At 57.2% G+C, this 56953-nt stretch carries 53 protein-coding genes, 2 tRNA genes and 4 other RNA genes (1 of these 59 running past the window's edge); 31 read left to right on the forward strand and 28 right to left on the reverse strand.

The annotated features are described in order from the left end of the window. On the forward strand, nucleotides 1-712 hold the 3' portion of the coding sequence (locus J0F90_RS13505; RefSeq protein ID WP_033640121.1) for a substrate-binding domain-containing protein. 296 nt of this gene lie to the left of the window's left edge; 712 of the gene's 1008 nt are visible here — the last part of the coding sequence; its start codon lies beyond the left edge, outside the window; the stop codon is at nucleotides 710-712. A gap of 141 nt (nucleotides 713-853) precedes the next feature. Here the strand turns inward: J0F90_RS13505 and J0F90_RS13510 are convergent, their stop codons facing one another. Continuing rightward, nucleotides 854-1417 carry a TetR/AcrR family transcriptional regulator gene (locus J0F90_RS13510; protein ID WP_016927499.1) on the reverse strand — a complete coding sequence of 188 codons (564 nt, stop codon included), beginning with the start codon at nucleotides 1415-1417 and terminating at the stop codon, nucleotides 854-856. 127 nt (nucleotides 1418-1544) lie between these two features. Here J0F90_RS13510 and smfY point away from each other — a divergent pair, with 127 nt between their 5' ends. Further along, nucleotides 1545-3017, forward strand: coding sequence for a multidrug efflux MFS transporter SmfY (smfY, locus tag J0F90_RS13515; RefSeq protein WP_033640120.1), 1473 nt, complete (start codon nucleotides 1545-1547; stop codon nucleotides 3015-3017). A gap of 200 nt (nucleotides 3018-3217) precedes the next feature. Next, nucleotides 3218-3709, forward strand: a complete 492-nt coding sequence (locus J0F90_RS13520) for a Dps family protein (RefSeq protein ID WP_004932132.1) — start codon at nucleotides 3218-3220, stop codon at nucleotides 3707-3709. A gap of 45 nt (nucleotides 3710-3754) precedes the next feature. Here the strand turns inward: J0F90_RS13520 and J0F90_RS13525 are convergent, their stop codons facing one another. Next, nucleotides 3755-3931: a YciY family protein gene (locus tag J0F90_RS13525; RefSeq protein WP_025159792.1), complete on the reverse strand. Its 177-nt coding sequence runs from the start codon at nucleotides 3929-3931 to the stop codon at nucleotides 3755-3757. 242 nt (nucleotides 3932-4173) lie between these two features. Here J0F90_RS13525 and cls point away from each other — a divergent pair, with 242 nt between their 5' ends. Next, entirely contained in the window at nucleotides 4174-5634 is a 1461-nt protein-coding gene (cls, locus tag J0F90_RS13530; protein WP_004932137.1) for a cardiolipin synthase, read from the forward strand. 56 nt (nucleotides 5635-5690) lie between these two features. Next, nucleotides 5691-6014, forward strand: coding sequence for an HI1450 family dsDNA-mimic protein (locus J0F90_RS13535; RefSeq protein ID WP_004932139.1), 324 nt, complete (start codon nucleotides 5691-5693; stop codon nucleotides 6012-6014). Nucleotides 6015-6087: 73 nt separating this feature from the next. On the opposite strand, the gene oppF is transcribed toward J0F90_RS13535, so the two are convergent. The 7 genes from oppF to J0F90_RS13570 all read right to left on the reverse strand — a co-directional run bounded on the left by oppF (nucleotide 6088) and on the right by J0F90_RS13570 (nucleotide 14804). Beyond that, complete coding sequence (gene oppF / locus J0F90_RS13540; RefSeq protein WP_004932143.1) at nucleotides 6088-7089, reverse strand: murein tripeptide/oligopeptide ABC transporter ATP binding protein OppF; 1002 nt, start codon at nucleotides 7087-7089, stop codon at nucleotides 6088-6090. Further along, nucleotides 7086-8102 (reverse strand): ABC transporter ATP-binding protein, encoded by a 1017-nt coding sequence (gene oppD, locus J0F90_RS13545; protein WP_016927496.1) that lies wholly within the window; start codon nucleotides 8100-8102, stop codon nucleotides 7086-7088. The genes oppF and oppD overlap by 4 nt, the downstream gene beginning before the upstream one ends. An 11-nt stretch (nucleotides 8103-8113) precedes the next feature. Further along, on the reverse strand, nucleotides 8114-9022 hold the full coding sequence (gene oppC, locus J0F90_RS13550) for an oligopeptide ABC transporter permease OppC (protein WP_004932149.1): 909 nt from the start codon (nucleotides 9020-9022) through the stop codon (nucleotides 8114-8116). Nucleotides 9023-9036: 14 nt separating this feature from the next. Continuing rightward, nucleotides 9037-9957 (reverse strand): oligopeptide ABC transporter permease OppB, encoded by a 921-nt coding sequence (oppB, locus tag J0F90_RS13555; RefSeq protein ID WP_004932150.1) that lies wholly within the window; start codon nucleotides 9955-9957, stop codon nucleotides 9037-9039. A gap of 83 nt (nucleotides 9958-10040) precedes the next feature. Then, complete coding sequence (gene oppA / locus J0F90_RS13560; protein ID WP_016927494.1) at nucleotides 10041-11678, reverse strand: oligopeptide ABC transporter substrate-binding protein OppA; 1638 nt, start codon at nucleotides 11676-11678, stop codon at nucleotides 10041-10043. Between the two features lie 147 nt (nucleotides 11679-11825). Continuing rightward, nucleotides 11826-13463, reverse strand: a complete 1638-nt coding sequence (locus J0F90_RS13565; protein ID WP_033640118.1) for an ABC transporter substrate-binding protein — start codon at nucleotides 13461-13463, stop codon at nucleotides 11826-11828. 696 nt (nucleotides 13464-14159) lie between these two features. Next, nucleotides 14160-14804, reverse strand: coding sequence for a YchE family NAAT transporter (locus J0F90_RS13570; protein WP_015378089.1), 645 nt, complete (start codon nucleotides 14802-14804; stop codon nucleotides 14160-14162). A gap of 531 nt (nucleotides 14805-15335) precedes the next feature. Between J0F90_RS13570 and adhE the strand changes: the two genes are divergently transcribed. Continuing rightward, on the forward strand, nucleotides 15336-18008 hold the full coding sequence (gene adhE, locus J0F90_RS13575; protein WP_016927492.1) for a bifunctional acetaldehyde-CoA/alcohol dehydrogenase: 2673 nt from the start codon (nucleotides 15336-15338) through the stop codon (nucleotides 18006-18008). A 119-nt stretch (nucleotides 18009-18127) separates the two neighbouring features. Here the strand turns inward: adhE and J0F90_RS13580 are convergent, their stop codons facing one another. Further along, nucleotides 18128-18712 carry a thymidine kinase gene (locus J0F90_RS13580; RefSeq protein WP_015378091.1) on the reverse strand — a complete coding sequence of 195 codons (585 nt, stop codon included), beginning with the start codon at nucleotides 18710-18712 and terminating at the stop codon, nucleotides 18128-18130. Nucleotides 18713-19411: 699 nt separating this feature from the next. On the opposite strand from J0F90_RS13580, the gene hns reads away from it, so the two are divergent. Continuing rightward, nucleotides 19412-19819, forward strand: coding sequence for a histone-like nucleoid-structuring protein H-NS (hns, locus tag J0F90_RS13585; protein WP_004932170.1), 408 nt, complete (start codon nucleotides 19412-19414; stop codon nucleotides 19817-19819). Between the two features lie 187 nt (nucleotides 19820-20006). Here the strand turns inward: hns and J0F90_RS13590 are convergent, their stop codons facing one another. The 5 genes from J0F90_RS13590 to rssA form a co-directional block, all read right to left on the reverse strand. After that, nucleotides 20007-21017 carry an NAD-dependent epimerase gene (locus J0F90_RS13590; protein ID WP_033640117.1) on the reverse strand — a complete coding sequence of 337 codons (1011 nt, stop codon included), beginning with the start codon at nucleotides 21015-21017 and terminating at the stop codon, nucleotides 20007-20009. A gap of 9 nt (nucleotides 21018-21026) precedes the next feature. Continuing rightward, entirely contained in the window at nucleotides 21027-22370 is a 1344-nt protein-coding gene (locus tag J0F90_RS13595; RefSeq protein WP_028127468.1) for a UDP-glucose dehydrogenase family protein, read from the reverse strand. A gap of 40 nt (nucleotides 22371-22410) precedes the next feature. Continuing rightward, a complete protein-coding gene (galU, locus tag J0F90_RS13600; RefSeq protein WP_015378094.1) occupies nucleotides 22411-23328 on the reverse strand; it encodes a UTP--glucose-1-phosphate uridylyltransferase GalU in 918 nt (305 codons plus the stop codon). A 213-nt stretch (nucleotides 23329-23541) separates the two neighbouring features. Further along, nucleotides 23542-24555, reverse strand: coding sequence for a two-component system response regulator RssB (gene rssB, locus J0F90_RS13605; protein ID WP_004932178.1), 1014 nt, complete (start codon nucleotides 24553-24555; stop codon nucleotides 23542-23544). 103 nt (nucleotides 24556-24658) lie between these two features. Next, on the reverse strand, nucleotides 24659-25561 hold the full coding sequence (gene rssA, locus J0F90_RS13610; RefSeq protein ID WP_016927487.1) for a patatin-like phospholipase RssA: 903 nt from the start codon (nucleotides 25559-25561) through the stop codon (nucleotides 24659-24661). 118 nt (nucleotides 25562-25679) lie between these two features. Here rssA and J0F90_RS13615 point away from each other — a divergent pair, with 118 nt between their 5' ends. The 11 genes from J0F90_RS13615 (at nucleotide 25680) to J0F90_RS13665 (ending at nucleotide 30266) form a co-directional block, all read left to right on the forward strand. Beyond that, complete coding sequence (locus tag J0F90_RS13615; protein ID WP_016927486.1) at nucleotides 25680-26144, forward strand: YchJ family protein; 465 nt, start codon at nucleotides 25680-25682, stop codon at nucleotides 26142-26144. A 68-nt stretch (nucleotides 26145-26212) separates the two neighbouring features. After that, on the forward strand, nucleotides 26213-27061 hold the full coding sequence (gene purU, locus J0F90_RS13620) for a formyltetrahydrofolate deformylase (protein WP_016927485.1): 849 nt from the start codon (nucleotides 26213-26215) through the stop codon (nucleotides 27059-27061). Nucleotides 27062-27236: 175 nt separating this feature from the next. Further along, nucleotides 27237-27321: transfer RNA gene (locus J0F90_RS13625), tRNA-Tyr, on the forward strand. Between the two features lie 29 nt (nucleotides 27322-27350). Continuing rightward, a non-coding RNA gene (locus J0F90_RS13630) (RtT sRNA) lies at nucleotides 27351-27438 on the forward strand. A gap of 96 nt (nucleotides 27439-27534) precedes the next feature. Continuing rightward, nucleotides 27535-27619, forward strand: a tRNA-Tyr gene (locus J0F90_RS13635). Nucleotides 27620-27667: 48 nt separating this feature from the next. After that, nucleotides 27668-27795: non-coding RNA, RtT sRNA (locus J0F90_RS13640), on the forward strand. A 48-nt stretch (nucleotides 27796-27843) separates the two neighbouring features. After that, a non-coding RNA gene (locus tag J0F90_RS13645) (RtT sRNA) lies at nucleotides 27844-27971 on the forward strand. Between the two features lie 48 nt (nucleotides 27972-28019). Further along, nucleotides 28020-28147, forward strand: a non-coding RNA gene (locus J0F90_RS13650) — RtT sRNA. A 192-nt stretch (nucleotides 28148-28339) separates the two neighbouring features. Then, nucleotides 28340-28912: an LOG family protein gene (locus J0F90_RS13655; RefSeq protein ID WP_004932190.1), complete on the forward strand. Its 573-nt coding sequence runs from the start codon at nucleotides 28340-28342 to the stop codon at nucleotides 28910-28912. Between the two features lie 101 nt (nucleotides 28913-29013). Further along, entirely contained in the window at nucleotides 29014-29820 is an 807-nt protein-coding gene (gene xthA, locus J0F90_RS13660; protein ID WP_004932192.1) for an exodeoxyribonuclease III, read from the forward strand. A 44-nt stretch (nucleotides 29821-29864) separates the two neighbouring features. Beyond that, nucleotides 29865-30266: a pyrimidine (deoxy)nucleoside triphosphate diphosphatase gene (locus tag J0F90_RS13665; RefSeq protein WP_033640116.1), complete on the forward strand. Its 402-nt coding sequence runs from the start codon at nucleotides 29865-29867 to the stop codon at nucleotides 30264-30266. 21 nt (nucleotides 30267-30287) lie between these two features. Here the strand turns inward: J0F90_RS13665 and J0F90_RS13670 are convergent, their stop codons facing one another. From J0F90_RS13670 to J0F90_RS13690, 5 genes are all read right to left on the reverse strand, one after another. Continuing rightward, nucleotides 30288-30584 (reverse strand): YnjH family protein, encoded by a 297-nt coding sequence (locus J0F90_RS13670; protein ID WP_033640115.1) that lies wholly within the window; start codon nucleotides 30582-30584, stop codon nucleotides 30288-30290. Then, nucleotides 30581-32506, reverse strand: a complete 1926-nt coding sequence (locus tag J0F90_RS13675; protein WP_016927481.1) for a DNA topoisomerase III — start codon at nucleotides 32504-32506, stop codon at nucleotides 30581-30583. Before J0F90_RS13675 ends, J0F90_RS13670 begins: the two co-directional genes overlap by 4 nt. After that, complete coding sequence (gene mnmH / locus J0F90_RS13680; protein WP_033641401.1) at nucleotides 32506-33615, reverse strand: tRNA 2-selenouridine(34) synthase MnmH; 1110 nt, start codon at nucleotides 33613-33615, stop codon at nucleotides 32506-32508. The genes J0F90_RS13675 and mnmH overlap by 1 nt, the downstream gene beginning before the upstream one ends. Before the next feature lie 8 nt (nucleotides 33616-33623). Beyond that, the gene (selD, locus tag J0F90_RS13685; protein ID WP_016927479.1) at nucleotides 33624-34667 is read right to left on the reverse strand and encodes a selenide, water dikinase SelD; all 1044 of its coding nucleotides are present in this window, start codon (nucleotides 34665-34667) and stop codon (nucleotides 33624-33626) included. A gap of 157 nt (nucleotides 34668-34824) precedes the next feature. Continuing rightward, nucleotides 34825-35376 (reverse strand): NAD(P)H nitroreductase, encoded by a 552-nt coding sequence (locus J0F90_RS13690; RefSeq protein ID WP_004932204.1) that lies wholly within the window; start codon nucleotides 35374-35376, stop codon nucleotides 34825-34827. Nucleotides 35377-35536: 160 nt separating this feature from the next. Between J0F90_RS13690 and sppA the strand changes: the two genes are divergently transcribed. The 4 genes from sppA (at nucleotide 35537) to chiD (ending at nucleotide 40668) form a co-directional block, all read left to right on the forward strand. Next, a complete protein-coding gene (gene sppA, locus J0F90_RS13695; protein ID WP_033640114.1) occupies nucleotides 35537-37393 on the forward strand; it encodes a signal peptide peptidase SppA in 1857 nt (618 codons plus the stop codon). Between the two features lie 93 nt (nucleotides 37394-37486). Further along, nucleotides 37487-38503 carry an asparaginase gene (gene ansA, locus J0F90_RS13700; protein ID WP_016927477.1) on the forward strand — a complete coding sequence of 339 codons (1017 nt, stop codon included), beginning with the start codon at nucleotides 37487-37489 and terminating at the stop codon, nucleotides 38501-38503. A gap of 22 nt (nucleotides 38504-38525) precedes the next feature. Continuing rightward, on the forward strand, nucleotides 38526-39158 hold the full coding sequence (pncA, locus tag J0F90_RS13705) for a bifunctional nicotinamidase/pyrazinamidase (protein ID WP_033640113.1): 633 nt from the start codon (nucleotides 38526-38528) through the stop codon (nucleotides 39156-39158). Between the two features lie 232 nt (nucleotides 39159-39390). Further along, nucleotides 39391-40668, forward strand: a complete 1278-nt coding sequence (chiD, locus tag J0F90_RS13710) for a chitinase ChiD (protein ID WP_033640112.1) — start codon at nucleotides 39391-39393, stop codon at nucleotides 40666-40668. A gap of 45 nt (nucleotides 40669-40713) precedes the next feature. Here the strand turns inward: chiD and J0F90_RS13715 are convergent, their stop codons facing one another. Next, the gene (locus tag J0F90_RS13715) at nucleotides 40714-40986 is read right to left on the reverse strand and encodes a YeaC family protein (RefSeq protein WP_004932218.1); all 273 of its coding nucleotides are present in this window, start codon (nucleotides 40984-40986) and stop codon (nucleotides 40714-40716) included. 63 nt (nucleotides 40987-41049) lie between these two features. Beyond that, a complete protein-coding gene (gene msrB / locus J0F90_RS13720; RefSeq protein WP_004932219.1) occupies nucleotides 41050-41463 on the reverse strand; it encodes a peptide-methionine (R)-S-oxide reductase MsrB in 414 nt (137 codons plus the stop codon). A 348-nt stretch (nucleotides 41464-41811) separates the two neighbouring features. Here msrB and gapA point away from each other — a divergent pair, with 348 nt between their 5' ends. Continuing rightward, nucleotides 41812-42807 carry a glyceraldehyde-3-phosphate dehydrogenase gene (gene gapA, locus J0F90_RS13725; protein ID WP_016927474.1) on the forward strand — a complete coding sequence of 332 codons (996 nt, stop codon included), beginning with the start codon at nucleotides 41812-41814 and terminating at the stop codon, nucleotides 42805-42807. 206 nt (nucleotides 42808-43013) lie between these two features. After that, a complete protein-coding gene (locus J0F90_RS13730; protein WP_016927473.1) occupies nucleotides 43014-43889 on the forward strand; it encodes a D-hexose-6-phosphate mutarotase in 876 nt (291 codons plus the stop codon). A gap of 94 nt (nucleotides 43890-43983) precedes the next feature. Here the strand turns inward: J0F90_RS13730 and J0F90_RS13735 are convergent, their stop codons facing one another. Together J0F90_RS13735 and J0F90_RS13740 are read right to left on the reverse strand one after the other, a co-directional pair. Next, entirely contained in the window at nucleotides 43984-44748 is a 765-nt protein-coding gene (locus tag J0F90_RS13735; RefSeq protein ID WP_015378103.1) for a MipA/OmpV family protein, read from the reverse strand. 108 nt (nucleotides 44749-44856) lie between these two features. Then, nucleotides 44857-45132: a hypothetical protein gene (locus J0F90_RS13740; protein ID WP_153297016.1), complete on the reverse strand. Its 276-nt coding sequence runs from the start codon at nucleotides 45130-45132 to the stop codon at nucleotides 44857-44859. Nucleotides 45133-45174: 42 nt separating this feature from the next. Between J0F90_RS13740 and yeaG the strand changes: the two genes are divergently transcribed. The 3 genes from yeaG to J0F90_RS13755 all read left to right on the forward strand — a co-directional run bounded on the left by yeaG (nucleotide 45175) and on the right by J0F90_RS13755 (nucleotide 49078). After that, complete coding sequence (yeaG, locus tag J0F90_RS13745; RefSeq protein ID WP_016927472.1) at nucleotides 45175-47109, forward strand: protein kinase YeaG; 1935 nt, start codon at nucleotides 45175-45177, stop codon at nucleotides 47107-47109. Nucleotides 47110-47241: 132 nt separating this feature from the next. Further along, complete coding sequence (locus J0F90_RS13750; RefSeq protein ID WP_016927471.1) at nucleotides 47242-48510, forward strand: YeaH/YhbH family protein; 1269 nt, start codon at nucleotides 47242-47244, stop codon at nucleotides 48508-48510. Nucleotides 48511-48847: 337 nt separating this feature from the next. Beyond that, nucleotides 48848-49078 carry a hypothetical protein gene (locus J0F90_RS13755; protein ID WP_004932237.1) on the forward strand — a complete coding sequence of 77 codons (231 nt, stop codon included), beginning with the start codon at nucleotides 48848-48850 and terminating at the stop codon, nucleotides 49076-49078. Nucleotides 49079-49274: 196 nt separating this feature from the next. On the opposite strand, the gene J0F90_RS13760 is transcribed toward J0F90_RS13755, so the two are convergent. Continuing rightward, nucleotides 49275-49964 carry an alpha/beta hydrolase gene (locus tag J0F90_RS13760; protein WP_033640111.1) on the reverse strand — a complete coding sequence of 230 codons (690 nt, stop codon included), beginning with the start codon at nucleotides 49962-49964 and terminating at the stop codon, nucleotides 49275-49277. An 828-nt stretch (nucleotides 49965-50792) separates the two neighbouring features. Between J0F90_RS13760 and J0F90_RS13765 the strand changes: the two genes are divergently transcribed. Next, the gene (locus J0F90_RS13765; protein WP_015378105.1) at nucleotides 50793-50969 is read left to right on the forward strand and encodes a GhoT/OrtT family toxin; all 177 of its coding nucleotides are present in this window, start codon (nucleotides 50793-50795) and stop codon (nucleotides 50967-50969) included. Nucleotides 50970-51234: 265 nt separating this feature from the next. On the opposite strand, the gene J0F90_RS13770 is transcribed toward J0F90_RS13765, so the two are convergent. After that, nucleotides 51235-51528 (reverse strand): hypothetical protein, encoded by a 294-nt coding sequence (locus J0F90_RS13770; protein WP_016927468.1) that lies wholly within the window; start codon nucleotides 51526-51528, stop codon nucleotides 51235-51237. Nucleotides 51529-51753: 225 nt separating this feature from the next. On the opposite strand from J0F90_RS13770, the gene J0F90_RS13775 reads away from it, so the two are divergent. The 3 genes from J0F90_RS13775 to J0F90_RS13785 all read left to right on the forward strand — a co-directional run bounded on the left by J0F90_RS13775 (nucleotide 51754) and on the right by J0F90_RS13785 (nucleotide 54373). Beyond that, a complete protein-coding gene (locus J0F90_RS13775) occupies nucleotides 51754-52236 on the forward strand; it encodes a hypothetical protein (protein ID WP_033640110.1) in 483 nt (160 codons plus the stop codon). Between the two features lie 305 nt (nucleotides 52237-52541). After that, complete coding sequence (locus tag J0F90_RS13780) at nucleotides 52542-53102, forward strand: 3'-5' exonuclease (protein ID WP_004932251.1); 561 nt, start codon at nucleotides 52542-52544, stop codon at nucleotides 53100-53102. A gap of 77 nt (nucleotides 53103-53179) precedes the next feature. Then, a complete protein-coding gene (locus J0F90_RS13785) occupies nucleotides 53180-54373 on the forward strand; it encodes a multidrug effflux MFS transporter (protein ID WP_033640109.1) in 1194 nt (397 codons plus the stop codon). 8 nt (nucleotides 54374-54381) lie between these two features. Here J0F90_RS13785 and dadX read toward each other — a convergent pair whose 3' ends face one another. Together dadX and J0F90_RS13795 are read right to left on the reverse strand one after the other, a co-directional pair. Beyond that, complete coding sequence (dadX, locus tag J0F90_RS13790; protein WP_028127471.1) at nucleotides 54382-55455, reverse strand: catabolic alanine racemase DadX; 1074 nt, start codon at nucleotides 55453-55455, stop codon at nucleotides 54382-54384. Nucleotides 55456-55531: 76 nt separating this feature from the next. Next, a complete protein-coding gene (locus J0F90_RS13795; protein WP_033640108.1) occupies nucleotides 55532-56836 on the reverse strand; it encodes a D-amino acid dehydrogenase in 1305 nt (434 codons plus the stop codon). Nucleotides 56837-56953 lie beyond the last annotated feature (117 nt).

The raw sequence follows: 56953 nt of genomic DNA on the forward strand, positions 1-56953 counted from the left end.
TATCGTCACCAATGCCAACGAAGCCAAAATCCCGGTGGTGGTCACCAACGCGCGCCTGAACACGGACGCGATGACGTCTGAAGTGGTGTCTAATGACGAGTTGGGCGGGTATCTGGAAGCCAAAGCCGTCCTGGACAAACTCGACTGCAAGAACCGGAAGGTGAACGTGGTGATTATCGAAGGCCCGAAAGGCGGCAGCGGCGAGATCCAGCGCGGCAAAGGCAATGATAAAGCGATTGCCGAGTGCGGCGCCGGCCAGGTCACGGTACTTGAGCGCAAAACGGCCAACTGGTCACGCGCGGAAGCGCAGCCGCTGATGGAAAACTGGCTGCAGAAACACCGGGGTAAAATCAACGGCGTGATTGGCCAGAACGACGAGATGGCGCTGGGCGCTATCGAAGCGATCAAAGGCGCCGGCCTGAATGTGAAGGACTTCGCGATTGCCGGCGTTGACGGCGTCTCTGACGCGATTCATGCGGTGCAGGCCGGTGAAATGGTCTCTATTCTGCAAGATGCCAAAGGCCAGATGCAGGGTTCCATCGACGTCGCGCTGCGCGCCGTGAAAGGTGAAAGCTATCAACCGCAGTCGGACATCTGGAAGCAGTACGCCAAGGATCTGAAATGGGAGGGCGGCACGCAGAAGCATTACTACATTCCGTGGACCGTCGTTACCGCAGAGAACGCCCAATCGCTGTTGGACGCCCGTAAATAATTCCCCCGCCCCCTGCCTTCAGGGGGCCCCGCAGGGGCGCTTGCCTGCGAACAAAAAAAAGCCAGCACGGAGTGGCTGGCTAAAAAGTTCTTCGAGGGAATATCTTATGCGATAAACATACGCCTTTCACTGCGGGCTTTACTAGCTATCAGTGCGATAGGCACCCTCAGTTAAAATCAACGCCTGCATATCGGTGAACATCGTTTCCCATTCCGCCTGATCGATATCCATCAAACCAAAGTAACGCAGCATAAAGGCGCCTTCGGTGGCGAGAAACGCCAGGCGCGCGCGCTTGCCTCCTTCCGTCGTCAAATCCAAACCGGCGATGCGGCTGCGATACCATTCGCGCGTGCTCGCCAGATGCTCCGGCGTTTGAATCAGCGTCGCCATCAGCCCGGCAGCCTTGGCGCTGGCGGTCTGATCCGAGCTTTGCGTCGCCAGCATATGCGCGCGCACGCCGGTCTGCGGCGAAGGATCGTCACCGGCGATAGCGGCGAACAGCGTCTCGTAGGCACTGCCCCAGCGATCGAACATGGCGTCAATCAGGGCGTCTTTGCTGCCGAAACAGTACTGCACCCCGCCCTTGGAGATCCCCATCGCTTTGGCGACGGCGTCGATGGTCAAGCCGGCGGCGCCCTGGGTGGCGACGATCTCTTCGGCGGTGTCCAAAACCTTGTCGCGATCGATGCTGCGTTGACGTCCCATTAAGAAACCCTTCTTTTCAATACGAACGTATGGATATATATTATCGCCAGTATACCACCCGGCATCGCCGGAGGGTTACCACAATGGCGGCGCCTTCGCGCCGCCCACGTTAACTGGATTATGACTTATGTACGCCAAGAACCGCTGGTTAATCCTGACAATGGTCGCCAGCGCCCTGTTCCTGATCGTCATCGATATGACGGTGTTATATACCGCCCTGCCGCGTTTAACCCAGGCGCTGGATGCCAGCGCCTCGCAAAAACTCTGGATCGTCAACGCCTACCCATTGGTGGTGGCCGGTCTGTTGCCTGGCGCCGGCATGCTGAGCGATCGCATCGGCCATAAACGGCTGTTTCTCGCCGGGCTGCCGGTGTTTGCCGTCGCGTCGCTGTGCGCCGCTTTCTCGCCTACCGCCGAGTGGCTGATCGCCGCGCGGGTATTCCTCGCCGTTGGCGCGGCAATGATGATGCCCGCCACGCTGTCCATCGTACGCCACGTCTTTACCGACGAACGCGAACGCGCGCTGGCGATCGGCATCTGGGCGTCGGTGGCCTCCGGCGGCGCGGCCATCGGCCCGGTGGTCGGCGGCCTGCTGTTGGAGTATTTCTGGTGGGGCTCGGTGTTCCTGATCAATGTGCCGGTGGTGTTGCTGGTCTGGCCGCTGGCATGGAAACTGATCCCGCGCTGCGGCGGCGATAACCCGCGCCCCGCCGATATCATCGGCTCGGTGCAGATCATGATAGGCCTGGTCGGCGCTATCTATGCGCTGAAGGAATTGAGCAAGCCGGCGCCTGACGTCAGCGCCTTGCTCGCAGCGGCCCTGATCGGCATCCTGTTCCTGGCGCTGTTCGTGCGTCGTCAGCAGCGCAGCGCCTACCCGATGATCGATTTCTCCCTGTTCCGCAACCGGTTGTTCGCCGGCGGCATCGGCGTGGCATTGCTGTCGATGGTGGCGCTGATCGGCGTCGAGCTGGTGCTCAGCCAACGCTTGCAACTGGTGCTCGGCCTCAGTCCGCTGCAGGCAGCGCTGTTCATCTTGCCGATCCCGCTGGCCTCGGCGCTGGCGGGGCCAATGGCCGGTTTGCTGCTGCCGCGCTACGGTGAGCGCAGCATCATTCTCGGCGGTTTCGCCCTGACCGCCTTCGGCATCGCCGGCCTCGCCCTGTTCTATCAGAGCGGCATAGCGCCGCAGCTGGCGAGCCTGGCGTTGGTGGGCTTCGGCCTCGGCGGCGTGATCACCGCCGCTTCCACCGCCATCATGTTGAACGCGCCGGAGGAGAAATCCGGCATGGCGGCATCTATCGAAGACGTCTCCTACGAGCTGGGCGGCGTGCTGGGCGTGACGTTGCTCGGCGGGCTGATGACGGCGGTCTACAGTCACAGCCTGGCGCTGCCGGCGGCGCTGCCGGTCAGCGATTTAGCCTACGACAGCATCGACGAAGCGTTGCGCCTGGCGGCAGGAATGGCGGCCGATCGCGCGCAGCAGTTGACGCAGCTGGCGCGTCTGGCCTTTGATCGCGCCTTTATTTCGGTACTGATCGCCGCCGCGCTGTTAATGGCGCTGGGCGCAGGTGTGGTAAAACTGGCGCTGCGCAAGTAACCGAGAAAAGCGACTTTTTTCGCCCGCGGAACCTGCGTAAACTGATTCGGCAATTTGCTCGACGGATTTATCGTCATCGGTTTGAGCGATGGCAATAATGCCTGTTATCGTATTTAACCCTGCGATAAATCCGGTTACTGTAACAGCTATGGAAATTGATTCTGTCTACTATCGGAACAAATAATCAGGAGAAGATTATTATGGCAACGGCAAAGAAAGCAGCGAAAACCCATATCGGCCTTGACAGTAAACAATCAGCAAAACTCGCCGAAGCGTTGAATGCGCTGTTGGCAAACTATCAGGTGCTGTATATGAACGTGCGCGGCTATCATTGGAACATTACCGGCCCGCAGTTCTTTGAACTGCACGCGAAATTCGAAGAGACATATAACGATCTGCTGACCAAGGTGGATGAGCTGGCGGAACGTATTCTGACGTTGGGCTCGCAGCCGCGTCACGCTTTCAGCGATTATCTGAAAACCGCCGACATCAAGGAACACACCAACGTGACCGATGATAAGGGTACGCTGCGCGGCCTGTTGGAAGGGTATTCAATCTTGCTGCAACAGCAGCGTGAGCTGCTGACGGTGGCGGCAGACGCCGGCGACGAAGGCACCGCGTCGTTGATGAGCGATTACATCAAAGAGCAGGAAAAACAGGTCTGGATGCTCAACGCCTATTTGGGCAAATAACTCAGACGCCATAACAAAACAGTCCCTCACGGGACTGTTTTCGTTTTACCACTCGCAGGATACCGCAAACAGCAGCGCGCGCCGATGCTGATCGTCCAGGCGCCGCCGCACCCGGATAATATGGCGATTGCTGCACGACTGGCGTTCCAGCCAGCGATGCCGCCGACGTTGGCTCTGCCGCAACATGCGCCAGCGGCCCACTTCATTTCTACTGCGTCTCATAATTCCGTCACTCGTTCGTCTAATGCCAACCGCGGGCATTATAGCCCTTTCCGCCCGCGATCCAAGCCGCCGTTATCGGCGGCACAGCGAACGCCACGCGGGCAAAAGCCGCCCTTTCAATTTCGGCAAGTGCCTTAACTTCATCATATTTATGTAACATAAGCGCCGATAAAAGGTTTCGCCTTGCCCGATCTGTGCGTACACTCATCATTGGTGGTTTGCGAACGGGATTTTTCGCCTTTATGACAACATTTTATACCGTAATCAGTTGGCTCATGGTGTTCGGCTACTGGCTGCTGATCGCCGGCGTGACGATGCGCATTTTGATGAAACGCCGTGCGGTTCCCTCTGCCATGGCCTGGCTGCTGGTTATCTATATTCTGCCGCTGTTCGGCATCGTCGCCTATTTATCGTTCGGCGAACTGCACCTGGGCAAGCGCCGGGCCGAGCGCGCCAAGGCCATGTGGCCGTCGACCGCGCGCTGGCTGAAGGAATTGAAAGAGAGCCGCCGCATCTTCGCCACCGAATACAGCGAAGTCGCCGAACCGCTGTTCCAGCTGTGCAACCGCCGCCAGGGCATCGACGGCGTCAAGGGCAACCAGCTGCAGCTGCTCACCACTACCGACGACACGTTGAAAGCGCTGATCCGCGACATCGAGCTGGCGCGCCACAACATCGAAATGGTGTTCTATATCTGGCAGCCCGGCGGCCTGGTCGATCAGGTGGCCGAATCGCTGATGGCCGCCGCGCGGCGCGGCGTGCACTGCCGCCTGATGCTGGACTCCGCCGGCAGCCTGCCATTTTTCCGCAGCCCCTACCCGGCGATGATGCGCAACGCAGGCATCGAAGTAGTCGAAGCGCTGAAGGTTAACCTGCTGCGCGTATTCCTGCGCCGTATGGATCTGCGCCAGCACCGCAAGGTGGTGCTGATCGACAACTACATCGCCTATACCGGCAGCATGAACATGGTCGATCCGCGCTACTTCAAGCAGGATGCAGGCGTCGGCCAATGGATCGATCTGATGGCGCGCATGGAAGGCCCGGTGGCTACTACGATGGGCATCGTCTATGCCTGCGACTGGGAGATTGAAACCGGCAAGCGCATTCTGCCGCCGCCGCCGGACGTCAACATCATGCCGTTCGAGCAGGAAAGCGGCCACACCATTCAAGTGATCGCCTCCGGCCCCGGTTTCCCCGAAGAAATGATCCACCAGGCGCTGCTGACCGCCGTTTATTCCGCGCGCGAGCAGCTGATCATGACCACGCCGTACTTCGTGCCGAGCGACGATCTGCTGCACGCCATCTGCACCGCCGCTCTGCGCGGCGTTGAGGTCAGCATCATCGTGCCGCGCGACAACGATTCGATGATGGTGCGCTGGGCCAGCCGCGCGTTTTTCTCCGAGCTGCTGGAAGCCGGGGTGAAAATCTATCAGTTCGAAGGCGGTCTGCTGCATACCAAGAGCGTGCTGGTCGACGGCCAGCTCAGCCTGGTCGGCACCGTCAATCTGGATATGCGCAGCCTGTGGCTGAATTTCGAGATCACCCTGGTGATCGACGACGACGGCTTCGGCAGCGATCTGGCGTGCGTGCAGGAAGACTATATCGCCCGTTCCAAACTGTTAAACGCCAAAGAGTGGCTGAAGCGGCCGTTCTGGCATCGCCTGGTCGAACGCCTGTTCTACTTTTTCAGCCCGTTGCTGTAAAAGCCGCGGCGAGCGTGCTTTAATAGCGCCAAATCATTTGTTATCAGGATTTTTTTATGGATTTGAATAACCGCCTTACCGAAGACGAAACGCTGGAACAGGCCTACGACATTTTCCTCGAATTGGCCGGCGACAATCTGGATCCGGCGGATATTCTGCTGTTCAATCTGCAGTTTGAAGAGCGCGGCGGCGCAGAACTGTACGACCCCTCCGAAGACTGGAGCGAGCACGTGGATTACGACCTGAACCCGGACTTCTTCGCCGAAGTGGTGATCGGTCTGGCGGACAGCGACGGCGAGCCGATCAACGACGTGTTCGCCCGCGTGCTGATCTGCCGCGAGAAAGACCACAAGCTGTGCCACATTCTGTGGAAAGAGTGATTTGCCGCCAGCGCATCGGATAAAAAAAGCCCCGCTTATTCAGCGGGGCTTTTTGTTGCCGGCTAGCGGCGCATTACAGCGGATCGACCTTCAGGCACGAAACCGCATGGCGGAAACTGCCCTCCAGCAGCGGACGCGTCTTGGCGCACTCCGGCCCGGCGATCGGGCAGCGAGTGCGGAACACGCAGCCGGACGGCGGATTGATCGGCGAAGGCAGCTCCCCTTCCAACAGCTGGATCTGCTTTTCCTTCTCCTTGTCCGGATCCGGGATCGGCACCGCCGACATCAGCGCCTTGGTGTATGGGTGCTGCGGATTGTGGTACACCTCGTCATAGGTGCCCAGCTCTACCGCATGGCCCAGGTACATCACCAGCACGCGATCGGAAATGTGCTTCACCACCGCCAAATCGTGGGCGATAAAGATCAATGACAGCCCCATTTCGCGCTGCAGCTGCTGCAACAGGTTTACCACCTGCGCCTGAATCGACACGTCCAACGCGGAAACCGGCTCGTCGCAGATCACCAGCTTCGGTTCGAGGATCAGCGCGCGCGCGATGCCGATTCGCTGGCATTGGCCGCCGGAGAACTCGTGCGGATAACGGTTGATCAGGTTAGGCAGCAGGCCGACCTTCAGCATCATCGCCTTGACCTTGTCCTTCACTTCCTGACGCGGCATTTTCGGGTAGTAGGTGCGCAGCGGCTCGGCGATGATTTCGCCGATGGTCATGCGCGGGTTGAGCGAGGCCAGCGGATCCTGGAAGATCATCTGGATATCGCTGCGGGTTTTGCGCCAGTCGGCGTCGTTCATGCCCAGCAGATCTTTACCCAGCCAGGCGACGCGCCCGCTGGTGGCCTTCACCAGGCCGATGATGGCGCGCGCGAAGGTGGATTTGCCGCAGCCGGATTCGCCGACCACGCCCAGGGTTTCCCCCTCGAACAGCCGCAGCGTAACGCCATCGACCGCCTTCAGGGTTTTCGGCGGCTGCCAGAACCACTGCTTGTCGTCATGAATGTCGAAGTGCACTTTCAGATCGGCCACTTCGAGCAGCACTTTCTTGTCGGTTACCGCTGTCATACCAACGCCTCCACCGGTTTAAAGCAGGCGCGCAGGCGCCCTTCCCCAAATTGCTCCAATGGCGGAGCGCTCGCGCACTGTTCCATGGCGTACGGGCAGCGCGGCTGGAACGGGCAGCCTTTCGGCAGCCGCAGCAGGTTCGGCGGGTTGCCGGGAATGGTCAGCAATGCTTCGCCTTCGGCGTCGAGGCGCGGCACCGCGTTCAACAGACCGATGGAGTACGGGTGGCTCGGCTGGTAGAACACCTCGCGCGCGCTGCCGTATTCCATGGTGCGGCCGGCGTACATCACCAGCACCTTGTTGCAGATGCCGGCCACCACGCCCAGATCGTGGGTGATCATGATGATGGCGGTGTTGAACTCACGCTTGAGCTCGTTGAGCAGCGTCATGATCTGCGCCTGAACGGTCACGTCCAGCGCAGTAGTCGGCTCGTCGGCGATCAGCAGCTTCGGCCGGCACAGCAGCGCCATGGCGATCATCACGCGCTGGCGCATACCGCCGGAAAACTCGTGCGGATACATGCGCATGCGCTTGCGCGCTTCCGGCATTTTCACCGCGTCAAGCATGCGTACCGACTCTTCAAAGGCTTCGCTTTTGCTCATTTTCTTATGCAGCATCAGCACTTCCATCAGCTGTTCGCCAACGCGCATATACGGGTTGAGCGAGGTCATCGGGTCCTGGAAGATCATCGAGATCTCTTCGGCCCGCAGCTTGTTGAGCTGGTTTTCCGGCAGGTTGAGGATTTCGCGGCCGTTGAATTTGGCCGAACCGCCGATGCGGCCATTGCTGGCCAGCAACCCCATCAGGGCGAATGCGGTCTGCGATTTGCCGGAGCCGGATTCGCCGACGATGCCCAGCGTTTCACCGGCGCGCAGATCGAAGTTCAGATCGTTCACCGCCGTCACGTCGCCGTCCGGGGTGGAGAACGTGACGCGCAGATCTTTCACGTCCAGCAGTGGCGACGCTTTAACGCCGACGGCGGTTTGCAGTTGTGGATGTTCAATGGTGCTCATGGTGGCACTCCTTAACGATCTTTCGGGTCGAGGGCGTCACGCAGACCATCGCCGATAAAGTTGAAACAGAACAGAGTGACTACCAGGAAACCCGCCGGGAACAGCAGCAACCACGGTGAAACTTCCATTGAGTTGGCGCCGTCGCTGAGCAATGCGCCCCAGCTGCTCAGCGGCTCCTGCGTGCCCAGCCCCAGGAAGCTGAGGAAGGATTCGAACAGGATCATGCTCGGCACCAGCAACGAGGCATACACCACCACCACGCCGAGCACGTTCGGCACGATATGTCGCAGCACGATGTTGCGCGTGGAGACGCCGCACACCAGCGCCGCTTCGATGAACTCCTTGCGCTTCAGACCGAGGGTTTGGCCGCGCACGATACGCGCCATGTCCAGCCACGACACCATGCCGATCGCCACGAAGATAAGCAGGATATTCTGGCCGAAGAAGGTCACCAGCAGGATCACGAAGAACATGAACGGGAAGGAGTTGAGGATCTCCAGCAGGCGCATCATCACCGAGTCGATTTTGCCGCCCAGATAGCCGGACATCGCGCCGTACAGGGTGCCGACGATCACCGCCACCAGCGCCGCCGCCACGCCGACCATCAGCGAGATGCGCCCGCCAATCGCCACGCGCACCAGCAGATCGCGCCCGGAGGAATCGGTGCCGAAATAGTGCCCCGATTCAACGCTGGGGGCGGCGGACATCATCGCCCAATCGGTATCGTCGTAGGCGAATTGCGACAGCATCGGCGCCAGCACCACAAACAGCGTGATCAGCGCCAGGATGAACAGGCTGCTGACCGCCGCGCGGTTATGCATAAAGCGCCGGCGCGCGTCTTGCCACAGGCTGCGCCCTTCCACTTCCAGCTTCTCGCTGAAGTGTTCCAGAGCTTCGCTGTTCTTTTTAGTCAACATCATTCGCGTGCTCCAGATTAATAACGGATTTTCGGATCGATGACCGCATACAGCACATCGACGATCGCGTTGAACAGAATGGTCAGAGCGCCAACCAGAATGGTCAGGCTCAACACCAGGGAGTAGTCGCGGTTCAGCGCGCCGTTAACGAACAGCTGGCCGATCCCCGGCAGACCGTAGATGGTTTCGATCACCATCGAACCGGTGATGATCCCGACGAACGCCGGGCCCATGTAGGACAGCACCGGCAACAGCGCCGGCTTCAGCGCGTGGCGGAAAATGATGCGACGCATCGGCAAGCCTTTGGCGCGCGCGGTGCGGATGAAGTTGGAGTGCAGCACTTCAATCATCGAGCCGCGCGTGATACGGGCGATGCTGGCGATATAGGCCAGCGACAACGCCACCATCGGCAAGATGATGAACTTAGGCGCGCCGCCGTTCCAGCCGCCGCCCGGCAGCCATTTCAACGTGATGGCGAAGATCAGCACCAACAGCGGCGCCACCACGAAACTGGGTATCACCACCCCGGTCATGGCGAACCCCATCACCGTGTAGTCCCATTTGGTGTTCTGGTTCAGCGCGGCGATCACGCCGGCGCTCACGCCCAGCACCACCGCCAGCAAAAACGCGGCCAGACCGAGTTTGGCGGAGACCGGGAAAGAGCTGGCCACCAAATCGTTGACCGAATAATCCTTGTATTTAAAGGACGGGCCGAAGTCTCCCTGCGCAAGCTGCGCCAGATAATGACCGTACTGTTTCCAGATCGGGTCGTTCAAATGGTATTTGGCTTCGATATTCGCCATGACTTCCGGCGGCAATGCGCGCTCCCCGGTAAATGGACTGCCGGGCGCCAGGCGCATCATGAAGAATGAGATGGTAATAAGGATAAATAGTGTCGGGATCGCTTCCAATAAGCGACGAAGTATAAATTTAAGCATTGCCCTAACCCTGTGCGACAGCCTGATGACGGCTTATTATTCTCAACATGGGCCGGCGGCCTGCGCCGCCGGCTCTTACCGTATCAATGCTTGATGATGTACAGGTTTTTGTCGTACACGTTATCAAGCGGGTCTTTGCCGGTGTAGCCACCGACGTAAGGTTTCACCAAACGGGCGTTCACGTAGTAATACAGCGGAACGATGGCGGAATCTTTATCCAGCTGAACTTCCGCTTTCTGATACAGCTCGGCGCGCTCGTCTTTGCTCTTCGCGGTCAACACGTTGGCCATCAGCTTGTCGAACTCGGCGCTCTTGTAGTGCGGGGTGTTACTGCTGCTGTCGGACAGCATCATGTTCAGGAACGAACTCGGTTCGTTGTAGTCGGCGCACCAGCCGGCGCGCGCCACGTCATAGGTGCCTTGATGGCGGGTATCCAGGAAGGTTTTCCACTCCTGGTTCACCAGCTTCACGTCCACGCCCAGATTTTTCTTCCAGATGGAGGCGGCGGCGATCGCCAGCTTCTTGTGCAGATCTGACGTGTTGTACAACAGGGAGAAGGTCAGCGGTTTACCCGGGCCGTAGCCGGCGTCGGCCAGCAGTTTCTTCGCCACTTCGTTGCGTTTTTCCTGCGTCCAGCCGAACCACTCCGGCGCGGTCAGCTTGGCGCCGTCGGTGTAGGGCGGCGTAAAGCTGTAGGCCGGCAGATCGCCCTGATTTTTCACCTTGTTGACGATGATGTCGCGATCCATGCCCAGCTTCAGCGCTTCACGCACGCGCGCATCGGTGAACGGCGCCTTCTGGTTGTTGATTTCGTAGTAATAGGTGCACAGATAAGGATCGACGTGCACCTCTTTCGGGATCTCTTTCTTCAGCTTCTGGAACAGTTCGATCGGCATGTTGTTGTAGGTCATGTCGATTTCACCGGTGCGGTAGCGGTTAACGTCGGTCACTTCCGACGAAATAGGCAGGAACGTCACTTTATTGATGATGGTTTTGGCGTTATCCCAATATTCCGGGTTGCGTTCCAGCACGATGCGTTCGTTGACAATCCAGTCTTTCAGTTTGTAAGCGCCGTTGCTGACGTAGTTGGCCGGCAGCGTCCACTTCTCGCCGAATTTCTCCACCGCGTCTTTGTAAACCGGCTTCATGGCGTAGTGCGGGGTCATTTCAACCAGATAAGGCACCGGCTCGCTCAGAGTCACCTGGAAGGTGTGGTCGTCGATGGCCTTCACGCCCAGCGTCGACTTGTCTTTTTTGCCGGCGATGATGTCATCAACGTTTTCCACATGGGCGTACTGCAGGTAGCTGGCGTAAGGCGACGCGGTTTTCGGATCCACTACGCGCTGCCAGCTGTAGACGAAATCTTGCGCCGTCACCGGCTTGCCGTTGGACCATTTGGCGTCTTTGCGCAGGTGGAAGGTCCAGACTTTGAAATCCTTGTTATCCCAGCTTTCCGCGACGCCCGGCACGATGGAACCGTCCGGGCTGTTGTTCGCCAGGCCTTCCATCAGATCGCGGGTCACGTTGTTTTCCGGCACGCCCTCGATTTTATGCGGGTCAAGCGACTGCACTTCGGAACCGTTGTTTTTGACGATTTCTTGCTTGTCGGCCAGTTGCACGCCTGCAGGAACGTCGGCGGCAAAGGCGGAGGTGGTTGCTGTGATGCCCAGCGCGGCGATGACGCCGGCGGCAATGAGCGTTTTCTTCGTGATGTTGGTCATACTTATCGACTCCAGTTTTTATTATCACAGGCTCTTCGTGGAACCTGCGTTGCCCGTAAGCGGACTCTGTTTCCCGCCGCCGCGGAACGAATGCGGCGGCCGGCCTTCCCTATATTCCTCCGCGAACTAGCGAGAGGAATACCCCTTTTACTGCTTGATAATGTACAGATTTTTAACGTCGGTATAGTCCAGCGGATCTTTGCCGGTGAACCCGCCTACCGTCGGCTTAATCAACCGCGCGCTGACGCGGTAATACACCGGGATCAACGCGGAGTCTTTGTCCAGCTGCGCTTCTGCCTGCTGATAAAGCGCGGCGCGCGCGGCCTCATCCGGCGCCTTCAGCGTGGCGGCCATGATGGCGTCGAACGCCGGGCTCTTATAAAACACGGTATTGATGCTGCTGTTGGACAGCACCAGGTTCAGGAACGCGCTGGGCTCGTTGTAATCCCCGCACCAGGTGGCGCGCGCCACGTCGTATTGCCCCTGATGGCGGCTTTCCAGCGAGGTCTTCCACTCCTGATTGCGCAGCGTGACGTCGGCGCCGAGGTTCTTTTTCCACATCGACGCGGCGGCGATCGCCTGCTGTTTGTTTTGATCGGAGGTGTTGTACAGCAGCGAGAACTTCAGCGGCTTGGCGTCGCTGTAACCCGCTTCCGCCAGCAGTTTCTTGGCTTCGGCGTTGCGCTGTTCCTGGCTCCAGCCGGCCCACGCGGGCGGCGTAAAGTTGGCGCCTTCCGTAAAGGTCGGCGTGAAACTGTAGGCCGGGATCTGCCCCTGGCCCATGATCTTGTTGGCGATGATGTCGCGATCCAGCGTCATCTTCACCGCCGCACGCACCCGCGGATCGGTGAACGGCGCCCGCTGGTTATTGAGTTCGTAATAGAAAGTGCACAGATAAGGGTTAACGTGCAGTTGCTCGGGCACTTCGCGCTTCATTTTGACGTACAGGTACGGCGGGATCGCGCTGTTGGTGATATCGATCTCGCCGCTGCGGAAGCGGTTGACGTCGCTGACTTCGGAAGCGATCGGCAAGAAGGTCGCCTGAGTGATCACCGTCTGCTTGTTGTTCCAGTAGCTCGGGCTGCGCTCCAGTACGATGCGCTCGTTCACCACCCACTCTTTCAGGCGGTAAGCGCCGTTGCCGACGTAGTTGGCGGGCAGCGTCCATTTATCGCCGAATTTCTCCACTACCGCGCGTTTCACCGGTTTGAGCGATGTGTGGCTCAGCATGCTGATGAAATATGGCACCGGCTCGCTCAGCGTCACCTGCAGCGTCTGGTCGTCCAGCGCCTTGACGCCGAGGGTCTGCGGAGGCTTCTTGCCGGTCAGGATGTCGTCGATATTGTCGACTTTGGTGTATTGCAGGTAGCTGGCATAGGGAGAGGCGATTTTCGGATCGGCCAGACGCTGCCAGCTGTAGACGAAGTCTTGCGCGGTCACCGGACTGCCGTCGCTCCACACCGCGCCGGGGCGCAAGTGGAAGGTCCATTGCTGATAATTCTGGTTTTCCCAGCTCGCCGCCGCCGCCGGCACCACATGCCCGTTGGCGTCGGTGCTCACCAGCCCTTCCAGCAGGTTAAGAATGATATTGCTTTCCGGTACGCCCTCGACCTTATGCGGATCCAATGAAGCCACTTCGCTGCCGTTGTTGATCACAATATTCTGCTGCTGCGCCAACTGAACGCCGGCCGGCACTTCCGCCGCCAAACTGCTATTTATGGCGCCGACGCTCAGCGCGCCGCTAATCAACAAGGTCAAAGAAGTGCGCTTCAGGGTTTGCTGCATAATCGAGGCTCCTTTTCACCGACAAGCATCGCTTATCGAAGTTTGTGAAGTGTTTATAAGAATTCTAAATAAACGGATACCAGCAAAAATCATTCCCGTTTTTATGGCGCATTTCAGTTAATTGACCACGGGAAAGTTGCTCGGAAATTAGCAGAAGCCAAATTCCATAGCCAATAAATTTTACGAAAATGTTAAGCAATTCTCTTTTATCGCACGAAGCCCGATCCGGCCCCCAAGCTCGGGGACGCGGAGAAACAAAATCATCGCTATGATTTTAAAGAAAAAAAAGACGAAATCATTTCATTTGAAACCATCAACGCAATCTCATTACCGCACAAAGAAACATTCAGTTAACAATCCAGACATTCAAAGAACAAACACCTGCCTATGGTCGGTTAATCACTAATAACACCTGGATGAAAGTGAGACAAGCCCCACAGAATGATGTGATTAATTTAACAACAGCTTTACCGTTGAGCGGGGGCAAAACGCGCGGAAATGGGGGAGGAAAAGTGTCTGAAATAACGCTTAGCGTTTTTTTTGCACAGCAACATGAGATTTATGCAACATAAGAGTGCAACCGCATAAATTTTATTCATCCTGTGCACTATAATAATGCGAACCAATAAATAATTTAAACTTTAAAATTAATTTTAGCCGCGCCAAGGCGAAAGGTGCGCGGCTAAACAAAGGGTATTACAACAGGCCGGGGAATATCGCCTTAATGCCGGTAACGATAAACTCGATCCCGAGCGCCATCAGCAACAGACCCATGATACGGGTGATCACGTTGATGCCGGTCTGCCCAAGCAAACGAACCAACAGCGGCGCGGCGCGGAACAACAACCAGCAGCAAAAGGCGAACAAGGCGATCGCGACCGTAAAACCGAGCAGGCTTTGCCAGTTGTGATAACGGGAACTCCACACGATGGTGGAGCTGATCGCCCCCGGCCCCGCCATCAGCGGCAGCGCTAACGGCACCACGCCGATGCTCTCGCGGATCGCGCTCTCCGATTTTTCCTGTTTGTTCTGTTTGTCTTCTCCCAGCTTGCCGCTGATCATCGACATGGCGATGGTCACCACCAGAATACCGCCGGCGATGCGGAACGAATCGATGGAGATGCCGAACATCCGCAAGATCCCTTCGCCCAGGAACAGCGATGTCCACAGAATAATGGCGACCGACAGGTTGGCGGTCAGGTTGGTTTTATTGCGCCCTGCTTCCGCCTGGTAGCTCGTCATGCTGATAAACACCGGCAAGATGCCCACCGGGTTGACCAGCGCAAACAGACCGACAAAGAACTTGATAAAGCCGGAAAGATCCAACAGAGATTGGCCCACAGATGGCTCCGCGTTAAGTGCTATAAAAAGGTGTGCTGCCTATGCGCGCTAATGTAATGGAATTGCCGCGGGTAATCCATCCGGCCAGAGCAGCATTTTTGACTACCAGCAAGTTAGGCCACAAAACAAATGCCCTTTGTTAAAGTGATGTATGGCCTTTTGATTTTTTATGTTGAAAAAAGAGTCATCGATCACAGTTATTGATAATCACTCTCAACATCGCCAAGCTGAAAGGTGTCAGCTTGCACTTTTCATGATTTAGATCACAAATCAACTACCCAACAGTGGGTAAGCTCTTAGTCGTAGTCAGGGAGTAGAACAAAGTCGGTGGCAATCCAGCCGGTTCCGTTCTCTTCACTGCCTGCCCCTCCGGTTGGCGTAGGGTAAAGCTCTTTAAGCAAATCAGCAGCATGCGAAGAAATAACGCGGGAAAGCCCCGGTATTCGAATCACCGTTTATTCCCGTTATGACTATACTAGTGGCTCGCACGGCTTATTTACTGAAAGAGTTTAACATTATCAGGAGAGCATTATGGCTGTAACGAATGTCGCTGAACTGAACGAGCTTGTCGCACGTGTCAAAAAAGCCCAGCGCGAATATGCCAACTTCACTCAAGAGCAAGTGGATAAAATCTTCCGCGCTGCCGCCCTCGCCGCTGCTGATGCCCGTATCCCGTTGGCCAAAATGGCCGTGGAAGAATCCGGAATGGGTATCGTCGAAGACAAAGTGATCAAAAACCACTTCGCTTCCGAGTACATCTACAACGCCTATAAAGATGAAAAAACCTGTGGCATCCTGTCTGAAGATGACACTTTCGGTACCATCACCATCGCCGAACCTATCGGCCTGATTTGCGGTATCGTTCCTACCACCAACCCAACTTCTACCGCGATCTTCAAAGCGCTGATCAGCCTGAAAACCCGTAACGGCATCATCTTCTCGCCGCACCCGCGTGCGAAGAATGCCACCAACAAAGCCGCCGATATCGTGCTGCAAGCCGCTATCGCCGCCGGCGCGCCAAAAGACATCATCGGTTGGATCGACCAGCCTACCGTCGAGCTGTCCAACCAGCTGATGCACCACCCTGACATCAACCTGATCCTCGCCACCGGTGGCCCGGGCATGGTGAAAGCCGCCTACAGCTCCGGCAAACCGGCCATCGGCGTCGGCGCCGGCAATACGCCGGTCGTGGTAGACGAAACCGCAGATATCAAACGCGTGGTCGCCTCTATCCTGATGTCCAAAACCTTCGACAGCGGCGTTATCTGCGCTTCCGAACAGTCGGTCATCGTCGTTGACGCTATCTATGATGCGGTACGCGAACGCTTCGCTTCCCACGGCGGCTATCTGCTGCAGGGCAAAGAACTGAAAGCGGTGCAGGACATCATCCTGAAAAACGGCGGCCTGAACGCGGCCATCGTCGGGCAATCCGCACCGAAAATCGCCGAAATGGCAGGCATCAAAGTGCCGGCCAACACCAAAGTGCTGATCGGTGAAGTGAAGCTGGTCGACGAGTCCGAACCTTTCGCACATGAAAAACTGTCGCCTACCCTGGCGATGTACCGCGCCAAAGACTTCGAAGACGCCGTCGCCAAAGCCGAAAAACTGGTCGCCATGGGCGGTATCGGCCACACGTCCTGCCTGTACACCGACCAGGATAACCAAACGGCTCGCATCGCCTACTTCGGCGATAAAATGAAAACGGCTCGCATTCTGATCAACACCCCGGCTTCTCAGGGCGGTATCGGCGACCTGTACAACTTCAAACTCGCGCCTTCGCTGACGCTGGGTTGCGGTTCCTGGGGTGGTAACTCCATCTCTGAAAACGTCGGACCTAAACACCTGATCAACAAGAAAACTGTAGCGAAGCGAGCAGAAAACATGTTGTGGCATAAACTTCCGAAATCGATCTACTTCCGCCGTGGCTCGCTGCCTATCGCGCTGGAAGAAGTGGCGACCGACGGGGCGAAACGCGCCTTCATCGTGACCGACCGTTTCCTGTTCAACAACGGCTATGCCGACCAGATCACCAAGGTTCTGAAGTCTCACGGCATCGAAACCGAAGTGTTCTTTGAAGTGGAAGCCGATCCGACGCTGAGCATCGTGCGCAAAGGCGCCGAGCAGATGAACTCCTTCAAACCGGACGTCATCATCGCGCTGGGCGGCGGTTCGCCGATGGACGCCGCGAAAATCATGTGGGTGCTGTACGAACATCCTGAAACCCACTTCGAGGATCTGGCGCTGCGCTTCATGGACATCCGCAAGCGTATCTACAAGTTCCCGAAAATGGGCGTGAAAGCGAAAATGATCGCCATCACCACCACCTCAGGCACCGGTTCGGAAGTCACGCCGTTCGCCGTCGTCACCGACGACACTACCGGGCAGAAATACCCGCTGGCCGACTATGCGCTGACTCCGGACATGGCGATTGTCGACGCCAACCTGGTGATGAACATGCCGAAATCCCTGTGCGCCTTCGGCGGTCTGGATGCGGTCACCCACGCGCTGGAAGCCTACGTCTCGGTGCTGGCGAACGAATACTCCGACGGCCAGGCGCTGCAGGCGTTGAAACTGTTGAAAGAGTATCTGCCGGCCAGCTATAAAGAAGGCGCGAAAAACCCGGTTGCCCGTGAACGCGTGCACAACGCCGCCACCATCGCCGGTATCGCTTTCGCCAACGCCTTCCTCGGGGTTTGCCACTCCATGGCGCACAAGCTGGGTTCGGAGTTCCACATTCCGCACGGCCTGGCCAACGCGATGCTGATTTCCAACGTCATTCGCTACAATGCGAACGACAACCCGACCAAGCAGACGGCCTTCAGCCAGTACGATCGCCCTCAGGCGCGCCGCCGCTACGCTGAAATCGCCGACCATCTCGGCCTGAGCGCGCCGGGCGACCGCACCGCGCAAAAGATTGAGAAACTGCTGGCCTGGCTGGACGAGTTGAAAACCGAGTTGGGCATCCCGACTTCCATCCGCGAGGCGGGTGTGCAGGAGGCGGACTTCCTGGCGAAAGTCGACAAGCTGTCGGAAGACGCGTTCGACGACCAATGCACCGGCGCCAACCCGCGCTATCCGCTGATTGCCGAACTGAAGCAAATCATGCTGGATACCTTCTACGGCCGCGAATTCAGCGAAGCGGTCGACGAGGAAGCGGCAGCTCCGGCTGCAGCCAAAGCTGCGGTAAAGAAGCCCAAGAAATAACGGTTTTGTAAACCGATAAAAAAACCCGCCAAACGGCGGGTTTTTTATTGCGCCGGAGGCGCTGCATTTCGACTCACGCCGCCAAAACGCCTCAGCGGGCTTTGGCGGCGTTTTCTCCCCTATTCCAGGGAGTGAATCGCCTCTTTATAATGCTTGCGGCAGACGGAGACATAGCTCTCGTTACCGCCAATCACCACCTGCTCACCGGCGTGCATCGCCTGGCCGTTTTCATCCAAACGCAACACCATATTGGCTTTGCGCCCACAGTGACAGATGGTTTTCAATTCCACCAGCTTATCGGCCCAGGCCAGCAAATATTGGCTGCCGGTAAACAGCTCACCGAGAAAATCGGTACGCAGGCCGTAGCACAATACGGGAATGTCCAGTTGGTCCACCACATCGCACAATTGCTCAACCTGCGCCTTGGTCAGGAACTGGCTTTCATCCAGCAGCACACAATGCACCGGCTGCTGTTGATGCTCTTGCTGAATCATGGCGTACAGCATCGAGTCGTTGTTATAGAGCTGGGCCTGCGAGGATAAACCGATGCGCGAGCTGACCTTACCTACGCCAAAGCGGTGATCGATCTCCGCAGTGAACACCAGCGTGCGCATACCACGTTCTTGATAGTTATATGAAGACTGTAGCAGCGCGGTGGACTTGCCGGCATTCATCGCAGAGTAATAAAAATAAAGTTGAGCCATGGCCCCGCAACTCCGATGGTATAAGAAATATTCAAATGTCGATTAGGACGGTAAGTGTACCATAAGCCGCCCCCAGGCTCAGCCCAAAGCGAACGAATATTGCGTTCGCCGTAATAATGCGCTTTCAAGCGAAACATATCGTTCTGTCGGCCCGTTCCTTTTACAGCTATTTACAGGATAATGTATGCCTGTCATCACTATTAATTCTTGCTAATGGTTAACCGCGATCATTTGCCCATTAATGCATAATCGCGGTTTCACCGCGGCGGGTGCCGCAACCGCAACGGCGCGCCAGTCTATTATACTCGGGGCCAATACAGGGCATTTAATCACCTTCGCTATCCCCGACGTTTCCTGACGCAATCTTTACCTATATACCCCTATTGTTTACAATGTCTGCCTAGCCATGACGTGATTAAGCCCACAGAACCCATTGTAATATTGATATAAATTACGGCGATAACTTATCGATGAAAGCCTTGCGACACGCGCCTTTTAAAGCATGCCTGTTGAAATTTTGACTTAAGTGCGACAAGGGTAATAGTTAACAGCCCTTCCTATATTAGTCGGACAGATCCGATTAACGGTTTTTTAAAAGGTAAATTTGAGTATTCAAGTCAATTTGGCTATTGCAGAAAAGAAAATAGCGCTCTATTATTATCGAGACGCCCCCCACCAATATAATTTGAGACTAGGACAATGAGCGAAGCATTAAAGATTTTGAACAACATCCGCACTCTGCGCGCCCAGGCAAGAGAATGCACACTGGAAACGCTGGAAGAAATGCTCGAGAAACTGGAAGTTGTTGTGAACGAACGTCGCGAAGAAGACAGCCAGGCTCAAGCAGAAATCGAAGAACGCACCCGTAAACTGCAGCAATACCGCGAAATGCTGATTGCTGACGGTATCGATCCGAATGAACTGCTGCAAACCATGGCTGCCAACAAGGCTGCCGGTAAAGCAAAACGCGCAGCACGTCCTGCTAAATACCAATATAAAGACGAAAACGGCGAATTGAAAACCTGGACCGGCCAAGGCCGTACTCCTGCGGTGATTAAGAAAGCTATCGAAGAGCAAGGTAAATCTCTGGACGATTTCCTGCTGTAATAGCGATTCAGCCCGTATCTGAAAGGCTCCCTGCGGGGGGCCTTTTCATTTTAAAGCTTATCGACGTGATCCTGCCTCATCCCTTTCCTTTTAGTAAATATCCTAATTCGCATTTTGTTCCTTGCATGAGGTTCCAGCGTAAAAAAAAGGGCCCTAAGGCCCCTTTTTCGCATATACCCTCGTTCAATTATTGAACCTGGTAGAATGCCTTATACCAATCAACAAAGCGCTTCACCCCCTCTTCAACGCTGGTTTCCGGCTTAAAACCAATGTCACGATAAAGCTCTGCGGTATCCGCGCTGGTATCCATCACGTCGCCAGGTTGCATTGGCAGCATATTCTTGCGGGCAGTTACCCCCAAAGCCTGCTCCAACGCCGTGATATATTCCATCAGTTTAACGGGGGTGTTATTGCCGATATTATAAACATGATACGGCGCGGAACTGGTCGCCGGCGATCCCTGTTCAACGGTCCATGACGGATCTGCCTGCGGAATAACCGCCTGCAGCCGCACAATCGCCTCGGTGATATCATCAATGTAAGTAAAGTCACGGTGCATTTCACCGTGGTTATATACATCGATGCTCTCCCCCGCCAATATGGCCTTGGTAAACTTGAACAGCGCCATATCCGGACGCCCCCAGGGACCATATACGGTAAAGAAGCGTAGCCCCGTCGTCGGGAGACCGTATAAATGAGCGTAACTGTGTGACATCAGCTCATTGGCTTTTTTGGTTGCCGCATACAGTGACACAGGGTGGTCGACAGAATCTTCGGTAGCAAACGGCAACTTGCGATTGAGGCCATAAACAGAGCTGGAGGAAGCGTAAAGTAAATGCTCGACCTTATTATGACGGCAGCCTTCCAGAACGTTCAAATGACCGATCAGGTTAGCGTCCGCATAAGCCAACGGGTTGACCAGCGAATAACGCACGCCGGCTTGGGCACCCAAATGAATGACTCGTTGGAACTGATGCTCGGCGAACAATGCCGCCATGCCCTCACGATCGGCCAAATCCAGCTTGATGAAGCGGAATCCCGGCTTATCCGCCAGCCTGTCCAGACGGGCCATTTTCAGGCCCACGTCATAATAGTCATTCAGGTTATCGATGCCGACAACCTGATGCCCGGCGGTCAACAAACGCTCTGCAACGTGATAACCAATAAACCCTGCGGCGCCTGTAACCAGGAATTTCATGCCCACTCCTTAAATAACCGGTTTAATCGAGGCACCGCGGCCAATCGCATAGTAGGTAAAGCCGCGATTCGCCAAACGCTCAGGATCGTACAGGTTACGTCCATCGAAGATCACCGGCTGTTTCAACGCACTCTTGATCACATCGAAGTCCGGCGCGCGGAAATTCTGCCATTCGGTGCAGATCACCAGAGCATCGGCGCCATGCAACGCAGCCTCTTTGGTACCCATCAGCTTCAGGTCGTCGCGCTGGCCATAGATGCGCTGAACTTCGTTCATCGCTTCCGGATCGTAGGCCTGGACGGTGGCGCCGGCAGCCCACAGCTGCTCCATCAGCACACGGCTGGACGCTTCACGCATGTCATCGGTATTCGGCTTGAACGCCAGGCCCCACAGTGCGAAGGTTTTGCCCTTCAAATCGCTGCCGAAATAGTCTTTGATAAAGCTGTTCAGCTTGTCTTTTTGTTGGTAGTTGACCTGCTCTACCGCCTGCAACAGCTTCGGTTGGTAACCGATCTGCTCCGCCGTGCGGATCAGCGCCTGAACATCTTTCGGGAAGCAAGAACCGCCGTAGCCACAGCCAGGGTAGATGAAGTGATAACCAATGCGTGAATCGGAACCGATGCCCTGACGCACTTTCTCGATGTCCGCGCCCAACATTTCCGCCAGGTTGGACATTTCGTTCATAAAGCTGATTTTGGTCGCCAGCATGCAGTTGGCGGCATATTTGGTCAGCTCCGCGCTGCGGATATCCATCATGATCATACGATCGTGATTGCGGTTAAACGGCTCGTACAGCTCGCGAATAGGCTCGATCACCTCTTTATTATCGGTACCGATAACGATGCGCTCAGGGCGCATGCAGTCAGCCACCGCAGCGCCTTCCTTCAGGAATTCAGGGTTGGACACCACGTCAAACGGCACGTTGCTGCCGCGTTTTGCCAGCGTTTCCGCCATCACCTGACGCACTTTGTCCGCCGTGCCGACCGGCACGGTAGATTTGTCGATCACCACTTTGCGATCGGTCATGTGCTCGGCGATGGTGCGCGCCACCGCGGTGACATATTTCAGATCGGCGGAACCGTCTTCATCCGGCGGCGTACCGACGGCGATAAACTGGATATTCCCGTGCGCCACACCCGCTTTGGCATCGGTGGTGAAATGCAGGCGCCCGGCCTCATAGTTTTGCTGTACCAGCGGCGTCAGGCCCGGTTCAAAAATCGGGATATTCCCTTTTTTCAGGTTCTCGACTTTTCGCTCGTCAACATCGATGCACATAACGTCATGGCCAACTTCAGCCAGCACGGCGGCCTGTACCAGCCCCACATAACCAATACCAAAAACTGTTACTTTCATGTGAAAATCCTAGTTTTTCAAATTAAGACGAAAGATCAAATCACTTCTTGTCAGCGGCAACAACCTGCTGCAGCCACTGAGAAAACTCTTTGCCCAGGCTGGCATGACGCATGCCGTACTCCACGAAGGCCTGCATGTAACCCAGTTTGTTACCGCAGTCATGGCTCACGCCTTTCAGGTGATACGCTTCCACCGTTTCCTGCTGCATCAGCATTTCGATGCTGTCAGTCAGCTGAATTTCATCGCCGGCGCCTGGAGGCGTTTTCGCCAACAGCGGCCAAATATCGGCGGACAACACATAACGACCGACAATCGCCAGGTTGGAAGGGGCTTTATCCGGCGACGGTTTCTCAACCACGCTGACCATCGGCGCGCTTTCGCCCGGTTGCAAATCAACGCCCTTACAGTCGGCTACGCCGTAGTTTCCGACATCCTTATGCGGCACGGGTTCAACCATGATCTGGCTGACGCCGGTGGCTTCGAAGCGCTGCAGCATTTCATGCAGGTTGTCTTTTTTCGGATCGGCGCTGTATTCGTCGAGGATCACATCCGGAAGCACCACCGCGACCGGTTCATCGCCCACCATCGGGTAGGCACACATAATCGCGTGCCCCAGGCCTTTGGCATTACCCTGACGAACCTGCATCACGGTAACGCCTTTCGGGCAGATCGACTGCACTTCGTCCAGCAATTGGCGCTTGACGCGTTTTTCCAGCATCGCTTCGAGTTCGAAACTGGTATCAAAATGGTTTTCGATCGAGTTCTTGGAGGAGTGGGTGACCAGCACAATCTCGTTAATCCCCGCCGCAATGCACTCATTGACGACGTATTGGATCAGAGGTTTATCAACCAGCGGCAGCATTTCTTTCGGAATGGCTTTGGTGGCCGGCAACATCCGCGTACCCAAGCCTGCAACCGGGATCACGGCTTTTCTGACTTTGCGATTTACAGCAGGCATTATTTCCTCTCTTAAAGCTAAAGCGCTCATTTTATGAGCTTGGGCTCGATATAAAAAAACCTTCGGAGTATACCAGCTTATGCGCGCCGAGCATTAACCAGAACACAAATAGAAAACATTTAGGACTATTACCCGTTCGGATAATCCGGAGAATAAATAAACGGTTTAATTACAGATAAGTAAATAGCTTAAGATCGCGCCGATCGCTGCCTGCTATTCAGCGCTGAGCATCAGTCGCAATCGGCCACCGCTGCCCCATACCTGACATTGCCAGGCGGTACAACGCTGGCTGATCTGATTCATGTAGGTAGCCCCCAGCGTCCCCAGCGGCACGCCGTTGCTCAACTGGATTTGATTGTCACCGGTATTGACGTTGGCATGCAGCCCGGCGGAAACCAGAATCAGGTTTTTATTTTCGGCGTGATAATATCCCAACAACAGAGGGAATTGACCGTCTAATTTCCCCTGCCGCAATAATTGATTAACCTGCTTTAACAATGCCGACATTTGCGGCAAACGATGCTGTTGATTAGCCAGATGGTCCTGCAGCAGCCCATTAAATAATGCGCGCAACAGCAATGCCGCCAATACGCCATTATCGCCGGCACGCGTGACGTCCAGACAATAGAATGCCAGATCCTTTTCTGACAAGGCGGCGATATCCAGCACCAGGCCGGGATTTTCGCCGGTGGTTAACTGCCGATAGTTGATCCGGCAATGCGCAATGGTCTGCTGTACCGGCGGCTGCAGTTGCTTAAGCAGTTTGACGGCTTCGGAAGGATTTTTGCTCAACGCATCCCAGTCCTGAAACAGTTCAACCTCTTCAATCGCCTGGGAGGTGAACATATTGGGGTATAAACACGCCAGCACCGCTTCACGCAGGCGATTGAGATCGGTCAGCGGCTTGAGCAGCACATCCTGCACGCCCAACCGCAGCACCTTGGCGATGTCCGCCATCTTGTCGGTGGCCGAGATCACCAGCACCGGGATCTGCAGCCCCTGCAAACGCAGATGTTCAACAAATTCGATACCGCCCATTTCCGGCATCGCGAGATCGCACAGAATCAGATCCGGCTTGAAGTCATCGACGGCACTCAGCGCCTGTAAACCGTTGGTCGCCTCGCCGGTTTCAGCGCCCAGCGAGGTCAGATAACCGACCAGCACGGAACGAAAAACCTGTTCGTCCTCAACGATCAAGATGCGCTTGTGAGTGAGTGGTAATGCCATCAGCCGAGCCTCGTCCCTTTCCATAGTGTAATAGTGGCTCAAAAAGGTCACTTATGCTCGTCTGAAACAGACCAACTGCGCATTGCCAACCAAGAACCGAGAATTATCTATTTTTTATCAACGGCAACAACCGATCCAGTTGTTTTTCAACCGCCAGCAACCCCGCCTCGATCGCTTCATCGGCGCGGTGGAAATCCAGCGTTGAGATTTGCGGGCAAAAAGGCTGGATCAAGACATCCGGCGGATCGCTCGCCATCCGGTTGCGCTTCAGGCGATTTTCCAGCATTTGAATCGATGTGCTCATAATCTCCATCGCCGTCGGCGCCGTCGCCGGTTTGCGCTTACGCATTCTGCCGACGCGTTCCCGCAGACGCCCGCGCCAGGTAGCCGCAGGCGCATCGTTCGGGCTTTCTTCCTCGATACGTATCGAGAACAGGTCCTGCTGCATCAGGTGCGCGTCATGCTGCAGATCGACCGCAATGACGATATCGGCGCCCATGGCGCGGCAAAGCGACACCGGCACCGGATTGACCACCGCGCCATCCACCAGCCAATAGCCGTCGGCCCATACCGGCGCCAACAGGCCAGGCATGCTGCAGGAGGCGCGTATCGCCTGATGAATATCGCCTTCGGTCAGCCACAGCTCACGCCCGGTGCTGAGATTGGTCGTCACGGCACCGAACTTCAACGCACAATCGGCGATATCATTGATCTTCAGCAGCTGTCCGACGGCGTTAAACACCCGCTCGCCGCGCAATAGGCCGCCGCGCTGCCAGGAAAAATCCATCAGGCGAATCACGTCCCAATAGCTGAACGATCGCACCCACTGCTCCATCGCCGGCAGGCGATGGCTGGCGAACGCGGCGCCCACCAACGCGCCGACAGAGCAGCCGGCAACGATATCGACCTCAATCCCCAGCTTCTTTAACGCATTGATCACGCCGATGTGCGCCCAGCCTTTAGCCGAGCCCGCTCCCAGCGCCAGTCCGATCTTGATTTGCCGCATAGCGCCATCCTCTCGGTAAACGGTGTTCCCTGCTTTCAGGGTAGATTGTCACTGACGAATATTGTTAGGTAACATATGCGCTAAATTCATTTTCAGCCTCGTTTTATCAGGAGTCATTTTGCCCGAATCATGCCCATGCGGCAGCGGACTGGCGTATAACGCGTGCTGCGCCCCTTTTATCAGCGGCAGTCAGCCGGCGCCGACGCCCGGCCAACTGATGCGTTCACGCTTCACCGCCTACGTGAATCATAACGTCGACTATTTGATCGCCACCTGGCACCCCGACTGTGGCGCCGAAGCGTGGCGCAATGCAATCGTCGACAGCTTTAAGAATACCGAGTGGCTGGGCCTGACCATCGTGGAAGAGAAAGCCGGTCATGAGCCGGATGAAGGCTTCGTCGAATTCATCGCCCGTTTCACCGATGGCGAAAGCGGCGAACCGCAGGCGATGCATGAGCGCTCGCGCTTCCTTCGTCGCGATCAACGTTGGTATTATATCGACGGCACCAAACCCCAGCCCGGCCGAAATGCGATGTGTCCCTGTGGCTCAGGGAAAAAATACAAGAAGTGCTGCGGGCGCTAGCCGGCCGGCGCTTCACGTTTACGCCTGCGCAGACAGGCCGTTCAGTATCAGACAGGATCCTCAAACCCATGCCGCACCAAAATGTACAACGGAAAGTGTTACGCACCATCTGCCCGGACGCCAAAGGGCTGATCGCCAAGATCACCAACATCTGTTACAAGCACGAACTCAATATCGTCCAGAATAATGAGTTCGTCGATCACCGCACCGGGCGTTTCTTCATGCGCACCGAGCTGGAAGGCATTTTCAACGACAACACGCTGCTGGCCGATCTGGACAGCGCCCTGCCGGAAGGTTCGCTGCGTGAACTGCACAGCACCGGGCGCCGGCGCATCGTGGTGCTGGTCACCAAAGAGGCGCACTGCCTGGGCGATCTGTTGATGAAAAGCGCCTATGGCGGCCTCGACGTTGAGATCGCCGCCGTAATCGGCAACCACGACACGCTGCAATCGCTGGTGGAGCGTTTCGATATTCCTTTCCATCTGGTGAGCCACGAAGGCTTGACGCGCGAACAGCACGACCGCGAAATGACGGCCAAGATCGATCAATATCAGCCGGATTACGTGGTGCTGGCCAAATATATGCGCGTGCTGACTCCGGCCTTCGTGCAACATTATCCGAATCAGGTAATCAACATTCACCATTCGTTCCTGCCGGCGTTTATCGGCGCGCGGCCTTATCACCAGGCCTACGAACGCGGGGTAAAAATCATCGGCGCCACCGCCCACTACGTTAACGACAATCTCGACGAAGGCCCGATCATCATGCAGGACGTGATCCACGTCGATCACACCTATTCCGCCGAGGATATGATGCGCGCCGGCCGCGACGTGGAGAAAAATGTGCTCAGCCGCGCCCTGTATCAGGTGCTGGCGCAGCGCGTCTTCGTCTACGGCAACCGCACCGTTATTCTGTAATCGTTCAATAAATCGGTGCATTTCGTTCAGGGATGCACCGCCAAGAATAAAAAAACGGCAAACGATTCATTTTCTGCATTTCAATACTTTACACATCCGCTTCATTTGATATGATGCGCCCCGCTTACCGAGACAGCGCTCTCGCAAGCAAGGCCAGTTAAATAGCCATGTATATGGTGGGGTTCCCGAGCGGCCAAAGGGAGCAGACTGTAAATCTGCCGTCACTGACTTCGAAGGTTCGAATCCTTCCCCCACCACCATCTTTTCGTTGCTGATACGCATTGGGTTAAAGCGAATCAGAAAGGGAAGGATAACGTGCTTTAGCGCGGCCCGAAGGGTGAGGAACGAAGTGACGAATAATCCTTCCCCCACCACCATCTTTTCTCCGCCAGGAGCGAAGACGCAGTAAAGAAACCGGCCAGGTTTCTTCCGGATGAAACCGGAACAACAATTTGTAAATCCATGAATACCATGGTGGGGTTCCCGAGCGGCCAAAGGGAGCAGACTGTAAATCTGCCGTCACAGACTTCGAAGGTTCGAATCCTTCCCCCACCACCATCTCTTGCAGAAAATCCCCAAACCGAATTACAAGCACATCGCCTCCATAATGCTCCGCATTGGGGAAGGATGAGAAGCTTCGACAGAGGTTCGAGTCTCACGCAGTGAGACAACGCGCTTTAGCGCGGCCCGCAGGGTGAGTCGCGCAGCGACGAATCATCCTTCCCCCACCACCATCTCTTGCAGAAAATCCCCAAACCGAATTACAAGCACATCGCCTCCATAATGCTCCGCATTGGGGAAGGATGAGAAGCTTCGACAGAGGTTCGAGTCTCACGCAGTGAGACAACGCGCTTTAGCGCGGCCCGCAGGGTGAGTCGCGCAGCGACGAATCATCCTTCCCCCACCACCATCTCTTACAGAAAATCCCCAAACCGAATTACAAGCACATCGCCTCCATAATGCTCCGCATTGGGGAAGGATGAGAAGCTTCGACCGAGGTTCGAGTCTCACGCAGTGAGACAACGCGCTTTAGCGCGGCCCGCAGGGTGAGTCGCGCAGCGACGAATCATCCTTCCCCCACCACCATCCCTTGAAGAAAATCCCAAACCCTACTTAAAACACGTTGCATCTAATGTGCTCATATCAATAAATCAAGTTATCTCCCCTTATTAACCGCTTTCATCCAACCGTTTTGTTCCTCTCTCCCAGCCGTAACTTGAACTCCGGCCGACAATTCGCTATACCACTGGCTTCTTTAGTGCAGTAAGGAACAGGTGGATGCGAAACAATATTTGCGTTTTTTGTGGCGCCAGCGAAGGCGTCAATCCCGCTTATGCCGAGCAGGCTCGTCAACTGGGGCAACTGCTGGCCGCACAGGGGCGCCGTTTAATCTACGGCGGCGGCAAAAAAGGATTGATGGGGATCGTGGCGGACGCGGTGTTGGCCGCAGGCGGTGAAGCGGTCGGCATTATCCCCGAGCGCCTGGTTGAAGCGGAAACGGCGCATCGTGGCCTGACTGAACTGGAAGTAGTGCCAGACATGCATACGCGCAAAGCCCGTATGGCGGCGCTGGCGGACAGTTTTATCGCCCTGCCCGGCGGCATCGGCACGCTGGAAGAGCTGTTTGAAATCTGGACCTGGGGGCAAATCGGCTATCACAACAAGCCGGTCGGCCTGCTGAACGTCAACGGATTCTACCGCCCGCTGAGCCAGTTCCTCGAGCACGTCGCCGATCAGGGCTTTATGCGTCACGACTATCTCGGCACCCTGCACATCAGCGAATCGGCACAGACGCTGCTGCAACAGTTTGACGACTATCAACCTAAAAATTACGACCGCTGGGCGAAATAAACCTGCTGCGCAGTCAGCGGTCCCACCGCTGTCTGCGTTACATTTCCCGCCAAACTCTGCTACTATCACAGCACATTTTTCTCGTGAAGACGGCACCGCTCATGAAGTTTGTCTCTTTTAATATCAATGGACTGCGCGCGCGTCCGCATCAGCTGGCGGCAATTATCGAACAGCACCAGCCCGACGTGATCGGTCTGCAGGAAACCAAAGTTCACGATGACATGTTCCCATTGGAAGAAGTCAGCCAGCACGGCTATCACGTGTTCTATCACGGGCAAAAAGGCCATTACGGCGTGGCGCTGCTGACCAAAGCGGAGCCCCTGGCCGTGCGCCGCGGTTTCCCAACCGATGAAGAAGACGCGCAGCGTCGCATCATCATGGCCGATCTGGCTACGCCGCAGGGCACACTGACGGTGATCAACGGCTACTTCCCGCAAGGTGAAAGCCGCGACCACCCGATCAAATTCCCGGCTAAAACACGCTTTTATCAGGATCTGCAAAACTACCTGGAGCAGCAGCTATCGGCGGAATCCCCGGTGCTGATCATGGGCGACATGAATATCAGCCCCAGCGATTACGATATCGGCATCGGCGAAGACAACCGCAAACGCTGGCTGCGCACCGGTAAATGCTCCTTCCTGCCGGAAGAGCGCGAATGGATGGATCGCCTGCTGAACTGGGGCCTGGTCGATACCTACCGCCACGCCAACCCGGGGCGCAACGACGAGTTCTCATGGTTCGACTACCGCTCCAAAGGGTTCGATGACAACCGCGGCCTGCGTATCGATCTGCTGCTGGCCAGCACCCCGCTGGCTTCGCGCTGCATCGCCACCGGCATCGATTACCAAACCCGCGGCATGGAGAAACCTTCCGACCATGCGCCGGTCTGGGCGGAATTTACGCTGTAACCCCATCACCCCGGCGCTCGCCGGGGTTTTACTCTGTGAAGCCAATGAAAATTATCGACGTGGTAGCCGCCATTCTGGAACAGAATGGCCGCATTTTGCTGGCCCAGCGCGGCGCAGGCAGCGATCAGGCCGGTCTGTGGGAGTTTCCCGGCGGCAAGGTTGAAGCCGGCGAAAACCAGCCAGAGGCGCTGGCGCGCGAGCTGGATGAAGAATTGGGGATTTGCGCCCGTATCGGCAACTATGTGGGCAGCAATCAGTGGCAGCAAGGCGAACGCCTCATCCGGCTGCACGCCTGGCAAGTCGCAGAGTTCTCCGGTGAACTGCAACAGCGCTGCCACTCGGCGCTGGTCTGGGTCACGCCGCAACAGGCGCAGGAATACGCTCTGGCACCCGCTGACGTTCCACTGCTGGCGGAGTATATCGCCGCGCAAGGCGATTCACGCTGAGCGCGGCGATAGGTTACATAGTCACTTCTTTAATCGCACCCAAATCAAGGGGTTGGTGCCGATAGTGTTAGGCTCACGCACACACTGCAGCACTTCCCCTTCCACTTTGAGCACCGCGCCTTCGGAATAGTTTTGATTCTGGTAGACGCAACAGCGGTTGCAGGGCTGCGCCGGTGGCGAATTGGCGCCGTTTTTCGCCGTCCCCCAAATCTCCGGCGAAACCGGCAACACCACGTCCACATCGCCCCGGTTGGCGGCGGCCAGGCCGGAAAACATCAGGGCAGCGGCAGCCAGCACCCCATTGAGTCCGCGTTTCATTCACTCTTCTCCTGCGCCTTGCCGGCGCTTTTCCTGCGTTTTTTGCCTCCGCTGGAAGGCGGCGGCGGCAACCCACGAAACGCCATGCTCGCCCGGCTCTGCTTAGCCTGATAAATCAGCTCTTGCAGCGTGCCGACCAACGGCTGCATAAAGTCCTGATAACGGCAGGATTTCTCGCTGATTTGCGTCAGCGTGGCTTCCCAGTTGGCCGTCATATCAGGACGCGCAGCAAGATCCGGCAGCGAGTGAATCAACGCGCGCCCGGTTTCGCTGGAGTGAATATAGCGTCCCTTCTTGTACAGAAACGCCCGTTTGAACAGCAATTCGATGATCCCCGCTCGCGTCGCTTCCGTTCCTAAACCATCGGTCGCCCGCAGGATTTTCTTTAGCGCTTTATCTTGTACGAACCGCGCGATGCCGGTCATGGCCGACAACAGGCTGGCGTCAGTAAACGGCCGCGGCGGCTGCGTCTGGCGCTCCACCACTTCACCGCGCTCGCACAACAACTCATCATCTTTAGCCACCACCGGCAGCGGGGCACCTTCGTTTTCCTCGTCGCGCTCCTTACTGCCCAGCAGCGTACGCCAGCCGGCTTCCGCCAGGAATCGCGCCTTGGCGATAAATTTGCCGCCGGCGATATCCAGCTCGATCACGCATTTGCGGAATACCGCATCCGGACAGAACTGCATCAGATACTGGCGCGCCACCAGCCCATACACGTTCCGTTCATCCTGCGTCAGATTAATCTTGCCGGCGCGGGCGGTGGGAATGATGGCGTGGTGCGCATCGACCTTCTTATCGTCCCAGCAGCGGTTGCGGCGATCGCTGTCGATCACCGGCTGCGGGTACAGTTCAGGCTGGTGCACGCTGATGGCGTTCAGCACCGCATGGCGGCCGGCGAAATGCTCTTCCGGCAGGTAGCGACAGTCGGAACGCGGATAGGTGATCAATTTATGGGTTTCGTACAGCCGCTGGCAAACGTCCAGCACCTGTTGGGCGCTGAGGTTATAACGCCGGGCCGCTTCGATTTGCAGCGTGGAGAGCGAAAACGGCAGCGGCGCAGTATCGGATTCCCGTTTATCGTTATAAGACGTGACCAGCGCCGGCTGGCCTTCGATGCGCTTGACCACGTGCTCCGCCAACGGCCGGTGCAGCAAACGCCCCTCTTCGTCCTGATAAGGCTCACAGGACTCACTGGGCTGCCACAGCGCCACGAAGCGTTCTTCTTTCGGCGTGACGATGTGCGCCTTGACCTCAAAGAAGTCTTTTGGCACGAAGTTTTCGATCTCTTCATCACGCCGTACCACCAATCCGAGCACCGGCGTCTGCACCCTGCCTACCGACAGCACGCCGTCGTAACCGGCGTTGCGGCCCAGCAGCGTGTAGGCGCGGGTCATATTGATGCCGTACAGCCAGTCGGCGCGCGAACGCGCCAGCGCAGACACGCACAACGGAATGAAATCACGGTTGTCGCGCAGGCGTTCAACCGCGCGCTCCACCGCCTGCGGGTTGAGATCGTTGATCAGACAGCGGCGCACCTTCTGGCGCTTTTCCGCCGTCAAATCCAGGTAGTCCAGCACCTCATCCACCAGCAGTTGCCCTTCGCGATCCGGGTCGCCGGCGTGAACCACTTCATCGGCTTCAAGCAGCAACTTTTTGATGGCGTTGAGCTGTTTGCTGACCGACGGCCGCGGCTGCAAGCGCCATTTTTCGGGGATGATCGGCAGATCCGCCAACGACCAGCGCGCATAGCGGCTGTCATAAGCGTCAGGCTGAGCCTGTTCCAACAGGTGGCCGACGCACCAGGTCACCACGTCGTTGTTGCCGCAGGCGATATACCCGTCGCCGCGGCGATGCGGCTTGGGCAAGACGTCGGCAATGGCGCGCGCCAAACTCGGTTTCTCGGCTATGAACAGTCGCATTAATCACCGTTTTTCTGGCTGAACGTCATCAAGAATTCTCTTACTTCTGCATAGTTCCCGCGGAAGACAATCCGCTGGGCTTTCTTTTCCAACTGATAGCAATACATCGGATCGTAGTACTGCTGCAACAGGGGCGCCAACCACTCACGGTGCGCCTCGCCCTGGCCGCTGAGCCGCTGTGCCCGCAGCGCCGCTTCCAGCCGCTGCGTCAGTTGCTGGAAGCGTTCCAGCCCCAGGCGGCGGCGTATGGCGAACAGGCCGTGGTGCAGATAGTCGTCGTACTGTCGCCAGCCCTCTTCCATGCCATAGGCCTGTTCGAACTGTTCGCGCATCCCGTCGATATATTCGGCCTGCAGGCGCGCCAGACGAATATCGAACGGATCGTCGATCACCGCCACCGGCGCCTGCTGCATGCCGTTGAACAACGGCAACGGCAGATTGTTGCTGCCGATGATCCGCCCTTCGTCTTCCAGCACCCAACGGCGGCTGCCACCATGCTGTTTTTTCAGCAATAACACAGCCAGACGATTCTCAAAATCGATCTGTGAGCTTTGCCCCGCCAGCGTTCGGCCAAAAGATGAACCGCGATGGCGCGCCGCGCCTTCCAGATCGACGCCGTCGGCCAGTTCGTTGACCAGCAACGTCTTGCCGCTGCCGGTATTGCCGCCCACCAGGGTCATCGGCAACGCCGCGCTTTGCGCCAACACGCCCAGCAGATAATTGCGCAGCGCCTTATAACCGCCAGTGATACGCGGGTACTCGACGCCGGCCTCATGCAGCCATTGCTGCACCAACTGCGAGCGCAACCCGCCGCGGAAGCAGTAAATATAGCCTTCGGGTCGCTGCGCACAGGCCGCCAGCCAGGCGGCGGCGCGCTGTTCGCGCAGTTTGCCGTTCACCAGGCTGTGGCCGAGCGCGATCGCCGCTTGCTGACCATGCTGCTTATAGCAGGTGCCCACCGCCTGCCGCTCGCTGTCGACCATCAGCGGCAGGTTCACCGCCTGAGCGAAGGCGCCTTGCTGAAACTCGATCGGCGCGCGCACGTCAATCAGCGGCACGTCCTGCAGAAAAATGCGTTGATAATCGGCGCTGTCCGGCCTGCCTTGCATCTTGGACACTACACAACCTCGATCAGCGGTTTACCTGCCTGTGCGGCATGCAGCTCACCGATAGGATTGAGCGTGATGCCGTGCTGCTCGGCAATCGCCAGCACCTGTGCCTGCGCCTCCGGCAATACCGCCAACAGCAAACCGCCGGAGGTTTGCGGATCGCACAGCAGTTGGCGCTGTAAATCGCTCATCTCGCCCACCAGATGGCCATAGCTGTCGAAGTTGCGCCCGGTGCCGCCCGGCACGCAGCCCTCGGCGATATACGCCTCGACGTGCGGCAGCTTCGGCACCCGATCGAACCAGACCGTCGCCTGCAGACCGGAACCCTGGCATACCTCGCTCAAGTGGCCCAGCAAGCCAAAGCCGGTGATATCGGTCATCGCCGTGACGCCCGCCACCTCGGCAAAGTCGGCGCCCGGCTTGTTAAGGCGGCACATCACGTCCGTCGCCAGCCCTTGATGCTCAGGACGCAGCTTGCTTTGCTTCTCGGCTGTCGTCAGCACGCCAATGCCCAGCGGCTTGGTCAGATAGAGTTGCGCGCCGGCCTGTGCGGCGCTGTTCTTTTTCACTCGCTCGGTATTGACCACGCCGGTGACCGCCAGGCCGAAGATAGGTTCCGGCGCGTCGATGGAATGGCCGCCGGCCAGCGCGATCCCTGCCTGTTGGCAGGCGAAACGCCCGCCGTCGATCACCTGCTGCGCCACCTCCGGCGGCAGTTTGGCGATTGGCCAGCCGAGAATGGCGATCGCCATGATCGGTTTGCCGCCCATGGCGTAGACGTCGCTGATGGCGTTAGCGGCGGCGATGCGGCCGAAATCGAACGGATCGTCGACGATCGGCATGAAGAAGTCGGTAGTGCTGATGATGCCGACGCCGTTGCCGATGTCATACACCGCCGCGTCGTCGCGGGTTTCATTGCCGACCAACAGACGCGGATCGACAAATTTTTCCCGCTCGCTGTGCAAGATGGTTTCGAGAACTTTCGGTGAGATTTTGCAGCCGCAGCCAGCGCCATGGCTGTACTGGGTTAAACGGATCGCTGGCGATGTCATAGTCCACTCCCTTCGGTAACGGCACTCAAGATAACATAGGGTAGCGCTTGCCGAGGGGATTGATAAGAGCGCGCCGCGGATAAGCGAGCGGCCTGCTCAGAAACCATGCAATTTTGCGGGGTTTGGCGCATTTTCGCCGCGCCCCGTTGGAAAAAACTTAGAAATAGCTGACGAAAGGCGTGCTGTCTGGCGGCGTCACTTTGGTGGCGGCCTTCAACTGCGGCGTGCCCAGGTACAGGAAACCGACGATCTCATCCTGCTCGCGGCAGCCGAAGGCTTCGCGCACCAGCGCATGCTCGGTCCAGGCGCCGGTGCGCCAGATGCCGTTAAAACCCTGCGCCAACGCCGCCATCTGCATCGCCTGCACGGCGCAACCGGCGGAAACCACCTGCTCCCAGCGCGGCACCTTGGTTTCTTCAGTGCAATGCGCGATGACGGTGATGATCAGCGGCGCGCGGAACGGCGCCTTGGTGGCTTTTTCAATCGCCGCTTCGTCCAGTTGATCCTGCTTCGCCGCCGCCTGCAGCAGTTGGCTGAAACGCTCCAGGCCCTGATTTTCGATCATCACGAAACGCCATGGCTGCAGCGCGCCGTGATCGGGCGCACGCAGTCCCGCGTTGATGATATTTTGGCGCACTTCCCCCGCCGGCGCCGGTTCCGCCAGGCGTGAAGCCGAGCGGCGATTCAATAAAAGATCCAGAGCATCCATCGTAAACTCCTGATAACAATTTTCATTCCGGCCACGTTAACATAGCTAAACGACGAGTTACAGCCTCGGCGATAGCGTCTGTGTGCCACGATTTAAAGCTGACATTTACCCGGCCGCTCATTAGGATAGCGGAACATTCTCGACTCTTGTTGGAGAGCACATGCGCACATTGTGGCAAATTATTGCCGGCATTTTCCGGTGGACATGGCGTCTGCTGAATTTTATCAGGGAACTGATCCTTAACCTGTTCCTGGTCCTGCTGATCCTGGTTGGGGTTGGCATCTATCTGTCCTTCCAAAGTTCCTCCACCTCGACGGCCCCGGCGCGCGGCGCGCTGCTGGTCGATTTAAGCGGCGTGGTGGTCGATCAGCCTTCGGTAAACAACCGGGTGCGGCAATGGGGCCGTGAACTGTTGGGCGCCTCCAGCAGCCGCCTGCAGGAGAACTCGCTGTTCGACGTAGTCGACAGCATCCGCAAGGCCAAAGACGACAAAAACATTACCGGCATGGTGTTGCAGCTGAATGATTTCGTCGGCGCCGATCAGCCGTCGCTGCGCTATATCGGCAAAGCGCTGCGCGAGTTCCGCGACAGCGGCAAACCGATCTTCGCCATCGGCGGCAGCTACAACCAAACGCAATACTACCTGGCCAGCTACGCCAACAAGGTCTTCCTGTCACCGCAGGGCGCGGTCGATCTGCACGGTTTCGCCACCAACAACCTGTACTACAAGTCGTTGCTGGACATGCTCAAGGTCACCACCAATATCTTCCGCGTCGGCACCTATAAATCGGCGGTCGAACCGCTGATCCGCGACGATATGTCCCCGGCGGCGCGCGAAGCGGACAGCCGTTGGATCGGCGGCCTGTGGCAGAACTACCTGGAGACCGTGGCCGCCAACCGCCAACTGACGCCGCAGCAGCTGTTCCCGGGCGCCGCCGGCGTGCTGAGCGGCCTGCAGGCGGCCGGTGGCGACACCGCCCGCTATGCGCTGGACAATAAGCTGGTGGATGAACTGGCGTCGCGCACCGCGATCGAAAATCAGCTGGTCAAGACCTTCGGCTGGGACAAACAGGTGAACGATTTCAACGCCATCAGCATCTATGACTATCAGCCGAAGCCGGACGCCAACCAGGGCGGCAAGATCGCCGTGGTGTTCGCCAACGGCGCCATCATGGACGGCCCGCAGACGCCGGGCAACGTCGGGGGTGACACCACCGCCGCCGAGCTGCGCCAGGCGCGTCTGGATCCGGCCGTCAAGGCCGTGGTGTTCCGCGTCAACAGTCCAGGCGGCAGCGTCAGCGCGTCCGAAGTGATCCGTTCCGAGCTGGCCGCCGTGCGCGCCGCCGGCAAACCGGTGGTGGTGTCGATGGGCGGCATGGCCGCGTCGGGCGGCTACTGGGTCTCGACGCCGGCCGACTATATCATCGCCAGCCCGAGCACCCTGACCGGTTCGATCGGCATTTTCGGCATCATCAATACCTACGAGAAAACTCTGGATACGCTGGGTGTGCACACCGACGGCGTGGCGACCTCGCCTCTGGCCGATATCGCGGTCACCAAGGCGCTGCCGCAGGAGTTCTCGCAGATGATGCAGCTGAACATCGAAAACGGGTATAAGAACTTCCTCGATCTGGTCGCCAAATCACGCAAGATGACCCCGCAGCAGGTTGACCAAATCGCGCAGGGCCACGTGTGGCTCGGCAGCGACGCTAAGGCCAACGGCCTGGTCGATCAACTGGGCGATTTCGACGACGCGGTGAAGAAAGCCGCCGAGCTGGCAAAGCTGCAGCAGTGGCAGCTCGACTGGTTCGTCGATACCCCAAGCCTGAGCGATATGGTGCTCAGCCAGTTCGGCGTTTCCATTCACGCCATGCTGCCGGCCGCGATTCAGGCCATGCTGCCCGCCCCGCTGGCCTCGGTCGCCAACGCGGTGAAAGAACAACCGGGCTTGTTCAATAACCTGAACGATCCGCAAAACCGTTATGCGATCTGTCTCACCTGCGGAGATGTCCGCTAACAAATAATTCTGCAGCCCGGCCACCGCCGGGCTTTTTTTCTGCCGCCATGTCCCTATAATTCAGCCCATCTTATCTTTGTTAAAATCACAACCATGCAAAAGAAATCCATTTACGTCGCCTACACCGGCGGCACCATCGGCATGCAGCGCTCAGATCATGGCTACATCCCGGTTTCCGGCCACCTGCAGCGCCAGCTGGCGCTGATGCCCGAATTCCATCGGCCGGAGATGCCGGATTTCACCATTCATGAATACGCGCCATTGATTGACTCTTCAGACATGACGCCGGAAGACTGGCAGCACATCGCCGACGACATCAAGCAGAACTACGATCGCTACGACGGCTTCGTGATCCTGCATGGCACCGACACCATGGCGTTCACCGCCTCTGCGCTTTCCTTCATGCTGGAAAACCTGGCCAAACCGGTGATCGTTACCGGCTCGCAGATTCCGCTGGCGGAGCTGCGCTCCGATGGCCAAACCAACCTACTCAACGCGCTGTATCTGGCGGCCAACCATCCGGTGAACGAAGTCAGCCTGTTCTTCAACAACAAGCTGTTCCGCGGCAACCGCACCACCAAAGCGCACGCCGACGGCTTCGACGCCTTCGCCTCCCCGAATTTGCCGCCGCTGCTGGAAGCCGGCATCCACATTCGCCGCCAGCAAGGCATCGACAGCCCGGCTTGCAACGGCGCGTTGCAGGTGCATGACATCACGCCGCAGCCGATCGGCGTGGTCACCATCTATCCGGGCATTTCCGGCGCGGTGGTGCGCAATTTCCTGCTGCAGCCGGTCAAGGCGCTGATCCTGCGCTCCTACGGCGTCGGCAACGCGCCGCAAAAGGCCGAACTGATCGACGAGTTGCGTGCGGCCTCTGAACGCGGCATCGTGGTGGTCAACCTGACGCAGTGCATCTCCGGGCGCGTCAATATGGAAGGCTACGCCACCGGCAACGCGCTGGCGCACGCCGGGGTGATCAGCGGTTTCGACATGACGGTGGAAGCCGCCCTGACCAAGCTGCACTATCTGTTGAGCCAGCCGCTGACGCCGGAACAAATCCGCGCCCTGATGCAGCAAGATCTGCGCGGCGAGCTGAGCATCAACGGTTAACCTACTGAACTCTGGAGCGGCGATGAAAACGGCCCTGTTGTTGATCGATCTGCAAAACGACTTCTGCCCCGGCGGCGCGCTGGCGGTCACGGAGGGCGACGCCGTTATCCCGGTCGCCAATCAGGCGATCGCCGCCTGCCTGGCGCGGGGCGAGCCGGTGGTGGCCAGCCAGGACTGGCATCCCGCCAATCACCGCAGCTTTGCGGTGAACTCCGATGCGCAGGTCGGCACCCTCGGTGAGCTGGAAGGCCTGACGCAGGTGTGGTGGCCGGTGCACTGCGTGCAAGGGAGCCACGGCGCCGATTTTCATCCCCAGTTACAGCGGCAACACATCAATGCCGTCTTTCGCAAAGGGCAAGATACGAACATCGACAGCTACAGCGCGTTCTTCGATAACGGCCACCGTGCGCAAACCGAACTCCACGGCTGGCTGCAATCGCAGGGCGTCCAGCGGCTGGCGATCATGGGCCTGGCGACCGACTACTGCGTGAAGTTCAGCGTGCTGGATGCACTGGCTGCCGGCTATCCGACGCAGGTGATCGTCGACGGCTGCCGCGGCGTGAATCTGCAACCGGACGACAGTGAGCGAGCGCTGCAGGACATGGCGCGCGCCGGCGCACAGCTAGTTACCCTGTCACAGTTTCTCGCCAACTAAATCCTCTCGGGCGCCACCGGCGCCCTCTCTACGCAGCGGCGAAATTATCGACGCCGCTCACAATACCACCTTTCTTCTTCCCCAACGGCTTGTGACCGGCAGGCGCTTTTGCTGTTATGGCTGCGACGCTTTTGGCGTCAATCGGTTATACGCATCCGGGCCCACTGAGCCCGGCTTTATTGTGCCCGCCCCTGGCGGTACGGTCGGCCTTGCCGACCACAAGGAGACAGACATGAAAATAACCCGAAAACTGCTGCCTTTGCTGGCGGCGGTGCAATTGGCTATGGCCGGCGCAAGCACGGCCCAGGCGGCCTATCTCTCCGTCGGCTACTTCAACGGCGGCGGCGATGTCACCGCCGGCCCCGGTGGCGACATCGACAAGCTGGACGTGACGCAAATCACCCATCTCAACTATTCGTTTGGCCTGATCTACAACGACGAGAAAGACGAAACCAATGCGGCGCTGAAAGACCCCTCTCGCCGCCACCAGATCTACCTGTCGCCGAAAGTCACGGCCGATTTGCAACGTCTGCCGGTGCTGCGCAAACAGAACCCCGAGCTGAAAGTGCTGTTGTCGGTCGGCGGCTGGGGCGCACGCGGTTTCTCCGGCGCCGCCGCCACCGCGGAAAACCGGGCGATATTCATTCGCTCCGCGCTGCAGGTGATCGCACAGTACCGGCTGGATGGGATCGATCTGGACTGGGAATACCCGGTAAACGGCGCCTGGGGGTTGGTGGAAAGCCAACCGGCAGACCGCGACAACTTCACCCTGCTGCTGAGAGAGCTTCATCAGGCGCTGGGTAAAGGCAAGCTGTTAACCATCGCCGTCGGGGCCAACGTCAAAAGCCCGCAGGAATGGGTCGATGTGAAAAGCATTGCCCCTTACCTCAACTACATCAATCTGATGACCTACGATATGGCTTACGGCACACAGTACTTCAATGCCAACCTGTACGATTCAACGCGTTGGCCAACCGTGGCGGCCGCCGACCGCTACAGCGCCGATTTCGTGGTAAAGAATTATCTGGCAGCCGGATTGAAACCGGCGCAGATGAACCTGGGTATCGGTTTCTACGGCCGGGTACCGAAACGGGCGACCGAGGCAGGCATCGACTGGGACAAACCGGATGCCGCCAAGCATCCGGTGACGCGGCCTGACTTCAGCGCGCGAGAAATCGCCCTGTTCCGTACGCTGGGATTGGATCTCAGCAAAGACACTTATTTTAAATACCACGATATCGTCAACAAATTGCTCAACGATCCGCAGCAGCGTTTCCGCGAGCACTGGGATGACGATGCCAAAGTGCCATACCTGACGCTGCAATCCGCCGAAGGCAAACCGCTGTTCGCTATCTCCTACGAGAACCCGCGTTCGGTGGCCATCAAGGCCGAGTACATCAAAAGCCAGGGATTGGGCGGTGCGATGTTCTGGGAATACGGCGCGGACGACAACAACCGGCTGGCGCAGCAGTTGGCGGAATCGCTGGACATAAAGGGCGAGAAACGGTAAATCGACGGGGCGATGGCGACATCGCCCCGCTTTAGGGGAGGAGCTTTACTGCGGTTTGAGTTTGACCAGCGGCTCGGCAACGAACTGCTGTTTCAGCTCTTGCTTGCTCTTCATCACGATCTGCCCGTCGGTGCCGATGCTCATGTGCTGCGGATCGACATTGTTCATCGACTGCCACAGCATCACCGCCTGCAGGCTGTTTTCTTTCTGCTCCGGCGTCAGCGCCACGCCATCCGGCCATTTGCCCAGCTCAACCGCCTGTACCAGGCGCTGGTATATCTCGGGCGTCATCGCCGCAATCAGATCTTTCACGTCCATCAGAGCCTTTCTCGCTTACGGATGAATAATTAGCTGAATCGATTTTGTTGGTTAAATTACCACTTAACCGGCCGTTTGGTCGCCATTTTCGCCATCGGTGAAACTCAGCGAGGCGGAGTTGACGCAGTAGCGGTCGCCAGTCGGCTGCGGGCCATCGGGGAAAACGTGCCCCAGGTGCGCGTCGCAGTGGCCGCAGCGGATTTCAACACGATGCATATTATGTGAATTATCATCAAGATAACGGATTGCATCGGCGGAAACCGGCTCATAAAAGCTCGGCCAGCCGCAGCCTGAATCGTATTTGGTTTCGGAATAGAACAGCGGCTGGTTACAGCACAGGCAATGGTACACGCCCTCGCGCTTGTTGTGCAGCAATTTGCCGCTGAACGGCGCTTCGGTGCCACGCTGTTGCGTCACATAACGTTGGATTTCATTCAGTTCCGTGACCGGATGACCGGGGGTTGTCTCTTTAGCCATTTGTGCTTATCTCTGAATGTGGATAATGTCAACGAAAACAATGATTAATAATAACAAAAAATTAACACCGCTGCAGGGGTTTTTGGCCTAAACTGTAGCCCATAAAGGCCACGTCACGATGATATGTGATAACGATCACACATCTTGCGTATGCTGACTTTATACTTGGCGGCTTGTCCCCATATAACGGATGAGGCCGAGCGCAAATGGACTGTGCAATAAGCGTGCAAAACCACCCCTCCGGTTTGACTTGCCGCAAGTATTGACACGATTCCGCTTGACGCTGGGTAAGGTTTTTGTAATTTTACAACCAACCTTTTATTCACTAACAAATAGCTGGTGGAATATATGACTATCAAAGTAGGTATCAACGGTTTTGGCCGTATCGGTCGCATTGTTTTCCGTGCTGCTCAAGAGCGTTCTGACATCGAGATCGTTGCAATCAACGACCTGTTGGACGCAGAGTACATGGCTTACATGCTGAAGTATGACTCTACTCACGGCCGTTTCAACGGTACGGTAGAAGTTAAAGACGGCCACCTGGTTGTTAACGGCAAAACCATCCGTGTTACCGCAGAGAAAGACCCGGCTAACCTGAAGTGGAACGAAGTGGGCGTTGATGTGGTTGCTGAAGCGACCGGTATCTTCCTGACCGACGAAACCGCACGTAAACACATCACCGCCGGCGCTAAAAAAGTGGTTCTGACTGGCCCATCCAAAGATGCGACCCCAATGTTCGTTCGCGGCGCCAACTTTGACAAATATGCCGGCCAGGACATCGTGTCCAACGCCTCTTGCACCACCAACTGCCTGGCGCCACTGGCTAAAGTCATCAACGACAACTTCGGTATCGTTGAAGGCCTGATGACCACCGTTCACGCCACCACCGCGACTCAGAAAACCGTTGATGGCCCGTCTCACAAAGACTGGCGCGGCGGCCGCGGCGCATCCCAGAACATCATCCCTTCTTCTACCGGCGCAGCGAAAGCGGTTGGCGTGGTTCTGCCAGAGCTGAAAGGCAAACTGACCGGCATGGCGTTCCGCGTACCGACCCCTAACGTGTCCGTTGTTGACCTGACCGTGCGTCTGGAAAAACCGGCTACCTACGAAGAAATCAAGAAAGCCATCAAAGACGCCGCTGAAGGCTCTATGAAAGGCGTTCTGGGCTATGTTGAAGACGACGTGGTTTCCACCGATTTCAACGGCGAAGTGCTGACTTCCGTGTTCGATGCCAAAGCCGGTATCGCACTGAACGACAACTTCGTGAAACTGGTTTCCTGGTACGACAACGAAACCGGCTATTCCAACAAGGTTCTGGATCTGATCGCTCACATCTCCAAGTAATGGCATGATGTTAAGCTGATAATGAGGGCGACATTTTTGTCGCCCTTTTTTTACCCGTCATCTTTCGAGTCACCGCGTTGTTGGCTGCACACGCTCACCCCAGCCACTTACTTCGGTAAGCTCCTGAGGGTTCCTGTGCTTGCCGCCTGGCCGTGACCCGAAAGCTATAGGTTTCTTTGTATCTCCGGCAAACAATAGGTCATGAAATGAACGAGAAAATTTTCACCCTGCCCGTTTCCGAACAGATTTCTCCTTATATCAGCCAGCGGCAACTCGATGAGTTGGGCGTGGTTGTGGTGTCGCACCCGAAAGTGCGCGCGGCGGTCGCGCTGCAAGGCGCGCATTTGCTGGCCTGGCAACCTAGCGGGGAGCAGCCGGTGATTTGGCTCAGCAACAATACGCCTTTCGCCAAAGGCAAGGCCATCCGTGGCGGCGTGCCGATCTGCTGGCCGTGGTTCGGCCCGGTGGCGCAACCCTCCCACGGCTTTGCCCGCAACCAGCCCTGGAGTCTGACGGCGCACGATGAAGATGACAACGGCGTCATCCTGACCTTCACGCTGAAAGACAATGAGCAGACCCGCAAACTGTGGCCGCACGCCTTCACGCTGATTGCTCGCTTCAAGCTGGGTGAAGAGTGCGAAATCGAGCTGGAATCGCACGGCGATTATCAAGCCACGGCGGCGCTGCACAGTTACTTCCAGGTCGGCGACATCGATCGGGTCAGCGTGGCGGGTCTGGGCGAGCCTTATATCGACAAGGTGGCAGGCGGCGCAGAGGCGCACCAGACGGGCGAAGTGACCTTCGTCGGCCAAACCGACCGCGTCTATACCCGCCCGGAAGCTTTCAGCCAGATCCGCGATCCGGCGCTCGCTCGCACCATCGAGGTTCACCACCATCATATGAGCGACGTCATCGCCTGGAACCCCGGCGTGGAACTCTCCTGCAGCATGGGGGATATGCCGAACGACGGTTACAAGACCATGGTCTGCATCGAGACAGGGCGCGTCAGCAAACCGCTGGTCGCTGCCGGCGAGCAACCCGCCCGTTTGGGAGTCACCTTCCGCAGCCGTAAGAAGGCCTGAGGAACCGTGCGCGGAAGCGCACCACTGATGTGCAAAAGGGGCGCCAGCGCCCCTTTTTGATGCACGCCATGCACGATAACCGTGCAATGCGTGATTAGAAGGTGTAGCTCACACCCGTCATCAACAAACCGGTGTAAGATTTATCCACCATCGGGCTGTCTTTCACTTCATCCGACAACTTCACATAGCGGCCGACGAAGAAGGCGTTCCAGCTTTTGTTGATCTGATAATTGGCGCTCAATTCGAGATACGGGGCCCAGCTATCGCCAGGCGTGTAGCTGTCCAGGCCGCTGCGGCGTGATTCATTGGCGCTGACGCCGTAGTAATATTTGTTCTGGTTCTTGCTGTTCCACATCACGCCCACGCCCGGGACCAGCGTCAGCGCGTCCAGATCAAACTTGTACAGATAAGCGACATCGCCCACCAGCCCGTTGCTGTTGTTCAGCGTGTCGCCGGTGAAAGTGGTACGAAGGGTGCCCCATTCCGCATTGTGCGAATAGGCCAGGCCGGCCATCAGCGTGCCGCGACGCTTGTCGAGGCGCTTCATGCGATCGTCGTCGCTGTCGCCCGGACGGTAGCCCCATGGCGTGTAGTAACCCATGATGCTCAGCTGGTTTTCTTGATCTTTCCACAGGTAGTAACCGGCGGTCAGAGTACGGAAGTAGAAGTCGTCACCTTCATAGTCGATGACGGGCACCGGATAAACGCGGTCCTGATAACCGCGATACGCGTCCGGACTAACCAGCGCGGCAGCACCGAGTGACCAGGTCCCCGCCTGAGCACTTTGCGCACAAACCATTGCGGAAGCGATAATTGCTAGCGTTTTGAGTTTTGAAATCTTCACTGGTTCTTTTTCCATAAATTACAGGGTTAATAGCCGCGATAGTTTATGTGAAAATTTAGTTGCGTGCCTAATCTTTACAAAGGAAAACGACCAAGATCGAATAACTTATAGCGGAATTATGAATTAATCATGGCGGAACGATGACGTTTTATCCCGCAGGCCGCGCCAGACAAGGCATTTGGCTTCCACGGTAATAACTGAGTCATTGATATGACTTAAAAAAAGCTTTTTCTGCGGCAGGAAATTTTCCGGCAAGCAAACTAAGCTTAAATCAGAAGGTGAATTTATCCTGGGCCCAGTGGCATACAGCGCAACTCGCGATAATAAGCGCACCAAGTTGGCATACGGGTTGCTGTACTCAGGCGTATTCTCATCTTTCGGGAGCCAGAACACTATCACACGCTCTCTTTAACCTGTGCTAATAACGAAAGGACGGGCATCATGAACATATTTGACCACTATCGCCAGCGCTACGAAGCTGCCAAGGACGAAGAGTTCACACTGCAGGAATTTCTTACCATTTGCCGGCAAGATCGCAGTGCCTATGCCAACGCGGCCGAACGTCTGCTGATGGCTATCGGTGAACCTGTGATGGTCGACACTGCGCTAGAATCACGCCTGTCGCGCCTGTTCTCCAACCGCGTGATCGCACGCTATCCGGCCTTCGAAGAATTCTACGGCATGGAAGAGGCCATCGAACAGATCGTCTCTTACCTGAAACACGCCGCGCAGGGCCTGGAAGAGAAGAAACAGATCCTTTACCTGCTGGGCCCGGTGGGCGGCGGCAAGTCCTCGCTGGCAGAACGCCTTAAAGCGTTGATGCAGCGCGTGCCCATCTACACCCTCAGCGCCAACGGCGAACGCAGCCCGGTCAACGACCATCCGCTGTGCCTGTTTAATCCGCAGGAAGATGCCACGATCCTGGAAAAAGAGTTCAACATCCCAAGTCGCTATCTCGGCACCATCATGTCGCCGTGGGCGGCGAAGCGCCTGCATGAGTTCGGCGGCGACATCACCAAGTTTAAAGTCGTGAAAGTGCGCCCTTCCATTCTGGAACAGATCGCCATCGCCAAAACCGAGCCGGGCGATGAGAACAACCAGGACATCTCCGCGCTGGTCGGTAAAGTGGACATCCGTAAACTGGAGAACCACGCGCAGAACGACCCGGACGCCTACGGCTATTCCGGCGCCCTGTGCCGCGCCAACCAGGGGATTATGGAATTCGTCGAGATGTTCAAAGCGCCGATCAAGGTGCTGCATCCGCTGCTGACCGCAACCCAGGAAGGCAACTACAACGGCACCGAAGGCATCTCCGCCCTGCCGTTCAGCGGCATTATTCTGGCGCACTCCAACGAATCCGAGTGGGTGACCTTCCGCAACAACAAGAACAACGAAGCATTCCTCGACCGCGTGTACATCGTCAAGGTGCCTTACTGCCTGCGCGTGTCGGAAGAGATCAAGATTTACGACAAGCTGCTGGACCACAGCGAGCTGACTCACGCGCCCTGCGCGCCGGGCACCCTCGAAACGCTGGCGCGCTTTAGCGTGCTGTCGCGGCTGAAAGAGCCGGAAAACTCGAGCATTTACTCGAAAATGCGCGTGTATGACGGCGAAAGCCTCAAGGATACCGATCCGAAAGCCAAGTCCTATCAAGAGTACCGCGACTACGCCGGGGTTGACGAAGGCATGAACGGCCTCTCCACCCGTTTCGCCTTTAAAATCCTCTCGCGGGTATTCAACTTCGATCACGCCGAGGTGGCGGCCAACCCGGTACACCTGTTCTATGTGCTGGAGCAACAGATCGAGCGCGAACAGTTCCCGCAGGATTTGGCCGAGAAATACCTCGAACATCTGAAAGGCTATCTGATTCCGAAATACGCCGAGTTTATCGGCAAAGAGATCCAGACCGCCTATCTGGAATCCTACTCGGAATACGGACAGAACATTTTTGACCGTTACGTGACCTACGCGGACTTCTGGATCCAGGATCAGGAGTATCGCGACCCCGACACCGGTCAGCTGTTCGACCGCGAGTCTTTGAACGCCGAACTGGAGAAAATTGAAAAACCGGCCGGTATCAGCAACCCGAAAGATTTCCGTAACGAAATCGTGAACTTCGTGCTGCGTGCCCGCGCCAACAACAACGGCCGCAATCCGAACTGGACCAGCTACGAGAAGCTGCGCACCGTGATCGAGAAGAAAATGTTCTCCAATACCGAAGAGCTGTTGCCGGTGATTTCGTTTAACGCCAAAACGTCGACGGACGAGCAGAAAAAACACGACGACTTCGTCGACCGCATGATGGAAAAAGGCTATACCCGCAAGCAGGTGCGCCTGTTGTGTGAATGGTATCTGCGGGTCAGAAAATCCTCATAACGCCTCAGGTAAGCGGCATTATCAGGGCCATGTCCACAGTCATGGACGTTGCAGCGCAGCCCAAGGAGGGGCTAACACATTGCGCTGTCGCGACCGGGACATGAAGAGTTGGCAACGTCGTTTGGGGGAAGTATGGCCTATTTCATTGACCGGCGGCTGAACGGCAAAAACAAGAGCATGGTGAACCGCCAGCGCTTCTTGCGCCGTTACAAGTCGCAAATCAAACAGTCGATTGCCGAAGCCATCAACAAGCGTTCGGTCACCGACGTAGACAGCGGGGAGTCGGTTTCCATCCCCACTGACGATATCAACGAACCGATGTTTCATCAGGGGCGCGGCGGCACACGCCATCGCGTTCACCCTGGCAATGACCACTTCGTGCAGAACGATCGCGTTGAGCGGCCTCAGGGCGGCGCAGGCGGTGGCGGCGGCCAGGGCAACGCCAGCCAGGATGGTGAAGGCCAGGATGAATTCGTCTTCCAAATCTCCAAAGACGAGTACCTCGATCTTTTGTTCGAGGATCTCGCCCTGCCCAATCTGAAAAAGAATCAGTACAAGCAGTTGACCGAGTTCAAAACCCATCGTGCCGGCTATACCGCCAATGGCGTGCCGGCCAACATCAGCGTCGTGCGTTCGCTGCAGAACTCGCTGGCGCGACGTACCGCCATGACCGCCGGTAAAAGACGCGCGTTGCACGAGCTGGAAGATGCGCTGAACCAGTTGGAAAATACCGAGCCGGTGCAATTGCTGGAAGAGGAGCGGCTGCGCAAGGAAATTGCCGAACTGCGCAAGAAAATCGAAAGCGTGCCGTTTATCGATACCTTCGACCTGCGCTACAAAAACTATGAGCGCCGGCCGGAGCCCTCCAGCCAGGCGGTGATGTTCTGCCTGATGGACGTGTCCGGCTCGATGGACCAGGCAACCAAAGACATGGCCAAGCGTTTTTACATTCTGCTCTATTTGTTCCTGAGCCGAACCTACAAAAACGTCGAGGTGGTCTACATTCGCCATCACACCCAGGCGAAAGAGGTGGACGAACAGGAGTTCTTCTATTCGCAGGAGACCGGTGGCACCATCGTTTCCAGCGCGCTGAAGTTAATGAATGACGTAGTCGAAGAGCGTTATGACCCGGCGCAATGGAATATCTATGCCGCGCAAGCGTCGGACGGCGACAACTGGGCCGACGATTCACCGCTGTGTCATGAGCTGTTGGCGAAAAAGATCCTGCCGATGGTGCGTTATTACAGCTACATAGAAATCACTCGCCGCGCTCACCAAACGCTGTGGCGCGAATACGAGGATCTGCAGGCGAAATTCGACAACTTCGCCATGCAGCATATCCGCGAACCGGACGATATCTATCCGGTATTCCGCGAACTGTTCCGTAAGCAGACCGTGTGAATAACGCCGCGTGAATGTCACCACAGCCGGAAAGCGCCATTTTCCGGCTGTTTCTTTTTCGCATTATATATTTGCAAAATCCATGTTTATTTTTTAAACAATGACAACAACAATAATAAGTCAGATTCCCCAGAACGGTCCTCTCTATTATTTGTTCTTCTGAGGTTATTCCTAAACATCCGCCTCTGCCCCCGCACGGCTTGATAGGAATATTCCCATTCAGTTATCGTTACCCCATCGCTTAAGTCTCTTCCTAAGCGAAATTTGCCTCATTTTATTTTTCTATGGCTTCTCAGCCCGCTGCGGCGGGCATTTACCTGTCAGCAGGTTAGACATCATGATCGACTACACCCTCTATGGCCTCAACAAGCACGATGTTGATGAATACCATAAGCAAATATGTTGCCTGCTCGGCAAAAACGTGCTGCTGGTGTTGACCGCCAACAAGCCGATAACCAAACAGAACCTGCTCGCCAGCCTTATCCAGGAGATAGAAAAGCAGCCCGATGATTATTTTCAGCGGCTGCATCGCGCGGCGATAGAAATGATCGGCGTTAACGGGCGCTAAGGCGATATGCGTAAGGCAGACCTCTACGCCATTATTGCCGCCGCCGTCGTGTTGATGATGCTGTTATAGCGACATCAGCGCCTATCCCTAATTAGCGCCTATTACGCCGGCGCTTTCGTCCGGCGTAATAGGCAGCGAAGGGATAATCTGCCGCAGGATGTCACCTTTTAGTCCGGAGAACCTTCCTGCCCCTGCTTTATTTCAAACCGGCCGCTTCGTCAATCAAACTCGCCACCTCATCGGCATGGGAAACCAGCGAGGCATGGCTGGCATTCAGCACCATCACTTTCTTGGCCTGCAGCTGCTGCGCCATGCGCCGCTGATTCTCCGGCGCTATCATGCGATCGTCGCTGGAAAGTTGATACCATGACGGCTTATGTTTCCAGGCGGGTTCGCCGATGGTGTTGCCAAAGGTATCGGCCAGCGGAGCCTTCTGCGCCACCGCCATCACCAACGCCTCGTCGGCGGTCAGATCCTGGCAAAAGCTTTCGTGAAACTTGTCGGTTTTAATCCACAGATAACCGTCGCTGTCCGGGGCCAGATTCTCGACTGCCGCAGGAGGATGCGCTTGCGTAATACCGCCGGCACTTTCACCGGCATCCGGCGCAAATGCGGCGATGTAGACCAGGCCAACCACGTTAGGCTGGTTGCCCATTTCCGTGATCACGGCACCGCCGTAAGAGTGCCCGACCAACAATACCGGCCCCGCTTGCTGCGCGACCATCTTGCGCGTACGTTCCGCATCCTCAGCCAGCGACGTCAATGGCATTTCCACCGCATGAATCGCCGTATATCCCCTGCGCGACAACTCGATGATGACCTTACTCCAGTGCGCGGCGCCGCCCCAGAATCCGTGTACCAGCACGATAGTTGGTTTTGTGCTCATTGCCGACTCCTTCATCTCATAGGAAAGCGCCGCAGGCAGATGAACGGCCCCTTAAGGGGCGGGCCTGGCTGCCTTCGACGCCACGCGGTCCCTATTTTATATAGTCAGCCTCATGGCGTTCAGCAATAGCGACGACGAGTTAACGCCCCCGATTTTCCACCGCCGCCACGGCTTATCGAAGCGGCTTACGCCGCAAGGCCGGGAAAAAAAAGGATTAAAACTAGGATTTTTACCCATACCGATCTAAAATTTCGCGCAAAAACAAAGAGAAGTAAATTTGGTCCACCGGGAAAAGGAATGAAGTTGTGAAGGAAATGATCTCCATCGTTTTTATGGCATGCCTGCTGGCGCTGCTGTTTTCGTGGCTGTTCGTCTACGGTCTTAACATTCATTAACCCCGTAACGACAACCATCCCCCTCCCAGGCGGGCAAGCGGCGCATCGCGACTGATGCGCTAAAACCGGCACCTGAAGGGGTCACGTACCGTCAAAACCCGACGCCGCCTCACCTTAGACTTGCTGTCCGCAAATACATCATTAGTTTTTATGAGTCATAACCCCACCGCGTTTCCCCCCTTCACCGACGCTTTTACTGCTCAGCGGAGTTCACCCCAGAAGGAAGACTTGCCTGACGCAAAATGTTACCGGTAACTATGCTGTTGATTTCTTTTGGCAATAAACGTAAAGCCGTTAATAACCCTACGTTCTTTATAGAAATAAATTATGCATACTTATGGATAAAGGTTTGAATAAAGGGCCTTTGGTCATTGATTATCCCCCGCCAAGCTCCTAGAATTCGCGCGTAAAAATACAACTGGGATCGGGTTTCATGTCGCCGCTGTGGGTTGCAACGCAATACTGTTATTTTATTGGTCTGTTAGTTTCTATGGTTTTCACCTACCTGGTTAGCCGGGACACCGTCAAAATTCGCTGCATCAGCGCACTGACCATCGGGTTAACCTGGCCGTTGAGCCTGCCGGTGGTGTTGCTGTTTTCGCTGTTCTAACGCCCCAATGTCGCGCGGTGGCTTTTAAACAGTCATGTTAATGAAAAGAGGCTGACCAGCGGCGTCATGGTTTTTGGCGTGGGATAAAAAAGTGCCAGCGCAAGGCTGGCATGAAAATTGGAAGCAATGTGAGCAATGTCGCGCCGGATCGGGGGGCACAGAAGGAGACAACCCTTTTCCCCTCACCGGCGAATCAAATGATAATACGTCTCATTATTGAATGTAAAGTCATTTCCCTACGCAACTGTTCCTCTTTGGGAAACTATCAGCCGCGCGGCGATCGCCAGCGCTGATACAATCGCCCCGCCCCCCACACCAGCAGCCAGAGCAAAGCATTCAACCCCAACCACAGCATCAGCAAGTAGAAGAAAGTCTGATAACCGGGTATGCCCCGATCGGCCAAAAACGGGTTGAAGTGAAAAAATTTGACGATCGCGAACGGATTAAGATTGAAACGGTTGAACACGGCCGCTGTCAGCAACGGTGGCAACAGCGTATAAAACGCCAGGCTGAACAGCAGCAGGATTTTTGTGCCCGAAGTGTTTTTATAATCTTTCATATCAATAAATTATATCTATCATCATAGTGCAAAAACCGCCAGGCATTCGTACGCCAATCGACCCCGCGGGCGCTAAAGAGTTCCAGGCCAACGCGGAAATAAAGCCGATCCCACGTTTAATTGTCATTTAGCGCTCGGGTGATATATACCCTGTGGATTTTAAATTACGATGTCGCCGCGCCGTCTTCAACCACAGCGTTTGCATGGCATCATCAGGAGGCATTAATGAAACCGGACGCACTCTCCCTGCCGCCGAACCCGAAAAAGCTCAAGGTCATCTACGGCTGGTACATTTATGTGATCTATATCCTGCTGGTTTTCAATATTTATATGGCGGTCTACAACGTCTGCGTTCGGCACCCGATCGAGGCTCCGCTGTTGTCGCTGTTTCACAGCCTGTTTCTCGCGTTGATGCTGCAGCAGGTGCTCAAGAAGAACGTCGTTTTCGCCTGGATCTTGCTGAGCTATTTTATTCTGATGCGCCTGTATTACGCCAATGTGCTGCATGTTGAGTTCACGCTGGTGAGCCGTTGCCTGGTGCTGCTGATTCTGACGCTGCTGCTGACCGGCGCCGTGGCCGTCGGGCAACTGGCCACGCCGCCGCAGCGGCATGACTGGCTGGCGCGGCTGGGCTGGCGGCAATGGGGGGCGCTCACGGCGCTGGCGGCCATCCTGACGCCGCTGATTACCACCGACTATCTGGGATAAACTGGGGCTATTTGGGAATATGAGGTTCGGAAATGTCTACGACACGGCATATTTTGGTGTAGTTACCCGCCTTCTCACAGATCTTGTCCGTGACGAACATGCTAAGGTAGCCCAGCAACAGCAAGTAGCCGGCCATGCACAGAATAAAGATAAGCGTTCTCACCGATAGCGACCAACCTGACAAGAGTATCACGAGCATCATAACCTGAACGAGGCGCTTTAAAAGGATTTCATGTGCGCACCGGCCGCATCGGCACACGTTCTGTAGTAACATTAAGCCACCACGCCCACCACCGGAAACGCCGATGCACCATCTGATGTTAGACATTGAAACCCTGGATATAAAACCCAGCGCCGTCATTCTGGTGGTTGCGGCGGTGTTTTTCGATCCCCGAACCGGGGAACTGGGCGCCGAATTCGAAGCCGCCGTCAGCAGCCAGAAAGACCAACCGGGCCGAACCATCAGCCTTGACACGGTCGCCTGGTGGGCGAAACAGTCCGATGAAGCGCGCAAGCAGGCCTTCGGCGGCACCGAGAGCCTGAAGCGCGTGCTGAGCAGCCTTAGCCGCTTCATCCATATGAACAGCACCGACACGGTGAAAGTCTGGGGCAACGGCAAAGAGTTCGACTGCGCGATCCTCGAACACGCCTTCCAGCAGCTGGAAATGCCCTGCCCGTGGAAATTCTGGGATACCCAGGACGTGCGCACGGTGATCACGTTGGCGGAGCTGCACGGCTTTAACCCGAAAAAGGCCCGCCCGTTCGAAGGTATGCCGCATCGGGCGCTGGATGATGCTCGCCACCAGGCCCGTTATGTGGCCGATACCGTCTCGGCGCTCTATTACCGCCAGGGGGCGCAGCGCTGACCCGCTTTGCCCCTTTTCATTTGCCGCCAGAGTCTCTACTCTAGCCCTCTTTGTCACTCGGACGTGCCTTTCCTGTTATGCAAAAGTTTCTGTTTATGCTTCTCAGCCTGGTGCTGCTCGGCCCATTAGGCATCGATCTTTATCTGCCGACTATTCCCGCTATTGCCGTCGGTCTGGGCAGCAGCGAAGCGCTGATCCAATCCACCATATCGCTATTTATTCTGGTGCTTGGCCTCGGCCAGGTCATTGCCGGGCCGCTGGTGGACAACTATGGCCGCAAACCGGTGGCGCTGGCCGGCATTATCCTCTACATGATCGGCGCCGCGATGGCGGCGCTGGCCACCAGCCCGACGATTTTCATCGCTTCGCGTCTGCTGCAAGGGGTGGCGGTTTGCTGCACCGCCGTCGTCGCCTTCAGCGGCGTGCGCGATCGCCTGAATGGCGACGACGCCGCCCGCGCTTTCGGCTTTCTTAACGGCACGCTGAACATCATCCCGGCGCTGGCGCCGCTGCTCGGCGGCCTGCTCGCCGAAGCCTTCGGCTGGCGCGCTCCCTTCTGGTTCCTGGTCGGCTACGCGCTGCTGGTGTTGGTGCTCATCGCGCTGCGCCTGCCGGAAACTCGCCCTGCCGACACCGTGCCGGTCAAGGGGTTGCCGGTGCGTCAATACGCGCGCATCCTCAGCGAACGGCGTTTTCTCTCCTTTGCGGTGGTGAACTCCGGGGCAATGGGCATGGCGCTGACCTACGTTTCTCTGGCACCGAACGTGCTGATGGGCACTGCTGGCCTGACACCGCTGCAATTCTCGCTGGTGTTCGGCGCCAACGGTTTCTGGATCATGCTGGTCAGCTTCTTCGCCAACCGCATCATCCACAAGGTCGGCCGCCCGGTTTGTCTGGCGACCGGCGGCATTTTGATGGGGCTGGGCTGTCTGGGTCTGCTGCTGGGCGTCATGCTGCTGCCCGCGACGGCGCAAGCGCACTGGCTGGCGTATATGCTGCCAGTCGCCAGCGCCTGCGCCGGATTGGCATTCGTGATGGGCCCGGCCACCAGCTACGCGTTGGAACCCTACTCCAATGAGGCCGGCGTCGCGTCCGCGCTGGTCGGTTTCGTGCAGATGGCGGGCGGCGCCGCGCTGGGTCTGGTGGCGATGGCGTTGCCGCTGCAACCCAAGCTGTCGCTGGCGCTGGTGATGCTGGCGGGCTGCCTGCTGGCGCTGCACGCGCGGCGGCTCAGCAAGCAGATTAAAGGGCAGATCAGAAAAATCGCCTGAGCCCCGGCTCAGGCTTCGGTGGCGACCGGCACTCGCGCCGCTAACGCCGACAGCAGCTCATAGCCTAACGTCCCTGCCGCCGTGGCCACCTCATCCACCGGCAGACGTTTCCCCCACAGCTCCACTTCGGCGCCCAGTTCGACTTGCGGACAGGGCGTCAGATCCACCGCCAGCATATCCATTGATACCGTTCCCAGGGTGCGCGTCAGCACGCCGTCAACCCATACCGGCGTACCGGTCGGCGCATGACGCGGATAGCCGTCGGCGTAACCGCAGGCCACCACACCGATACGCTGTGCGCCTGCGGCGCTGTAACGGCCACCGTAACCCACACGATCGCCAGACTTCAGCTGCTGAATGCCGATGATTTCACTGCTCAGCGTCATCGCCGGCTGCAGCCCCGTCGCCGCAACGTCATTCCAACAACCGCTCGGCGAAGCGCCATAGAGAACGATCCCAGGACGGACCCAGCTGCCGTGGGTCGAAGGGTGCCACAGCGTGGCGGCCGAGTTGGCCAGGCAGCGCGGCAGCGGTATATCGGTAGCCGCCGCCTCGATGGTGGCCATTTGCCGGGTCACGCCTTCAGGGCCGTCGGCGGTGGCGAAGTGGCTCATCAGCGTAAGCTCGGCAATGTTGGCTACCGCCTGCGCCCTGCGCCACACCTCATGCAGCCGCTCGGGTGCGAACCCCAGCCGATTCATGCCACTGTTCACTTTCAGATAGACATTGAGCGGCGCGTTCAGCGTGGCGTCGGCGATCGCCGCCAGCTGCCAGTCGCTGTGCACCGCCGTCGTCAGGCGATAACGGTCGAGCAACGCCAGATCCTGCGGCTGGAAGAAGCCTTCCAACAACAGGATAGGCCCTTGCCAACCCGACTCGCGCAGCAGCACCGCTTCGGCCAGATCCAGCATGGCGAAGCCGTCGGTTTGCGCCATGCTGCGCCAAACGTGTTTGATGCCGTGGCCATAGGCGTTAGCCTTGACCACCGCCCAGACTTTGGCGCCGGGGGCGAAACGGCGCACCACCTGCAGGTTATTTTCAATCGCGCCGAGATGCATCGTGGCGGTTATGGGACGGGGCATCGCTTCTCCTTGGGGCAGCGTACGGCGGCCACGCGCGCCTGCGCGTGGCCGGGAAAGTCTAAGACAGCGTCGACGATTAACGTGCGGGATGCACGTCGTTCAGCGGAACCGCGTGTTGCTGACGAAACCCGGCGCTGTAACGCGCCACCGCCAGGTCATCGGAAGGGATCGCCGGCGTAATGCCGGACATCAGATCGGACAACAACTGCCCGGAGCCACAGGCCATCGTCCAGCCCAACGTGCCATGCCCGGTATTGAGATACAGGTTCTTCAGCGAAGTGCGGCCGACAATTGGCGTGCCGTCCGGCGTCATCGGCCGCAGGCCGGTCCAGAACGTCGCCTCTTCCACTCGGCCGCCGTTCGGGTAGAGATCGCGCACCACCATTTCCAGCGTTTCGCGCCGTTTTTGCTCCAGCTGCGTATTGAAACCGACGATCTCCGCCATGCCGCCAACGCGAATGCGCTGGTCGAAGCGTGTGATGGCGATTTTATACGTCTCATCCAATACCGTAGAGAACGGCGCCGCCGCTTCGTCGGTGATAGGAATGGTCAACGAATAGCCCTTCAGCGGGTAAACCGGAATGGACACCAGGCCGCGCAGCAGCGCCGTGGAGTACGAGCCGAACGCCACCACATAGCTGTCGGCCTTGAACACTTCCTCGCCGCACTGCACGCCGGCGATCTTGTCGCCCTCCACCAGCAGACGATCGACGCTGCGGTTGAACAGGAAGGTGACGCCCGCCTGCTCTGCCATCTTCGCCAACTGTTGCGTAAACAGCTGGCAATCGCCGGTTTCGTCGTTCGGCAACTGCAGGCCGCCGGTCAGCTTGTGCGCCACCTGCGCCAGCGCCGGCTCGACGCTGCCGAGTTGGCCGGCTTCCAGCAATCTGTAAGGCACGCCGGCATCTTCCAATACCGCAATGTCTTTCGCGGCGTTTTCGAACTGTTGTTGAGTGCGAAACAGCTGCAGCGTGCCGCCCTGGCGACCTTCGTACTGGATGCCGATTTCCTGACGCAGCGCCTTGATACAATCGCGGCTGTATTCCGCCAGACGCACCATGCGGCCTTTGTTGGTCATGTAGTGTTCGGTGTTGCAGTTCTTCAACATCTGCCACATCCAGCTCAGTTGGAAGCTGCTGCCGTCGAGGCGGATGGCCAACGGCGCATGGCGCTGGAACATCCACTTGATGGCCTTCAGCGGCACGCCCGGCGCCGCCCAAGGTGCGGCATAACCCGGTGAAATCTGCCCGGCGTTCGCCGCGCTGGTTTCCAGTGCGGGGCCTGGCTGACGATCGATCACCGTCACCTCATGCCCCGCCTTCGCCAAATACCAGGCACTGGCTACGCCCACCACTCCACTACCTAAAATTACCACTCGCATCGCTGACTCCAGCTCAAGGCTTCACAAAGCATAATCTTCTGCTTACAGGAAATTAACTCAGTGAAAAAATCCGTCCAACAACTTCGTCATCAAACGTGACAATATTCACAATTAATT

Source organism: Serratia marcescens subsp. marcescens ATCC 13880, assembly GCF_017299535.1.
GTDB classification, from domain to species: domain Bacteria; phylum Pseudomonadota; class Gammaproteobacteria; order Enterobacterales; family Enterobacteriaceae; genus Serratia; species Serratia marcescens.

Bases quoted from the DNA above. Each gene is read 5' to 3' on its own strand.
- J0F90_RS13510 (WP_016927499.1), bottom strand. From the start codon at position 1,417: ATGGGACGTCAACGCAGCATCGATCGCGACAAGGTTTTGGACACCGCC.
- xthA (WP_004932192.1), top strand. From the start codon at position 29,014: ATGAAGTTTGTCTCTTTTAATATCAATGGACTGCGCGCGCGTCCGCAT.
- J0F90_RS13580 (WP_015378091.1), bottom strand. From the start codon at position 18,712: ATGGCTCAACTTTATTTTTATTACTCTGCGATGAATGCCGGCAAGTCC.
- J0F90_RS13565 (WP_033640118.1), bottom strand. From the start codon at position 13,463: ATGCAGCAAACCCTGAAGCGCACTTCTTTGACCTTGTTGATTAGCGGC.
- oppF (WP_004932143.1), bottom strand. From the start codon at position 7,089: ATGACAGCGGTAACCGACAAGAAAGTGCTGCTCGAAGTGGCCGATCTG.
- selD (WP_016927479.1), bottom strand. From the start codon at position 34,667: ATGACATCGCCAGCGATCCGTTTAACCCAGTACAGCCATGGCGCTGGC.
- J0F90_RS13675 (WP_016927481.1), bottom strand. From the start codon at position 32,506: ATGCGACTGTTCATAGCCGAGAAACCGAGTTTGGCGCGCGCCATTGCC.
- galU (WP_015378094.1), bottom strand. From the start codon at position 23,328: ATGCCTGCTGTAAATCGCAAAGTCAGAAAAGCCGTGATCCCGGTTGCA.
- J0F90_RS13775 (WP_033640110.1), top strand. From the start codon at position 51,754: ATGAAACCGGACGCACTCTCCCTGCCGCCGAACCCGAAAAAGCTCAAG.
- J0F90_RS13690 (WP_004932204.1), bottom strand. From the start codon at position 35,376: ATGGATGCTCTGGATCTTTTATTGAATCGCCGCTCGGCTTCACGCCTG.
- J0F90_RS13655 (WP_004932190.1), top strand. From the start codon at position 28,340: ATGCGAAACAATATTTGCGTTTTTTGTGGCGCCAGCGAAGGCGTCAAT.
- oppA (WP_016927494.1), bottom strand. From the start codon at position 11,678: ATGACCAACATCACGAAGAAAACGCTCATTGCCGCCGGCGTCATCGCC.
- J0F90_RS13525 (WP_025159792.1), bottom strand. From the start codon at position 3,931: ATGAGACGCAGTAGAAATGAAGTGGGCCGCTGGCGCATGTTGCGGCAG.
- oppD (WP_016927496.1), bottom strand. From the start codon at position 8,102: ATGAGCACCATTGAACATCCACAACTGCAAACCGCCGTCGGCGTTAAA.
- dadX (WP_028127471.1), bottom strand. From the start codon at position 55,455: ATGCCCCGTCCCATAACCGCCACGATGCATCTCGGCGCGATTGAAAAT.
- J0F90_RS13595 (WP_028127468.1), bottom strand. From the start codon at position 22,370: ATGAAAGTAACAGTTTTTGGTATTGGTTATGTGGGGCTGGTACAGGCC.
- adhE (WP_016927492.1), top strand. From the start codon at position 15,336: ATGGCTGTAACGAATGTCGCTGAACTGAACGAGCTTGTCGCACGTGTC.
- J0F90_RS13765 (WP_015378105.1), top strand. From the start codon at position 50,793: ATGTCGCCGCTGTGGGTTGCAACGCAATACTGTTATTTTATTGGTCTG.
- J0F90_RS13715 (WP_004932218.1), bottom strand. From the start codon at position 40,986: ATGGACGTGAAAGATCTGATTGCGGCGATGACGCCCGAGATATACCAG.
- gapA (WP_016927474.1), top strand. From the start codon at position 41,812: ATGACTATCAAAGTAGGTATCAACGGTTTTGGCCGTATCGGTCGCATT.
- J0F90_RS13785 (WP_033640109.1), top strand. From the start codon at position 53,180: ATGCAAAAGTTTCTGTTTATGCTTCTCAGCCTGGTGCTGCTCGGCCCA.
- ansA (WP_016927477.1), top strand. From the start codon at position 37,487: ATGCAAAAGAAATCCATTTACGTCGCCTACACCGGCGGCACCATCGGC.
- cls (WP_004932137.1), top strand. From the start codon at position 4,174: ATGACAACATTTTATACCGTAATCAGTTGGCTCATGGTGTTCGGCTAC.
- rssA (WP_016927487.1), bottom strand. From the start codon at position 25,561: ATGCGGCAAATCAAGATCGGACTGGCGCTGGGAGCGGGCTCGGCTAAA.
- chiD (WP_033640112.1), top strand. From the start codon at position 39,391: ATGAAAATAACCCGAAAACTGCTGCCTTTGCTGGCGGCGGTGCAATTG.
- J0F90_RS13760 (WP_033640111.1), bottom strand. From the start codon at position 49,964: ATGAGCACAAAACCAACTATCGTGCTGGTACACGGATTCTGGGGCGGC.
- hns (WP_004932170.1), top strand. From the start codon at position 19,412: ATGAGCGAAGCATTAAAGATTTTGAACAACATCCGCACTCTGCGCGCC.
- J0F90_RS13670 (WP_033640115.1), bottom strand. From the start codon at position 30,584: ATGAAACGCGGACTCAATGGGGTGCTGGCTGCCGCTGCCCTGATGTTT.
- J0F90_RS13730 (WP_016927473.1), top strand. From the start codon at position 43,014: ATGAACGAGAAAATTTTCACCCTGCCCGTTTCCGAACAGATTTCTCCT.
- pncA (WP_033640113.1), top strand. From the start codon at position 38,526: ATGAAAACGGCCCTGTTGTTGATCGATCTGCAAAACGACTTCTGCCCC.
- mnmH (WP_033641401.1), bottom strand. From the start codon at position 33,615: ATGCAAGGCAGGCCGGACAGCGCCGATTATCAACGCATTTTTCTGCAG.
- msrB (WP_004932219.1), bottom strand. From the start codon at position 41,463: ATGGCTAAAGAGACAACCCCCGGTCATCCGGTCACGGAACTGAATGAA.
- J0F90_RS13770 (WP_016927468.1), bottom strand. From the start codon at position 51,528: ATGAAAGATTATAAAAACACTTCGGGCACAAAAATCCTGCTGCTGTTC.
- J0F90_RS13750 (WP_016927471.1), top strand. From the start codon at position 47,242: ATGGCCTATTTCATTGACCGGCGGCTGAACGGCAAAAACAAGAGCATG.
- J0F90_RS13755 (WP_004932237.1), top strand. From the start codon at position 48,848: ATGATCGACTACACCCTCTATGGCCTCAACAAGCACGATGTTGATGAA.
- J0F90_RS13590 (WP_033640117.1), bottom strand. From the start codon at position 21,017: ATGAAATTCCTGGTTACAGGCGCCGCAGGGTTTATTGGTTATCACGTT.
- J0F90_RS13665 (WP_033640116.1), top strand. From the start codon at position 29,865: ATGAAAATTATCGACGTGGTAGCCGCCATTCTGGAACAGAATGGCCGC.
- J0F90_RS13735 (WP_015378103.1), bottom strand. From the start codon at position 44,748: ATGGAAAAAGAACCAGTGAAGATTTCAAAACTCAAAACGCTAGCAATT.
- yeaG (WP_016927472.1), top strand. From the start codon at position 45,175: ATGAACATATTTGACCACTATCGCCAGCGCTACGAAGCTGCCAAGGAC.
- purU (WP_016927485.1), top strand. From the start codon at position 26,213: ATGCCGCACCAAAATGTACAACGGAAAGTGTTACGCACCATCTGCCCG.
- J0F90_RS13780 (WP_004932251.1), top strand. From the start codon at position 52,542: ATGCACCATCTGATGTTAGACATTGAAACCCTGGATATAAAACCCAGC.
- smfY (WP_033640120.1), top strand. From the start codon at position 1,545: ATGTACGCCAAGAACCGCTGGTTAATCCTGACAATGGTCGCCAGCGCC.
- sppA (WP_033640114.1), top strand. From the start codon at position 35,537: ATGCGCACATTGTGGCAAATTATTGCCGGCATTTTCCGGTGGACATGG.
- J0F90_RS13535 (WP_004932139.1), top strand. From the start codon at position 5,691: ATGGATTTGAATAACCGCCTTACCGAAGACGAAACGCTGGAACAGGCC.
- J0F90_RS13520 (WP_004932132.1), top strand. From the start codon at position 3,218: ATGGCAACGGCAAAGAAAGCAGCGAAAACCCATATCGGCCTTGACAGT.
- oppB (WP_004932150.1), bottom strand. From the start codon at position 9,957: ATGCTTAAATTTATACTTCGTCGCTTATTGGAAGCGATCCCGACACTA.
- oppC (WP_004932149.1), bottom strand. From the start codon at position 9,022: ATGATGTTGACTAAAAAGAACAGCGAAGCTCTGGAACACTTCAGCGAG.
- rssB (WP_004932178.1), bottom strand. From the start codon at position 24,555: ATGGCATTACCACTCACTCACAAGCGCATCTTGATCGTTGAGGACGAA.
- J0F90_RS13795 (WP_033640108.1), bottom strand. From the start codon at position 56,836: ATGCGAGTGGTAATTTTAGGTAGTGGAGTGGTGGGCGTAGCCAGTGCC.